Annotated in this window: 51 protein-coding genes and 1 other annotated feature (2 of these 52 cut by a window edge); of the genes, 34 read left to right on the top strand and 17 right to left on the bottom strand. The window is 44.9% G+C overall.

Translation table 11 applies throughout. The annotated features are described in order from the left end of the window. The 6 genes in view from DWX43_RS12175 to DWX43_RS12150 are tightly spaced (at most 31 nt apart) and all read right to left on the bottom strand, a layout consistent with a single transcriptional unit that may run on beyond the window. On the bottom strand, positions 1-342 hold the beginning of the coding sequence (locus DWX43_RS12175; RefSeq protein WP_243099302.1) for an acyltransferase. 363 nt of this gene lie to the left of the window's left edge; only the first 342 of its 705 coding nucleotides appear in the window; its start codon is at positions 340-342; its stop codon lies beyond the left edge, outside the window. Positions 343-372: 30 nt separating this feature from the next. Then, complete coding sequence (locus tag DWX43_RS12170; RefSeq protein WP_118620444.1) at positions 373-1,653, bottom strand: hypothetical protein; 1,281 nt, start codon at positions 1,651-1,653, stop codon at positions 373-375. Between the two features lie 31 nt (positions 1,654-1,684). After that, a complete protein-coding gene (locus tag DWX43_RS12165; protein ID WP_118620443.1) occupies positions 1,685-2,716 on the bottom strand; it encodes a glycosyltransferase in 1,032 nt (343 codons plus the stop codon). Further along, positions 2,716-3,921: an FAD-dependent oxidoreductase gene (locus tag DWX43_RS12160; RefSeq protein ID WP_118620442.1), complete on the bottom strand. Its 1,206-nt coding sequence runs from the start codon at positions 3,919-3,921 to the stop codon at positions 2,716-2,718. Before DWX43_RS12160 ends, DWX43_RS12165 begins: the two co-directional genes overlap by 1 nt. A gap of 4 nt (positions 3,922-3,925) precedes the next feature. Continuing rightward, positions 3,926-5,017 (bottom strand): glycosyltransferase family 1 protein, encoded by a 1,092-nt coding sequence (locus tag DWX43_RS12155; RefSeq protein ID WP_118620441.1) that lies wholly within the window; start codon positions 5,015-5,017, stop codon positions 3,926-3,928. Between the two features lie 14 nt (positions 5,018-5,031). Next, a complete protein-coding gene (locus DWX43_RS12150; RefSeq protein ID WP_243099301.1) occupies positions 5,032-5,829 on the bottom strand; it encodes a WecB/TagA/CpsF family glycosyltransferase in 798 nt (265 codons plus the stop codon). Positions 5,830-6,303: 474 nt separating this feature from the next. Between DWX43_RS12150 and DWX43_RS12145 the strand changes: the two genes are divergently transcribed. After that, positions 6,304-9,363 carry an L-fucokinase gene (locus tag DWX43_RS12145; RefSeq protein ID WP_118620440.1) on the top strand — a complete coding sequence of 1,020 codons (3,060 nt, stop codon included), beginning with the start codon at positions 6,304-6,306 and terminating at the stop codon, positions 9,361-9,363. 66 nt (positions 9,364-9,429) lie between these two features. Then, positions 9,430-10,203: an inositol monophosphatase family protein gene (locus DWX43_RS12140; RefSeq protein WP_118620439.1), complete on the top strand. Its 774-nt coding sequence runs from the start codon at positions 9,430-9,432 to the stop codon at positions 10,201-10,203. A gap of 48 nt (positions 10,204-10,251) precedes the next feature. Here the strand turns inward: DWX43_RS12140 and DWX43_RS12135 are convergent, their stop codons facing one another. Further along, the gene (locus DWX43_RS12135; protein ID WP_118620438.1) at positions 10,252-11,124 is read right to left on the bottom strand and encodes an AraC family transcriptional regulator; all 873 of its coding nucleotides are present in this window, start codon (positions 11,122-11,124) and stop codon (positions 10,252-10,254) included. Between the two features lie 419 nt (positions 11,125-11,543). Between DWX43_RS12135 and gmd the strand changes: the two genes are divergently transcribed. The 5 genes from gmd to DWX43_RS12110 are packed head-to-tail and all read left to right on the top strand — an operon-like array spanning position 11,544 to position 17,601. Then, positions 11,544-12,593, top strand: coding sequence for a GDP-mannose 4,6-dehydratase (gene gmd, locus DWX43_RS12130; RefSeq protein ID WP_118620437.1), 1,050 nt, complete (start codon positions 11,544-11,546; stop codon positions 12,591-12,593). A gap of 47 nt (positions 12,594-12,640) precedes the next feature. Further along, positions 12,641-13,582: a GDP-L-fucose synthase gene (locus DWX43_RS12125; protein WP_109732751.1), complete on the top strand. Its 942-nt coding sequence runs from the start codon at positions 12,641-12,643 to the stop codon at positions 13,580-13,582. Positions 13,583-13,603: 21 nt separating this feature from the next. Continuing rightward, the gene (locus DWX43_RS12120) at positions 13,604-14,920 is read left to right on the top strand and encodes a sugar phosphate nucleotidyltransferase (protein WP_118620436.1); all 1,317 of its coding nucleotides are present in this window, start codon (positions 13,604-13,606) and stop codon (positions 14,918-14,920) included. Next, positions 14,889-15,896 carry a mannose-6-phosphate isomerase, class I gene (gene manA / locus DWX43_RS12115; RefSeq protein ID WP_243099300.1) on the top strand — a complete coding sequence of 336 codons (1,008 nt, stop codon included), beginning with the start codon at positions 14,889-14,891 and terminating at the stop codon, positions 15,894-15,896. Before DWX43_RS12120 ends, manA begins: the two co-directional genes overlap by 32 nt. A 10-nt stretch (positions 15,897-15,906) precedes the next feature. Then, positions 15,907-17,601 carry a phospho-sugar mutase gene (locus tag DWX43_RS12110; protein WP_118620435.1) on the top strand — a complete coding sequence of 565 codons (1,695 nt, stop codon included), beginning with the start codon at positions 15,907-15,909 and terminating at the stop codon, positions 17,599-17,601. A 65-nt stretch (positions 17,602-17,666) separates the two neighbouring features. On the opposite strand, the gene rfbC is transcribed toward DWX43_RS12110, so the two are convergent. The 8 genes from rfbC to DWX43_RS12075 form a co-directional block, all read right to left on the bottom strand. Continuing rightward, positions 17,667-18,275, bottom strand: a complete 609-nt coding sequence (rfbC, locus tag DWX43_RS12105) for a dTDP-4-dehydrorhamnose 3,5-epimerase (RefSeq protein ID WP_109732748.1) — start codon at positions 18,273-18,275, stop codon at positions 17,667-17,669. 19 nt (positions 18,276-18,294) lie between these two features. Further along, positions 18,295-19,182, bottom strand: coding sequence for a dTDP-4-dehydrorhamnose reductase (gene rfbD / locus DWX43_RS12100; protein ID WP_118620434.1), 888 nt, complete (start codon positions 19,180-19,182; stop codon positions 18,295-18,297). A 56-nt stretch (positions 19,183-19,238) separates the two neighbouring features. Then, the gene (gene rfbB / locus DWX43_RS12095; RefSeq protein ID WP_109732746.1) at positions 19,239-20,258 is read right to left on the bottom strand and encodes a dTDP-glucose 4,6-dehydratase; all 1,020 of its coding nucleotides are present in this window, start codon (positions 20,256-20,258) and stop codon (positions 19,239-19,241) included. An 84-nt stretch (positions 20,259-20,342) separates the two neighbouring features. Then, positions 20,343-21,239 carry a glucose-1-phosphate thymidylyltransferase RfbA gene (gene rfbA, locus DWX43_RS12090; protein WP_109732745.1) on the bottom strand — a complete coding sequence of 299 codons (897 nt, stop codon included), beginning with the start codon at positions 21,237-21,239 and terminating at the stop codon, positions 20,343-20,345. 162 nt (positions 21,240-21,401) lie between these two features. Beyond that, positions 21,402-22,583, bottom strand: coding sequence for a methyltransferase domain-containing protein (locus tag DWX43_RS12085; RefSeq protein WP_118620433.1), 1,182 nt, complete (start codon positions 22,581-22,583; stop codon positions 21,402-21,404). Between the two features lie 63 nt (positions 22,584-22,646). Then, on the bottom strand, positions 22,647-22,790 hold the full coding sequence (locus DWX43_RS26965; protein ID WP_181368790.1) for a hypothetical protein: 144 nt from the start codon (positions 22,788-22,790) through the stop codon (positions 22,647-22,649). Positions 22,791-22,934: 144 nt separating this feature from the next. Continuing rightward, positions 22,935-25,223 (bottom strand): hypothetical protein, encoded by a 2,289-nt coding sequence (locus tag DWX43_RS12080; protein ID WP_118620432.1) that lies wholly within the window; start codon positions 25,221-25,223, stop codon positions 22,935-22,937. A 68-nt stretch (positions 25,224-25,291) separates the two neighbouring features. Next, entirely contained in the window at positions 25,292-27,403 is a 2,112-nt protein-coding gene (locus DWX43_RS12075) for an MMPL family transporter (RefSeq protein ID WP_118620431.1), read from the bottom strand. 311 nt (positions 27,404-27,714) lie between these two features. Here DWX43_RS12075 and DWX43_RS12070 point away from each other — a divergent pair, with 311 nt between their 5' ends. After that, positions 27,715-28,320 carry a TetR/AcrR family transcriptional regulator gene (locus DWX43_RS12070; protein ID WP_118620430.1) on the top strand — a complete coding sequence of 202 codons (606 nt, stop codon included), beginning with the start codon at positions 27,715-27,717 and terminating at the stop codon, positions 28,318-28,320. 55 nt (positions 28,321-28,375) lie between these two features. Here DWX43_RS12070 and DWX43_RS12065 read toward each other — a convergent pair whose 3' ends face one another. Together DWX43_RS12065 and DWX43_RS12060 are read right to left on the bottom strand one after the other, a co-directional pair. After that, entirely contained in the window at positions 28,376-29,980 is a 1,605-nt protein-coding gene (locus tag DWX43_RS12065) for a response regulator (protein ID WP_118620429.1), read from the bottom strand. An 11-nt stretch (positions 29,981-29,991) separates the two neighbouring features. Continuing rightward, on the bottom strand, positions 29,992-31,722 hold the full coding sequence (locus DWX43_RS12060; RefSeq protein WP_118620428.1) for a sensor histidine kinase: 1,731 nt from the start codon (positions 31,720-31,722) through the stop codon (positions 29,992-29,994). Between the two features lie 210 nt (positions 31,723-31,932). On the opposite strand from DWX43_RS12060, the gene DWX43_RS12055 reads away from it, so the two are divergent. The 26 genes from DWX43_RS12055 to DWX43_RS11935 all read left to right on the top strand — a co-directional run. Next, positions 31,933-33,273: an FAD-dependent oxidoreductase gene (locus tag DWX43_RS12055; RefSeq protein ID WP_181368789.1), complete on the top strand. Its 1,341-nt coding sequence runs from the start codon at positions 31,933-31,935 to the stop codon at positions 33,271-33,273. 94 nt (positions 33,274-33,367) lie between these two features. After that, on the top strand, positions 33,368-34,657 hold the full coding sequence (locus tag DWX43_RS12050; RefSeq protein WP_109732737.1) for a sugar ABC transporter substrate-binding protein: 1,290 nt from the start codon (positions 33,368-33,370) through the stop codon (positions 34,655-34,657). 114 nt (positions 34,658-34,771) lie between these two features. Further along, positions 34,772-35,686, top strand: a complete 915-nt coding sequence (locus DWX43_RS12045) for a sugar ABC transporter permease (RefSeq protein ID WP_181368788.1) — start codon at positions 34,772-34,774, stop codon at positions 35,684-35,686. Between the two features lie 20 nt (positions 35,687-35,706). Next, positions 35,707-36,549, top strand: coding sequence for a carbohydrate ABC transporter permease (locus DWX43_RS12040; RefSeq protein ID WP_118620427.1), 843 nt, complete (start codon positions 35,707-35,709; stop codon positions 36,547-36,549). A 154-nt stretch (positions 36,550-36,703) separates the two neighbouring features. Continuing rightward, positions 36,704-37,678: a Gfo/Idh/MocA family oxidoreductase gene (locus DWX43_RS12035; RefSeq protein WP_118620426.1), complete on the top strand. Its 975-nt coding sequence runs from the start codon at positions 36,704-36,706 to the stop codon at positions 37,676-37,678. Positions 37,679-37,920: 242 nt separating this feature from the next. Further along, on the top strand, positions 37,921-38,070 hold the full coding sequence (rpmG, locus tag DWX43_RS12030) for a 50S ribosomal protein L33 (RefSeq protein ID WP_109732732.1): 150 nt from the start codon (positions 37,921-37,923) through the stop codon (positions 38,068-38,070). A 22-nt stretch (positions 38,071-38,092) separates the two neighbouring features. Then, positions 38,093-38,293: a preprotein translocase subunit SecE gene (gene secE / locus DWX43_RS12025; protein ID WP_109732731.1), complete on the top strand. Its 201-nt coding sequence runs from the start codon at positions 38,093-38,095 to the stop codon at positions 38,291-38,293. Between the two features lie 24 nt (positions 38,294-38,317). Next, positions 38,318-38,836, top strand: a complete 519-nt coding sequence (gene nusG / locus DWX43_RS12020; protein ID WP_109732730.1) for a transcription termination/antitermination protein NusG — start codon at positions 38,318-38,320, stop codon at positions 38,834-38,836. A 52-nt stretch (positions 38,837-38,888) separates the two neighbouring features. After that, a complete protein-coding gene (gene rplK / locus DWX43_RS12015; protein WP_109732729.1) occupies positions 38,889-39,314 on the top strand; it encodes a 50S ribosomal protein L11 in 426 nt (141 codons plus the stop codon). 61 nt (positions 39,315-39,375) lie between these two features. Beyond that, a complete protein-coding gene (gene rplA, locus DWX43_RS12010; protein ID WP_109732728.1) occupies positions 39,376-40,068 on the top strand; it encodes a 50S ribosomal protein L1 in 693 nt (230 codons plus the stop codon). A 242-nt stretch (positions 40,069-40,310) separates the two neighbouring features. Then, a complete protein-coding gene (locus tag DWX43_RS12005; RefSeq protein WP_118620425.1) occupies positions 40,311-42,236 on the top strand; it encodes an AAA family ATPase in 1,926 nt (641 codons plus the stop codon). Positions 42,237-42,306: 70 nt separating this feature from the next. Beyond that, positions 42,307-42,444, top strand: a sequence feature (ribosomal protein L10 leader region). Positions 42,445-42,482: 38 nt separating this feature from the next. Further along, the gene (gene rplJ, locus DWX43_RS12000; RefSeq protein ID WP_109732719.1) at positions 42,483-43,034 is read left to right on the top strand and encodes a 50S ribosomal protein L10; all 552 of its coding nucleotides are present in this window, start codon (positions 42,483-42,485) and stop codon (positions 43,032-43,034) included. A gap of 148 nt (positions 43,035-43,182) precedes the next feature. Continuing rightward, positions 43,183-43,551 (top strand): 50S ribosomal protein L7/L12, encoded by a 369-nt coding sequence (rplL, locus tag DWX43_RS11995; RefSeq protein ID WP_181368792.1) that lies wholly within the window; start codon positions 43,183-43,185, stop codon positions 43,549-43,551. Between the two features lie 227 nt (positions 43,552-43,778). Beyond that, entirely contained in the window at positions 43,779-44,261 is a 483-nt protein-coding gene (locus DWX43_RS11990; protein WP_147356302.1) for a hypothetical protein, read from the top strand. A 36-nt stretch (positions 44,262-44,297) separates the two neighbouring features. Then, on the top strand, positions 44,298-45,614 hold the full coding sequence (locus DWX43_RS11985) for a potassium transporter TrkG (RefSeq protein ID WP_330405405.1): 1,317 nt from the start codon (positions 44,298-44,300) through the stop codon (positions 45,612-45,614). A gap of 12 nt (positions 45,615-45,626) precedes the next feature. Continuing rightward, positions 45,627-46,298, top strand: a complete 672-nt coding sequence (locus tag DWX43_RS11980; protein ID WP_109732715.1) for a TrkA family potassium uptake protein — start codon at positions 45,627-45,629, stop codon at positions 46,296-46,298. Positions 46,299-46,325: 27 nt separating this feature from the next. Continuing rightward, positions 46,326-47,750, top strand: coding sequence for a pyruvate kinase (gene pyk / locus DWX43_RS11975; protein WP_118620423.1), 1,425 nt, complete (start codon positions 46,326-46,328; stop codon positions 47,748-47,750). Between the two features lie 230 nt (positions 47,751-47,980). Next, positions 47,981-48,745, top strand: coding sequence for an IclR family transcriptional regulator (locus tag DWX43_RS11970; RefSeq protein WP_182440679.1), 765 nt, complete (start codon positions 47,981-47,983; stop codon positions 48,743-48,745). A gap of 24 nt (positions 48,746-48,769) precedes the next feature. Then, positions 48,770-50,173, top strand: a complete 1,404-nt coding sequence (locus DWX43_RS11965; protein WP_118620421.1) for a dihydroorotase family protein — start codon at positions 48,770-48,772, stop codon at positions 50,171-50,173. A gap of 12 nt (positions 50,174-50,185) precedes the next feature. Continuing rightward, complete coding sequence (locus DWX43_RS27555; RefSeq protein ID WP_279220790.1) at positions 50,186-50,317, top strand: hypothetical protein; 132 nt, start codon at positions 50,186-50,188, stop codon at positions 50,315-50,317. 14 nt (positions 50,318-50,331) lie between these two features. Beyond that, the gene (locus DWX43_RS11960; RefSeq protein WP_118620420.1) at positions 50,332-51,861 is read left to right on the top strand and encodes a sodium/solute symporter; all 1,530 of its coding nucleotides are present in this window, start codon (positions 50,332-50,334) and stop codon (positions 51,859-51,861) included. A 370-nt stretch (positions 51,862-52,231) separates the two neighbouring features. Further along, on the top strand, positions 52,232-53,353 hold the full coding sequence (locus DWX43_RS11955) for a GntR family transcriptional regulator (protein ID WP_118620419.1): 1,122 nt from the start codon (positions 52,232-52,234) through the stop codon (positions 53,351-53,353). Positions 53,354-53,400: 47 nt separating this feature from the next. Next, positions 53,401-55,005 carry an FGGY-family carbohydrate kinase gene (locus tag DWX43_RS11950; protein WP_118620418.1) on the top strand — a complete coding sequence of 535 codons (1,605 nt, stop codon included), beginning with the start codon at positions 53,401-53,403 and terminating at the stop codon, positions 55,003-55,005. A gap of 15 nt (positions 55,006-55,020) precedes the next feature. Further along, positions 55,021-55,707, top strand: a complete 687-nt coding sequence (locus DWX43_RS11945; RefSeq protein ID WP_118620417.1) for an L-ribulose-5-phosphate 4-epimerase — start codon at positions 55,021-55,023, stop codon at positions 55,705-55,707. A gap of 112 nt (positions 55,708-55,819) precedes the next feature. Beyond that, positions 55,820-57,316 carry an L-arabinose isomerase gene (araA, locus tag DWX43_RS11940; RefSeq protein ID WP_109732710.1) on the top strand — a complete coding sequence of 499 codons (1,497 nt, stop codon included), beginning with the start codon at positions 55,820-55,822 and terminating at the stop codon, positions 57,314-57,316. 142 nt (positions 57,317-57,458) lie between these two features. Beyond that, positions 57,459-57,671, top strand: partial view of a M20 family metallopeptidase gene (locus DWX43_RS11935; RefSeq protein WP_118620416.1) — the 5' portion only. 966 nt of this gene lie beyond the right edge of the window; 213 of the gene's 1,179 nt are visible here — the first part of the coding sequence; its start codon is at positions 57,459-57,461; its stop codon lies off the right edge, out of view.

Below are 57,671 nucleotides of genomic sequence, written 5' to 3'. Positions count from 1 at the left end.
TCCGATTGTAACGCCCTTGAGAATCGTTGCTTTCATTCCAATGAAAACGTTGTCTCCTATTTTCACCCCTCCAGACGAACCTAGAACGTCTCCATAAACGCACTTTAAAACCGCCCAATCGTATCCATGCGTCAGAATTGTGACACCTTCTGTAATCTGAACATTATTTCCAATCTCCACCATCCACGGACGTGTGGTATCAATAAAGCTTCTGTCGGGGCGAAAAACAGTCGTTTCCTCTCCAACCTTAACGCCCCTCCTTCTAAGCCATTTCACAAAAGATTGTGAGTCACTTTTTTCCCTCATAATGATTCTTTTTGCTATTTTCTTCAGGCTTCGCACTTTGGTAATTCTCCTTTTCTATCAGATTAACTATACTTGCACACTATGACTGTTTTTCTTCATATAAATAAATGACACCGCTAGAGAATAATAATAAAAATATCCACTTGCAGATGTTCGCAATGACGAATCGTAGAAAAACACCATCAATCCCAATATCCCCATCATGAAAATATATAGGGCATATTTATTATTTCGATTGCTCGCTTGGTAGGTACTAATTCCTTGCGCAATTGTTCCTACAAAAGAACTTACAAATACAATCAGGCCTACGAATCCCATTTCCAAAAATACCATCGAGAAATGATAATTTGCATATAAGAGTATGCCGTATTTTTCAGAAAAACTGCTATTAAACAATGCTATTGGAGACGAATCAGCATATCCCAGACCCACGCCAAACAAGGTCTTAAGTATGTTCCCGTTTAAGAACGTATCATACACTCCCGGCAGGACCGCGGTTCTGGAGTATCCGGTCAGAAACTCTGTTGCAGTGTTCTGGTTAAACGCACCCTTTTGCATATAGGCAATCAAATTTTCCAAGGTGAAAAAACGGGCAAAATAGGGATAATACAACCCCAAAATATGCAAACCGAACAATAATCCAATCGCTACGCCTGCAACAATTTTGATTTTTCGACTTCCATTATCAGTTACCAATACTGTTATGGAAACAAACAGAATCATTTCTATAAAGTAGTATTTGATCTCTGAGATTGCTGCAATATACAAACACGCACCGATTAATGCAATGGCTCTTTTGGCAGATATTTCCTTATGCAGAAAATCCACAAGCACCCATATGGTAATAATGCAGATGAAAATGTTTACTACCCCATTTCCGCCTTGTTCAGTTCCAAATATTCCGCTTACATAATCGTTTCGGTACCCCATAATAAAGAATTGAATGCTTACTATAATTATTTCGACTATCAGCATTGTATAAACCAAACGCTTGAATTTGAAATAACGCATATCCTGCAAAAGCCATATTGCAAGTAAGTAGAAGAATAAAAATCTCCCTTGATTTCTGGCGCCCCATATATAGTAAAAAAAAGACTCTATGCCTTGAAAATTTGCTATAAAACCAGCGATGCTAATAAGAACCAAGGAAATCACAAACATAAGGAACTTCTTATCTTGAATGTTCGCTTTTGCATGTTTGGTATAACAAATAACTATGGCCAAAATCAGTAAAGCGTCCGGTATAAAGCTCAAAACGGCAGGTAAGCTAACACTTTCTGTGATAATTCGCCACACAAATGAAAAACCCACAATTATATTCAAAAAACTCGCTATTCTTATCTTCACTTGCTATTCCTTCTATCTTCTTTTTTTGCCGCTATACTAACGAGCGTATACCCTTCAGCGACAATAAACCAAAGAATAATCTTAATGCGAATTTATTTTTACGACGCAAAAAAATAATGAATAATCTATACGGGAAATACATATTTGATATGTCATATTCTTTTGCTACGTTTTGCACAACTTCATTATTGATTATAGCCATTCTTGTATTGCATGCTTCTGCCGATTTACTTTTGAAGGAATCCTTTAGACAAACTCGAATTCTACCCAAAAAAGTTCTTTGTACTCTATTCATAGATCCAGGATATTCGCTTATAGTTCCACAAAGATATTCATAAAGTGCAATTTCTCTAAGATAACGATCTGTTGCATATGTATGAGTTACCGATTGCCAATTAATGCAATAAAAATAAAAAGCTTTAGGAATATAGCATACACACTTTGTATTCTCAAAGAAATCCAAATGAAAAATAAGATCCTCAGCTATCAATCGTTTCTCAGAAGGAAATCTGATATTGCAATCAACAATCAAACTCTTTCTATAAATACCCTTGCACGCAGACATCTGGTTAACAACATCAGAATGATATTCAGCTGGTGCTCCAAGCATATCAACAAATACCTTTTTTGTTTCTGAGCCATAGTAGACAAACTCCTTTTTATAAGCGTTAACCATCGTTTCTTTACCAGACTCCGAACAGAACGCAAAATCGCAACCAACGTAATCCGCATTGTTCTTTTTTGCAACTTTAAGGAGTTCTTCGTACATTGCGCAATCAACATAGTCATCAGAGTCTACAAAAGCAATATATTCACCTGTCGCAATTTCTATCCCCGAATTTCTGGCCATGCCCAATCCGGCATTTGCCTTATGAATAACTTTAATATTTGAATAATTTTTTTCATATTCATCACACATTTGCGGACATGAATCGGGTGAACCATCATCCACCATAATGATTTCTATATTGTTCAGAGTCTGGTTTATCAACGATGTCATACATCGTTTCAAATAATGCTCCACATTGTAAATTGGAACAATGACACTAATACCCGGTTTCATTACGATAATACCTCCACCATCTTTAATGCCAAATCAACCGTCAAATCCGAATTATAATGCTCATGCTCACCCCATCGACCGAGACCATATACCCCCCGCTCTGCACTCCAAGCCAGAAGCTTTTTCATGATTTCCGGTTTATCAATTGTGTTTAGCGGATAAGCGTATTCATTCAAATACTTAAAGTTGTCATTTGGCTCTTCCATGTCAATTCGTTCACTGTTGGTCTCGGTCCAATAGCCTTTACTGTTCGGGCAGAAGTTATGACGAACCAGAATGCGATGGAAGGAAAGCTTCGGATCAGGATAATAAATCCAATGTGCCTCGGTATTCAGGTTTTCAGCGTGGTATTCCGTCTGAATAGAGCTGAACCTCAACTTTGCGATACTGTTCTTAATATCCTCCGGCATCCCGACAATCGTATCGAATTCCATCCAGGGAATTGTTGTGACAATTGCATCTGCTTGATAAGTAGCTCCGTCGGCAGTAGTAAGTGTCTTTGTGTTAAAGTCAATACCTTTCACCGCTTTATTGTATTCAATATTATTTTTAATCGCCTCTGCCATTCGTAGCCATAATTCACCGTATCCATATTTCTTAGGATAATAGAACTGTGCGTGTCCAGGCTGTTTGCCATATGCTCTCTTATTCAAGCAACTCAGCAACGTTTCCTCAAAGCTCACATTTGGTAGCTTTTCAAGCCAATATGTACCAAGCTGATTTAGATCCTTACTGAACATCTTCTGGTTGTAGGGGATCATATAGTCCACTGCCACTTTAGAGCCGAGCTTCCAGTATATCCACTCCACAAACGCCTCAGGCATATCTGTGCAAAGATTACAACCAGCAACAGCAATGGACTTCAGATATTCCACCTGGTCCTCAAGCTTCATTTGCCAAATATTGGCTTCAATCGGGTGATTGACGGTATTGCCGTTCACTTCAATGCGGCTGTCACGAGAATACAAATTCCACTCTTCTTCCGGCATGAACTGGAACAGAAACTCATTTACATGCGAACGTCGAACATCCAAAAAATGTCCACCACCAATATCAAATGGAGAACCATCCACATTAACAGATCTACACAAACCACCTGCTTCCGCTTCACACTCCAAAACGAGGAAACTCGTTTCTCCATTTTGTTTTAATTTGTTTGCAAGAGTCAAGCCAGCAGGGCCTGCTCCAAGTATTAAATATTTCATACCTCTACCCCTTAAGTAAATCCATATACAAACACACTAATTCGTTACAGTTTTCTCTAATATCAAATCGATTGTCTTTAATCTGTTGCTCTATTGCCTTGCTTTTTCCACATCGATCGCTACACTCAACCATCTGTAGTACTTTCTGTGCCCACTTTCCATCACTTGAATCTAGACTTTCAAACTCAACAAGATCTGTGATTCTGGTCATCGGAGAAATCGTATCGCTTAGCAAACATGGTAAGCAGGCTGCCTGTGCCTCCACAAGTCCTAACGGTAAGCCTTCAAAGAGTGATGGAAACACAACTACATCAAATGCTTGCAGCCACTTTTCAACTTCATCACTCAACCCAACAAACAGAACATCCAATTGCCGTTTTGTTGCAATAGCCTCTATTTCTGTTCTTAATTCGCCGTCACCAATAAGGACAAGCTTCGCATTTCTCCTAATTTTTGCAATCTCGGTAAATATGTCTATAAGTTTCCTGTGATTCTTTTGTTCGCTGAATCTTCCCACATGACCAATTATTAATTTTTCTTCCAGCGCATTATTCTTTTGCATTAAACTGCGAACTTTCTCATTGAATCTAAATTTGTCAACATCAATGCCGTTTAAAATAATGTGGAACTTTTTGTCGCCAAATAACCATTCTCCAGCTTCCTGTCCACAAGCAAATCCATGTGTATAAAAAGCATTGAAAGCAGGGCGTAGGATCTTATCTGCGGTTACATGGTCACATTTGGTATTGTGACTATGTGCAATTCGAACCGTCACGCCACTAAAGTATGCAGCTATCATTTCTACTGCCATCGTTGCACTGCAACCATGTACATGTAATATGTCATATTTTACTTTATTAAGGATACTAATTAATGAATTAACATACTTTATAGGATTTCTATTACGATATGCCAGTACGTAATTTTTTCCACCATTCACATCCAATGAATTCTTCAATTGACCAAATATCGGGTTGATAGTAACAATATCCATATGAAGCCTATTTTGATCCATGTATGTATAGTAATTAGATACAACGTTTGATATCCCGTCATATCCGAATTCTGTTGTCTCAACAACCAAAATTCTAATCATTGTCTCTCTCCAAATCACAACCGCCCAGCAGCTTTTTCTCGCTTCCGAAACTCAAAATAATATTTCAATATGCGCCTATCATCAACAAAATATCTTCTATACAAGCGTTTCGGATTCTGAAGGAATCTATGGAACCATTCCAAACCGTAATCACTCATCCATTTTGGTGCTCTTTTCGCTCCGCCACCGATGAAATCAATTGCGGCTCCCATAGAACAGGATACTGGAATCTGATATTCATTCATGTTTTCATAAATAAAAATATCCTGCTTCGGAGACCCCATACCAACAAACAATTGATCAGCTTTCGAATCCCTAAGCATGGAAACAATTTTCTCCATCTCTTCCTTGTCTTTTTCAAAACCGAATGGTGGTGAATAAGTACCGACACATTGCAATCCCGGATATAATTTTTCCAAATTTACCACAGCTTGTGCAGCAACACCGGGACCAGCACCAAGAAGAAAAACCTTATACTTTTTTTCTGCTGCTCTTTCACACAGTTTCAACATGAGGTCCGGACCAGAAACTTTTTCAACGATAGGGCGTTTCAGCCACTTAGCCATCCAAATGATAGGCTTGCCATCGGTAAAAACAATCTCGGCATCCTTGAAAATCTGACCAGAATATTCATCCTCTATCACTCGCAAAGCCTGGTCTACATTCACACCAACTATTTGACATGGAGTTTTTCTACTAATACAATAATCCACATAATCGAGAATTTCCTGTTCTGTCATATTGTTAAGTCTAATGCCCAAGAAATCTATGACATTTTTATTATCTATAACCTTCAAATCTTCAGATTGCATATTTCACAATACTCCCCATTTTAATGTGCGTGATGTATATTTTTAGCAGTACGTTCACACAATAATCAATCATTTGGATACTATCCACACCGCCCATTGGCTATTTTTTCTCATATACGTTCAAAACCGACAAGCCCATAAACTATACTTGTCAGCTGAAATATCAATCCCATAAATCCGGATCTCATAACAAAACAAATTTACACTTTACATGCTAAAAATTATTAAAAGCAACCACTCACTTACGCAGTTCCCCTTCTCCATATACTTCACATTTTCTACTGCCTACAGGAACAATTTGCTCCTCTTACCTCCAAATAATTGTTATTATTAGCACCTCCCCCCATTTCCCCCTCCCCCGCCTTGTCATTTCCCCCCAACTCCGCTATAATAAATAAAGCAGTAATATTTGAAGTCTCGAAGCCAAATTAAGATAATCCAAAATAAAATACCGCAGGAAAAGGAAAAAGTAATATGGAATTAACATCTAAAAGAATGAAGAATTTATTTTTGAGCCAGTCATATTTTGATGCATGGGAAGATTATGAGAGGAGTCTCAAAAAGTCTAGTTTTATTAAGTGGGACTATGTGATTCTGACTGCATCCAATGAAGAGCAGGCGGCGATGTACCGCGGGCAGATTGAGGAGCGCCTTCAGCAGCGCCGCCTTCCGTCTTCTACGATTTATGAGGTCCTTCCAGACCCGGAAGGCAGGAGAGTGGGATCGGGAGGAGCCACTTTTAATGTGCTGGCTTACCTTGCTAAGCGCGAAGGGAAGTCAGAGCATCATTTTAAAGACAAGCGGATCCTTGTGATTCATTCCGGAGGGGACAGTAAACGTGTTCCGCAGTATTCTGCGACGGGTAAATTATTTTCCCCGGTTCCGCGTGAACTCCCGAATGGATATGCCTCTACGTTGTTTGATGAGTTCATGATCGTGATGTCCGGTGTGCCTTCCAGGTTCAGGGAAGGGATGCTGATTCTTTCTGGTGATGTTCTGTTATTGTTCAATCCTCTGCAGATTGATTTCCAGAATGAAGGTGCGGCAGCTATCTCGTTCAAGGAGCATGTGGATACGGGAAAGGATCATGGCGTTTTCTTGAATGACGGGAATGATTACGTGGCAAGGTTTTTACATAAACAGACGGTATCTATGCTCAGGGAGAGCGGTGCGGTGAATGACAGGGGATGTGTGGATCTGGATACCGGGGCCGTGATCTTAAGCACAGGTCTTATGGATGCGCTGTATTCTCTGATCAGTACAGATGGACATCTGGATCAGGGTAAATTTCAGGAATTTGTAAATGACAAGGCGCGGATCAGCTTTTATGGTGATTTTCTTTATCCGCTGGCGCGGGAGGCTACTTTGGAGCAGTTTTATCAGGAAGCGGCAGAAGGGGTAATCTGCGAAGAACTGATCAGCTGCCGTGAGAAAATCTGGCAGGCGATACATTCATTTTCTATGAAACTGCTGTGCCTTTCTCCGGCAGAGTTTATACATTTTGGTACTACGAAGGAACTTCTGAGTCTTGTGACAGAGGATGTTTCCTCCTATGAGTTCCTTAACTGGAAAAAGCAGGTGATGTTCTCAGGAGTCGGAGATGCAGATTTTGCTGCACACAGGGCGTATGTAGGGCGCAGGGCGAATGTCCGGAAAGGTGCGTATCTGGAGGACTGCTTTATACTGGGCAATACAAAGGTCGGTGAAGGATGCGTGATATCCAATTTAAAGCTGACGGACTGTGTCATTCCGCCGGGGATCGTTCTGCATGGCCTGCGTCTGATTAACGGGAAGTATGTTGTCCGTATTTATGGTGTGGAAGATAATCCGAAGGGATTCTATAAAGAAAATGACGGTTTTCTGGGTACCAGTCTTTCCGGGCTGTTAAGTGAAAATGATATTTCACAGGATACATTGTGGCAGGATAAGGACAAGTATCTGTGGTTTGCCAACCTATATCCGGTATGCGACACCATGCAAGAAGGAATAGAGCAGGCTCTTTTCCTTTATGATATGTGTCATGGGCGTGCTGCGAAAGAAGAGATCAGGCAGTGGAAGACAAGGAAGAGAATGAGTCTGTATTCCAGTTTTTATATGGCAGATGTGAATTACAGCCGATCATGGAAGGATGAGCTGGAAAACCGTATCCTTGCAAGTAAGTTTGTAAATATGCTGGAGAGCGGAGTTTATTATAAAGATGCTTATCAGGTGTTTGGCAGCAAGGGAATTACAGAGGCGATTTACAGGGAGCTTCTGAAGGATGCGCAGGATGCAGATTTTTCACTGAGGATCAGGATTTACTATGCGGTTTCCAGATTTATGAAGGAAAAAGATCTGGAATTTGATGGGATGTCCTATGACTATACAGAGGGACTATGTTTTGAAGGGATTCAGAAAGAAATTTTTGACAATGCGGTCAGTAAACTGCGTACTGCTAATTCATTTAAGATCTGTAAGGACAGGGTTGATGTAAAGCTTCCGGTCCGTGTTAACTGGGGAGGCGGCTGGACGGATACCCCGCCGCACTGTAATGAACAGGGCGGAGTTGTGCTGAATGCTGCAATCAGCCTGAATGGGATTCTGCCGGTACAGATTACGGTAAAACGGCTTGAAGATTACCATATTGAATTTGAGTCCACGGATATCGGTGTGTTTGGAGAGATTCATACTGTTTCGGAAGTTCAGGACTGCCATAATCCATATGATTCTTTTGCACTCCACAAAGCCGCACTGATTGCATGCGGGATTGTGCCGTTATATGGGGATGCGTCATTGGAAGATATCTTGAAGCGTCTGGGCGGAGGGATTTATCTTTCCACGCAGGTGATCGGCATACCAAAGGGCTCCGGTCTAGGGACAAGCAGTATTTTGTCAGGTGCATGTGTAAAAGGGATTTACGAATTCCTTGGTGCGGATATCAGTGATGATGAGATTTACGGCATAGTTCTTTCTATGGAACAGATTATGAGCACCGGCGGAGGATGGCAGGACCAGGTTGGCGGTCTGACGAACGGAGTAAAGTTTATTACGACAGAGCCGGGCATTGATCAGGAAATTCATGTTGAGAAGGTGCATTTGTCAGATTCTGTAAAAGAAGAGCTTCAGGAACGGTTCGCTGTCATTTATACAGGGCAGCGCAGGCTGGCAAGAAACCTTCTGCGTGATGTTGTCGGAAGCTACATCGGTGCAAGGCCGGAGAGTATACTGGCACTGAAGGAGATGCAGCCTTTGGCAGCGCTGATGAAGTTTGCTCTGGAAAGAGGCAGTGTAGATGAGTTTGCAGAACTTCTGAACCGGCACTGGGAACTTTCAAAACAGCTTGACCAGGGATCATCCAACACTTGTATCGAGCAGATTTTCCTATCCTGTCAGGATTTGATAAGCGGGCGGTTTATTGCCGGCGCCGGCGGGGGCGGCTTCCTGATGGTAATCTTGAATAAGGGAGTTACAAAACAGCAGCTGAAAGACAGACTGCATGAAATTTTCCAGGACAGCGGAGTAGATGTATGGGAATCCGCATTTATATGGGATTAATACATAAAGCCCCCAGCCGGTCAGCGTAGAGATAGGCTGGGGTGTAAACGGTAACGGGAGGCGGCCATGCTATACGAAGAAATAACGAAATGTGTGAAACAGGCGGGCGGTATGATGAAAAATGCGTCTGCTGCAGAAACGGATATATATAATAAGGAAGGTTTTTCTAATTTTGTCACAGAGTATGATAAGAAGGTGCAGGATTTTCTTGTACAGGAAATGAAGAAACTGATTCCTGAGGCCGCATTTCTGGCAGAAGAGAATGGGGTTCAGCAGAGTATGGGAGAAGGGTATTGTTTTATTATTGATCCCATTGACGGAACGACGAATTTTATATTCGACTATAAAAACAGTTGTGTTTCGCTGGGACTTGCGAAGAATAAGGAGATGGTTTTCGCGGCCGTCTATAATCCTTATACAGAGGAACTCTATACAGCGGAAAAGGGAAAAGGTGCCTTTAAGAATGGGAAGAAAATTGCAAGTACATCGAAAGGCCTTGTGGACAGCATCGCGGCGTTTGGATGTGCGAGATATAATTCCGACGATACAGACCGGATATTTGATTTTGCAAAATCCCTTTATCTGAACAGCCTCGGAGTCCGCAACGGCGGCTCCTCAGCCATTGACCTGTGCAGAGTCGCATCCGGCAGCAATGGAATTTATACGGAGCTCCTTCTCCAGCCTTGGGATTATGCTGCAGCCTCTTTGATTATCAGTGAGGCCGGGGGCAGGATCAGCCAGGTGGACGGGAAAGAAATCACACTTGATAAGCCATGTTCTATACTGGCAGGCGGACAGCTTTGCTGGAAGGAAGCGTTGGAATTGTGGCATAAGTTTTAAAACGCATAGGAAGAGAAGCACCCCCGCATGAAGACTGCGGGGGTAATTTTATTTTACCCACCGTTTTCGAAATTCCCCGGGCGTTATGCCCTCTATTTTTTTAAAGAGTCTCGTAAAGTATCCGGGATCGTCTATTCCACATTCTCTGCTGATATTTTCGATGCTGTCATCAGTAAATCGCAGCAGGCGCTTTCCAAGAGTGATTCGCTGGTAAATGATGTAGTGGTTGATGGATGCCCCAAATTGTTTCTTGAACAGCCTTGTCAGATAGTATTTATTAATATAGAAGTGTTCCGACAGCGCATCCAGATATATTTTTTCAGTAAAATGTTCATCTATATATTTTTTTATATCGTTTAATTTAGTCTGTGCGGCCTCCTGATGATCTGAAATCAGGCTGTGCGAGCCGCTTTCTTCCATTGTAAGGGTCAATAGCCGGACCAGCTTTTCATATAGTTTCATGTCTCTCACAGGACTGTCGGCATTTGCAGTCAGAAATATTTCCTCCAGCAGGTTTTCGTAGCGTGCAGGTTCACTTGTTGTAAAATACCAGGTTCCACCCCTGTCTAAAAACTTCTCATAAATGCTGTCCATATTCGGTCCGTAAAAGTGGACCCATTTGAGCCGCCAGAGCTGTTCAGCCGAGGAAGCATGGGAATATGGCTTCTGGCAGTTAAAGAAAACGCAGTCTCCGGGGCGCAGGTGCACCTCTTTATTGTCGTACTGCACACTACCCAGACCGTCTAATACGATAAAAAACAGGTAGGAATTTAATTGTTCCCTCCGGCTCACATGAGGCTTAAGTGCAGTGAGTTCACCCGTTTCCTGCAGGTAGATCAAAGAACTCTTGGCAAATACCGAAGGTGTATACAAGACTCTGTTGGACTGTACCTGGTTACCGGTAAATAATTGTTTATCCATGATAAAACTCCTTTGTCAATATAATCCTATATAGAATGTAACATAGAAAGCAAAATAATCCAATCATATTTTGTGAAGTAGTTAATAATTCGTTACTGTTCACTCCCCAGCCTATCACTACGCTGATAGGCTGGGAGGAATAACGTAAAGCAGCCAATAAGCCTGCCCCTCGCCGAAGGCGACTTTAAATGGGCAGGCGAGTTACTGTTTACAGGCGTGCCTGTGAACAGTAATAATAATTCACAAAATCAGCAGAAATAAGGTATTTATATATAAAAATCAGGATTATATTGAAAAAAACACTGTTCAAGATAGTCCTATTATATAGCAAGAATCTCTATTACTTTTTGTACAATATCCAAGTATAATCGGTAATTGAGCATGTAATTAAATTCATTTGAAAATAGAGAGGGAAAGATATGAAAAAGGCATTGATTACCGGTATTACAGGACAGGATGGTTCCTATCTGGCTGAATTTTTGTTGAAAAAAGGGTATGAGGTACATGGAATTACACGAAGGGCATCGATTTCCAACACGTCACGTATTGATCACCTGATAGAAAAAAATGCAGTTACACTGCATGACGGCGACCTGTCAGATTCTTCATCCCTGATACGTATCATTGGAATCGTACAGCCGGATGAGATTTATAATCTGGCGGCGCAGTCGCATGTACAGGTATCCTTTGACGTACCGGAGTATTCCGGGGATGTGGATGCACTCGGGGTGCTTCGTATACTGGAAGCTGTCCGGATTCTGGGACTGACGGGGAAAACCAGGGTCTATCAGGCATCTACATCAGAATTATACGGAAAGGTAGAAGAGGTGCCGCAGAAAGAGACGACGCCATTCCATCCTTACAGCCCTTATGCGGTAGCGAAACAGTATGGATTCTGGATTGTTAAAGAGTATCGGGAGGCGTATGGCATGTTTGCAGCCAATGGAATCCTGTTTAACCATGAGTCAGAAAGGCGTGGAGAAAATTTTGTCACAAGGAAAATCACACTGGCAGCAGCCAGAATCGCCTGTGGACTGCAGAAAACGCTGCAGCTGGGCAATATGGATTCCCTCAGGGACTGGGGATATGCAAAAGATTATGTAGAATGTATGTGGCTGATGCTGCAGCAGGAGACACCGGATGATTTTGTGATTGCTACGGGAGAACAGCATACAGTCAGGGATTTCACTGAAAAGTCATTTGCAGAGGCTGGGATTACTCTTCGCTGGGAAGGGAAGGGGATCGAAGAAAAGGGCATCGATACAGCGACGGGAAATGTGCTTGTGGAAGTGAACGAGACATGGTTCAGACCCACAGACGTGGATACTCTGCTTGGGGATCCGACAAAGGCTAAGACCATACTCGGATGGAATCCGAGAAAGACAAGCTATGAGGAACTGATTAAAATCATGGTGCGGCATGACTTGGAACTGGCAAAGAGAGAAGCAGCACTGAAAAAGGTTTGCTAAGGAACAGACAACTGGATAGTCGAAGACATAGGAGTGTGAAACAATAAATGGAAAAAGAAGCTAAAATATACGTTGCAGGACATAGGGGAATGGTCGGATCGGCCATTGTAAGGACACTGGAGAAGCTGGGATACCATAATCTGCTTACCCGCACCCACCGGGAACTGGATCTCTGCAGTCAGGAAGCCGTAGCTGCATTTTTCAGGGAAGAGCAGCCGGAATATGTATTTATGGCGGCAGCAAAGGTAGGGGGAATCATTGCCAATTCCGAAGCACCGGCAGACTTTATGTACGAGAATATGATGATGGAGATGAATGTGATCCATTCTGCGTGGCAGGAAGGGTGCAGGAAATTACTGTTCCTCGGTTCTTCGTGTATCTATCCCAGAATGGCCGTGCAGCCTATGCCCGAGAGCTGCCTGCTGACATCGGAGCTGGAGAAGACGAATGAGGCATATGCCCTTGCTAAAATCAGTGGTTTAAAATACTGTGAATTTTTAAACAAACAGTATGGGACTGATTATATTTCAGCCATGCCGACGAACCTATACGGACCGAACGACAATTACCACCCTACCCACAGCCATGTTCTGCCCGCGTTGATCCGGCGTTTCCATGAGGCGAAGGAGCAGGGGCTGAAGGAAGTTGTATGCTGGGGAACCGGGGCGCCGCTGCGTGAATTTTTGTATGTGGATGATCTGGCGGATGCGTGTGTTTTCCTGATGAATCATTACAGCGGCATGGAGACTGTGAATGTTGGGACTGGCTTAGAACTGTCAATCAGGGCTCTGACAGAACTGGTGGCTAAAGTGACCGGGTATGAAGGGAAAATACTCTGGGACCATGACAAACCGGACGGAACACCGCGAAAACTGCTTGATGTATCAAAACTTGAAAAGCTTGGATGGAAGTACCGCGTAGATCTGGAGGAAGGAATCCGCCTGACTTATGAGGACTTTTTAAAAAATCCGATGAGAGCGGAGAGATAAATAAGAGGGTATGGTGAAAAGATGAACATTGTATTACTGTCAGGCGGTTCAGGAAAAAGACTGTGGCCGCTATCAAATGATGTGAGGTCAAAGCAGTTTATTAAAATATTCAAATGCGAAGACGGAAGTTATGAATCGATGGTCCAGAGAGTTTACCGCCAGATCAGGACGGCAGATATCGACAGCACGGTTACCATTGCTACATCAAAGACGCAGGTATCCGCGATCCACAACCAGCTGGGAATGGACGTGAATATATGCGTAGAACCATATAGGAGGGATACGTTTCCCGCAATTGCACTTGCGGCTTCTTACCTGCGTGATATAAAAAAACTGTCAGAGGATGGGTCCGTTGTTGTCTGCCCGGTCGACCCTTATGTAGATGAAGAATATTTTAAGGCACTCTCCAGGCTCGGAAGTCTTGCAGGGGAAGACGGGGCAAATCTGGTATTGATGGGGATTGAGCCGACTTATCCAAGTGAAAAATACGGATATATTATTCCGGAAAGTGAGGCGGAAATCAGTTCGGTAAGAACATTTAAGGAAAAACCTGATGTGGAAACTGCAGAGAAATATATCCAAAACGGTGCGCTCTGGAATGGCGGGGTCTTTGCCTTTAAGCTGGGATACCTTTTGGAAAAGGCCCATGAAATAATCGGTTTTACAGATTATAATGACCTGTATGATAAATATGAAAGTCTCGAGAAAATAAGCTTTGATTATGCGGTGGCCGAGAAAGAGAAAAAGATACGTGTGATGCGTTTCTCCGGTTACTGGAAGGATCTCGGTACCTGGAATACTTTGACGGAGGAGATGGCAGAGGCTGCTATTGGCGATGTTACTCTGAATGATAGTTGTGAAAACACGAGTGTTATCAATGAATTGAATGTCCCTGTTTTATGTATGGGCACTAAAAATATCATTGTTGCTGCAAGTGCGGAAGGGATCCTTGTTTCGGATAAAGAGCAGTCCAGTTATATCAGGCCATATGTAGATGCGATGGAACAGGAAGTGATGTTTGCGGAAAAATCATGGGGCAGTTACCGTGTTCTGGATGTCGGGGAGGACAGCATGACCATAAAGGTAATTCTGAACAGCGGACATAACATGAACTACCACAGCCATGAAAACAGGGACGAAGTCTGGACTGTCGTGTCAGGCATGGGCAGGACCATAGTAGACGGCATGGAAGAACCCGTGAGGCCGGGGGACGTTATCACGATGCAGGCGGGATGCAAACATACTGTTTTTGCTGATACCGAACTGGAACTGATAGAGGTCCAGCTCGGCAGGGAGATTAGTGTATATGACAAACAAAAGCATGATCTGGAAGTGTGAGCCCTTTCTTCTAAAACCGGCAGGGAAGGATTATATCTGGGGCGGAAAACGGCTGAAAGATGAGTACGGCAAGGAATTAGAAGCAGTGCCGCTTGCCGAAACATGGGAGTGTTCGACCCATCCGGATGGGGAAAGTGTTGCAGCATCCGGGGTCCATGAGGGGGAAAAATTAAGCAGAATCTTTAAGGAGCACCCGGAATATATGGGTACCCACCCGAAAGGGAACGGGGAACTGCCGATTATGATCAAACTGATTGATGCAAAACAAGACCTCTCGGTACAGGTGCACCCGGATGATGAGTATGCCAAAAATCATGAGAACGGACAGCTTGGAAAGACGGAGATGTGGTATGTGGCTGATGCTGCTAAAGATGCCAGACTGATCTATGGTTTTTACCATGACATGGATAGGAAGTCGGTTAAAGAGGCTCTGGAAGACCACACGATTGAGAAATACCTGCAGAAAATAAGGATTCAAAAAGACGATGTTTTTTTTATACAGGCCGGAACGGTTCATGCAATCGGGGCCGGGACCCTGATTGCTGAAATACAGGAAAGTTCGAATCTGACATATAGGTTATATGACTACGAACGCAGGGATAAGGATGGAAATTTCAGAAAGCTCCATGTAGATAAGGCGCTGGATGTCCTGAACTATAAAAGCAGCGGCAGCCCCCGCCAGCCAATGCGGGTGCTCCGTTACCAGAATGGTTTTGCGAGGGAACTTTTGTGCAGGTGCAAATATTTTCAGGTGGAACGTTATCTTCTGAATACAGAACGGACGAGAAAACTCGTAAATTTTGACGTGGGCAGGAATTCATTCAAGGTACTCTTATGTCTCGAGGGCTGCGGCGTTATTTTTATGAAGGACGGCCAATTCCTGAATATATTCAAGGGAGACTGTATCTTTGTGCCGGCAGGCTGTGAGTGTTTCAAAATGCATGGGAAACTGCAGCTTCTTGCTGTCGGATGCTAGGGAGGAAAATATGATACCAGTAGTACAGATGGAAGAAGAATATTTCCGGTGGCTGGGAGAAGCCGGCCGGGATGAGGATGTTATAAAAGAACTAAAGGACATGGAAGGGGATGCCTGTAAGATACAAGATGCCTTTTACAAGAATCTGGAATTCGGAACCGGGGGACTGAGAGGGGTGATCGGAGCGGGGACAAACCGTATGAACGTATATACGGTAGCAAAAGCGACACAGGGATATGCGGATTATTTAAAAAAGAATTTTCCGATTGAAAAAAGAATGGCGGCGATCAGTTTTGATTCGCGTATAAAATCAGAGCTATTTGCGAAAACGGCAGCAGAAGTATTGGCTGCGAATGGAGTCAGGGTTTTAATATTCCGTGAATTAATGCCTACGCCCTGTTTATCGTATGCGGTCAGGCAGCTGGGCTGTGCAGGCGGTATTATGGTAACCGCCTCCCATAATCCGGCACAGTATAACGGGTATAAGGTTTACGGTGCGGACGGCGGACAGATCACAGATACCGCTGCGGCTAAGATTCTGAGTGACATAGACAAGACGGATGTATTAAACGGTGCAAAAAGAATCGCGTTTGAAGAAGGCCTTGGGTCCGGCACGATTCAATTTATCGGCGATGATGTTATAGATGCCTATATAGGCAGCGTTAAGTCACTGTCTCTGGCAGAACAAGAGATGGGCAGGGAAGACATGTCTATCGTATATTCACCACTAAATGGCACGGGGCGAGTTCCAGTGTTTCGCTGTCTTCGTGAGTGTGGTTTCCGAAAGATTACGATGGTCAAAGAGCAGGAATATCCGGACGGAACTTTTCCCACCTGCCCTTATCCCAACCCGGAAGAGAAAGACGCGATGGCGCTGGGAATAGAATATGCCAAGCGTGTCAATGCGGATCTGGTTCTCGCAACAGACCCGGATTGTGACAGGGTGGGAATTGCAGTGAAAAAACATGAAAATGAATATACACTGCTGTCTGGGAATGAGACAGGAATTCTGCTGTTTGATTATATATGCAGCGAGAGGCTGGCTCAGGGCAAGATGCCGGAGGATCCTGTTGCAGTAAAAACGATTGTTACAACGGAAATGGCCCGTGCCATAGCACAGAACTATGGGGTGAGGCTCATCAATGTTCTGACCGGATTCAAATATATAGGAGAGCAGATTACACAGTTGGAGAAAAGCGGCAGGGGGAATTCTTATATCTTTGGATTTGAGGAAAGCTATGGATATTTGAGCGGCACCCATGTAAGAGATAAAGATGCAGTGAATGCGTCGCTCTTAATCTGCGAGATGTTCGCACACTATAAAGAGAAAGGGATTTCACTGATAGACCGGCTTACACAGCTCTTTCTGAAATATGGTTACTGGGTAAACACCCTGCATTCCATCCGGATGGAGGGAGCGGACGGCATGGCGAAAATGCAGGAGATTATGGAGAAATTCCGGGCAGGAGTGGACGAGTTTGCGGGATATAAAGTGGCAGAATGTACGGATTACGCAGAGGGAATAAACGGACTCCCAAAATCGAATGTGCTTCAGTTCAGGCTGGAAAATCAATGCTCGGTAGTGATACGCCCTTCCGGGACAGAACCAAAGCTGAAAGTATATATTTCGGCATGTGCAGGAACAAAGGAGCTGGCAGAAAGGGCGGCGGAGGATGTAAAGAAATTTGTTATAAGATTCTGCTGATGATTATGCATATGATGTGATGGTAATAAAACAGGGAGTGTACATCTGTACACTCCCCACTATATTTAAAACTTAAAAGTATTCCGGATCCCATCCCATTTCTGGTCTTTCTCACTTAAGTTCAGCCCGGTCCCGTCTTGCAGACGGTACCCCCCGGCTGAAGCACTGCCGTGGTATTCACCGGTAACCTGAGGCCAGCTGATTCCGATTTCGGGATCATTCCAGGCCAGCCCGCCTTCGTCACCCGGATGATAGAAGTCTGTACATTTATAGCAGAACTCCGCGACATCAGAGAGAACCAGGAATCCGTGTGCAAAGCCTTCCGGAATATAGAACTGTTTCTTATTCTCCTCAGTGAGCTCCACGCCGAACCATTTTCCATAAGTATCGGAACCACTCCGAAGGTCTACGGCAACGTCGAAGACATGGCCTTTGATCACACGGACGAGTTTTCCCTGTGGGAATTCTTTCTGGAAATGGAGCCCGCGCAGTACGCCTTTTGTGGAGCAGGACTGGTTATCCTGAACGAACTGCATGTTCAGCCCGGCCTCTTCCATGTCTTTCTGGTTATAGGTTTCCATGAAATATCCTCTGGCGTCACCGTGGACAGCCGGTTCGATGATACAGAGCCCCTCGATGCCGCCAACATTTTTATCTACTTTTATCTGTCCCATCTTTACCTCCTGATATTTCCTAAAATTCAATTTCTTTCAGATATCTCTGAAGCGCATCCTGCCATGTAGGCAGAAGAGTAAATCCATTTTCGGTCAGCTTGCTTTTGTCGAGCCTGCTGTTGAAAGGCCGTTTCGCTTTTGAAGCGCCGTACTCCTCGGTTGTGACAGGGATCACATGAAGCCGGTCAGCAGAATACTCCGGACGTCCCATTGCGGCAGCCTGGCGGAAGATTTCTGTCGTAAAATCATACCAGCTGATATACCCGCCTTCGTTTGTTGCATGATAATATCCATATTTATCTGTTTCAATCATGTCGACAAGCAGTTTTGCCAGATCATAAGTATAAGTAGGAGTTCCGATCTGGTCGCTTACGACCTTGATTGTATCGTGTGTTTTTCCGAGACTTAGCATTGTCTTAATGAAGTTTTTGCCGTTCTTGCCAAATACCCATGCAATGCGTACGATATAATATTTTTCCAGTGTCTCTGAAACAGCGAGTTCACCGGCAAGCTTTGTTTCGCCGTAAACACTTAAGGGTTTATAATCCCGGCAGTCCGGCTTCCAGGGGGCAGTGCCCTGGCCGTTAAACACATAGTCGGTAGACAGATACAGCATTTTGCAGTCCAGCTCTTTGCAGACTTTTGCGATATTCTCTGTCCCAACAGCGTTAACAAGACGTACCTTTTCACGGTTTTCTTCATCCTCGGCCGCATCGACAGCGGTCCACGCTGCACAGTGGATCACAGCATCGGGAGCTGTTTCTGTAACAACTCTGTTAACCGAAGCGGCGTCCGTAATATCCATTTCTTCAATATCTACACCGACAGCCTCATGGCCGCGTTTTGTCAGTTCATTGACGCAGTCAAAGCCAAGCTGTCCCTTTACACCTGTTACTAAAACTTTCATATGTCCACTCCATTTCTAAGGGGGAACCTTTCACCCTTTTGCTGCATTTCAGAGTTCTAGCGGTTTCCATACATTTTTTCATAATAGTTCTGATATTCGCCTGAAATGATGTTTTCCCACCATTCCTTGTTTTCCAGATACCATTTGATTGTCTTTTTGATGCCGTCGGCAAACTTTGTTTCCGGCAGCCAGCCAAGCTCATTGTGGATCTTGGTCGGATCGATGGCATAGCGCATATCATGGCCTTTACGGTCTGTCACATAGGTAATCAGGCTTTCTGGTTTGCCAAGTTCTTTACAGATAATCTTAACGATATCGATGTTCTTCATCTCGTTATGTCCGCCGATATTATAAACCTCGCCGACACGCCCTTTGTGGATGATCAGGTCGATGGCCTTGCAGTGGTCCTCAACATACAGCCAGTCACGTACATTTTCACCTTTGCCGTAAACCGGGAGCGGTTTATCATTTAACGCATTTGCAATCATAAGCGGGATCAGTTTTTCCGGGAAATGATACGGTCCGTAGTTGTTCGAGCAGCGGCTGATTGTTACAGGCAGGCCGTAAGTGCGGTGGTAAGCCATAACGAGCAGGTCCGCTCCCGCCTTGGATGAGCTGTACGGGGAGCTTGTGTGGATTGGGGTTTCTTCTGTAAAGAATAAATCCGGCCTATCCAGTGGGAGGTCACCATATACTTCATCCGTAGATACCTGGTGGTAACGTGTGATTCCATATTTCCTGCAGGCATCCATAAGTACGGCAGTTCCTTTGATGTTGGTATCCAGAAATACTTCCGGGTCTTCGATAGAACGGTCGACATGGCTTTCCGCCGCAAAGTTTACAACGATGTCAGGATGTTCCTCTTCAAACAGTTTGTAAACGGCCTCGCGGTCTGTGATGCTTTCTTTGACAAAACGGAAATTTGGATTGTCCATGACAGGTGCGAGAGTAGTAAGGTTGCCTGCATAAGTCAGGCTGTCCAGACAGATGATGCGGTAATCCGGATATTTGCCCAGCATATGGAAAATAAAGTTGCTTCCGATAAATCCGGCCCCGCCGGTCACGATAATATTCATTGTTTGATTCTCCTTAATAGTATATTCTTAACAAATGAGATTTAGTGCAGCTGTTCACACCGAAAAGGGTGTCCACAGTTACGGTTAATGTAAAATGTCCAGATACTTTCCGTCAAGGACATCTTTCAGGTACTGGCCGTACTGGTTTTTCTTCAGTACTTCGTAAACCTTCAGTACGTCTTCTTTGGTGATCCAGCCGTTGAGATATGCAATCTCTTCCAGGCAGGCGATTTTACGGTGCTGGTGGGACTCCACTGTTTTTACAAAATTAGTAGCCTCCACAAGGCTTTCGTGTGTACCGGTATCCAGCCATGTGAATCCCTGTCCGAGCAGCTCTACGTTTAAGCTGCCGCTTTCCAGATAAATGCGGTTCAGGTCTGTAATCTCCAGCTCCCCGCGCGGGCTTGGCTTTAAGTTTCTGGCATAATCGACAACTTTGTTATCGTAGAAATACAGCCCGGTGACACAGTAATTGCTTTTTGGTACGGCTGGTTTTTCTTCTATAGAAATAGCTTTCCCTTCTTCGTTGAATTCTACGATGCCGAAACGTTCCGGGTCATCGACATAATAACCGAAAACGGTCGCCCCCCTGCCGGATTCTGCGTTTTCGACGGCAGCCTTCAGACGCTTGCGAAGACCATGTCCTGCGAAAATATTATCGCCGAGGACCATTGCAACGGTATCATTGCCGATAAATTCTTCTCCGATGATGAATGCCTGGGCAAGTCCGTCAGGGCTCGGCTGAACCGCATAAGTAAGGTCTACGCCGAACTGGTGTCCGTCGCCTAACAATTCCTGAAAACGGGGCGTATCCTGCGGGGTGGAAATAATTAAAATATCGCGGATGCCTGCGTTCATGAGAACTGACATTGGATAATAGATCATAGGTTTATCATAAATCGGCAGTAATTGTTTGGATGTAACCATTGTTAGAGGATAGAGGCGTGTGCCGGAACCTCCTGCTAAAATAATTCCCTTCATGTGAAATCTCCTTTATCTTCCGTGCAGCATTGCCCGCACGTGGTTAATAAGTATCAAAGATAAGTCAATCCTTGTCAGCCATAATCGTATTATAAAAGGTGACCTTAGGTCACCTTCAAGCCTTTTTATAAAGTTTTTACAAATTCTTTTAAACCGGCAAATCTAAAGCGTGCAGATAAATACCCCGGCTTCCTTTGTAATATGGAATCCGCCGGTGGTTTTCCTCTTCACATAAGAGCGGAACTCCTTATAATGGTCCAGAATATACTGGTTCTGGTTGCCGTGGCAGGAGAGGATGTAGGAAATTAGCGGCTCTGGTTCCGGTATGACGAGGGAATCCTCATATAGCAGCCATTCAATCTGTGAGAAATATGGTTTCAGTATACCGGTGCCATTTTCGCGGCCGAATTTGTTATACAGCTTATCGGCTGACAATACAATCCGTTCATCAAAGCCTTCCACCAGACGGCTGACTTCTGCCATATGGCGCCTGCTGTAGGCACTGCAGAGGAAACGCCCGCCCGGTTTTAGGATACGCTGTACTTCCCTGCATACCTGGGGAATATCTTCGCAATAGAAGAGAACGTGGTTTGCGATGATCAAGTCCATACTGTTGTCCCCACATGGGATATGGCTGCAGTCAAAAACCTGGAAAGAGAAGCGTTTGTCATACGCTCCGATGGCACGCCTTGCGTCACGCAGCATCCCCTCGGAAATATCGGAAAGCAGGATTGTGGCTGACTTTGGAATCGAATCCAGATTGTCCTTCCAGAGTGTACCGTCACCGCATCCGATTTCCAGTATATGCATCCCGTCTTCGATCCTGCATTGTTCGTAAATCCACGGGAACCACCCCTGGGGATTCTGGGAGTACAAGTTATGGAGATTGATTCTGGCGGAGATGTTTGATGCATTCTGGTACTGGTTTTTCAGACTGTTTTCCATCCCGGTCAGATGGATCAGGTTCAGCATCTGGCTCCAGTCAATGTGGTGTTCCTTCTGAATGGCGCTTGCGGTATCCTGGATTGCTTTTTCTACCAGCTGCATCTGTTCGATTCTGTCCTGCACCAGTTTTAGTTGGATGTTCAGGGAATTCAGCATGAAATGGTAGTCGGAATCATCAATTGTCATTTCGCGGATGTCATCCAGAGAAAAACCAAGGTATTTCAGAAGCAGGATCTGCTGCAGACGGGCAAAATCTTCATCTGTATAAAAGCGTGCGCCTGCCTCGCTGACATAGGATGGCTTCAGGATATCCTGTTTATCGTAATAGCGGATTGTGCGCAGTGTAACATGGGCCATGCGCGCAAATTCGCCGGAAGAATAGTAACCTTTTTTTTTCATTGCATATTTCCTTTCATAATAAGGATATTATAAAGGGAAAAGATTGGTGAGGCAATGGATAAATCAAAATCCGGTATGGCGGCGCAGAAATTTTTCCTGCTGTTCGTCATCGATCATTCGGTCATATGGTGTACTGCAGTGCAGGATGCAGAATAAGACAAATGTAATCAGGCAGAATAATAAAAAACAAAATATAAAATAAAACATACAGCCCCTCCCTATGATATTCGTATATATCATATTATATGCAGAGATACGTGCGAATAATCAGGTTTGGGGATTTTATTCACGCGGACAGCGGGCCAAAGCCGGGTAAGTCTGACTTTGGCCCGCTGTCCGCGGCGTATTTGACTATTTATTTGTAACAAAAACGAATTTAACTTCTCCGTCCATGTGATCGGAGATGCCTGAGAAATTCTTGTAGCTTCTGGAAGCGTCTGCCATATCGTTCAGCTTATCCAGAAGTCCCTGAATATCGCCGTCGAATGCGCTTACCAATTTTTTGATTCCCTCTTCGTTGAATTGGATCATGCCGTCATTTAATGTCTTAGCCCCTTCATCAAGCTGTTTCACACCGTCGATTAAGGCGCCGGAACCGGACTGGAGTGTCTGGATACCGGAAGAAAGTGTGCCTGCACCGGTGTTTAGTTCCCCGGCACCGGCGGATAACTGGGAAGCACCGGCGGAAACACTCTGTGCACCGGCGTTGGCTTCTGCCATTTTCTCGTTTAATGTTCCAGCACCTGAGTCAACCTGTGAGGCGCCGGCGGAAAGCTGCTTCAGCCCGCTTGCGAGGCCGTTGTCACCATCAATTCCGGCGCGGAGGGCGGCAGTTCCGTCCTTAAGTGTTTCCACTCCGGAATTTACCTGCGTAATCAGGCCGGATGTGGGATCGGTGATGCTGGCATTCAGTTTAGCGGTTCCGTCAGCAAGGTCGGAGGCACCCTGGCTGAGCTGCGGGGTGGAGGCCGCGAGTTCGTTTATGATCTGGCTGGTGCTTCCGGCACCATAGGCAACATTATTTGCACCTTCGGCGAGTCCGGCGGCCAGTTCAGCCTGCTGGCCTAAAGTCCCGGCAGCACTTTGGATGTTAGACATGTCATTACTCAGGACGGTAATAGCATTACTAATTGCAGTCTTCTGATCTTCTGAGAGTGAAGTGCCCGCATCCAGAAGGGTCCGAAGTGTTCCAATGGCTTCGCCTGTATTAGTGGCAGCTGATACAGTTGCGTCAGTAACTGCCGTGACGGTCTGACTGATACCGCCAGCCGCCGTTGCGATTTCCTGTGCTCCGTCTGCCGTGCCTGCGGCAATGGCAGTAAGGCTTTGGCCGCCTGTTTGATCGGTGCCGGAATTGATTACCTGATTTAGATAAGCGGCGCCGTCCCTGAGGTTTGCGGCCCCGGCATCCAGTGTCTGTACCCCGCTAGTGAGTTCGGAAAGCCCGCTTCCCAGCTGCTTCTGCATCTGTGCAACGCCGTCATCGAGCTGGATGATACCCGGAAGGAGACGGCCGGCAGTCTGGTCGGCAGCAGAGGCAAGCCCGGCATTTAAGGCCTGGGTGCCTTCTTTCAGTGTTCCGGTTCCGGAAAGCAGCTGGTTCGTTCCGTCTGCCAGAATACTGCTCCCGTCTGAGAGGGCATTGCTCCCGTCCAGAAGTGACGCGGTCCCGTTTTTCAACGTGGTGCCGCCATCTGAAAGCTGGCTGATTCCATCTGTGAGCGTTCCGGAAGAGGACAAGAGTGTATCCAGTCCCTTCCTGAGTTCTCCGGAACCGTCGACTAACTGGTTGGCAGAGTCCTGAAGCTTATTCATGGAACTTTTCAGGTCAGAAAGAGAATCAAGTTTATCCATATCCAACTCATTGAAGATCTCGTTCGTGGCAATGGTGATTCCTTCTGCTGCTTCATAGTCAGTTACATCAGCCTCCAGTTCGAAGTAATCCGGGATATCCAGATCACTTACACCAAGGCTGGATTCCAGTTCTGGAAGCCCCATGCCGAGCACCATGTCCCTGTCCCCGTCGGAAACCAGCCTGCCGTTTGTGACTTTAGTATTTGTAAATTTATCGCCGTCGAGGATCAGTCCTGTGATCATAAGGAAAGGAGTATAGTCTTTCCCGGAAGTTCCGGTCGTATTTTCATACTGATAGCGCATAACAAGGTGGCCGCTTTTACCTTCCAGATCTCCGGCACTGATATTTTTCCCGTCCAGCTTGTAAGTGATTTTTACACCAACGGGAAGATTTTGGCTTGTGGTGCCCTGATAGCAGATGTCTTTGCTGTCGCCGGTCCAGGTTATGGCATTGCTTTTCTGGGAAAATGTCTCATCCCCCTTAACATTTTCTATGTTTTCCAGAGTAGACACATCCTTGATTTCCTTTTCATCCGTGATGTTTTTCAGCTGGTCAGATACAGTGACTGAAGTTACGGTGCCGCTGCCGTCAATTTTCGCATAAACAGTTTCATCCTTTATAGGTTTCACGTCGGAAGAGGCGTTTTCCTGTGTCCGGGCGGCTGCCTCTGTAGTTACCGTGTTTTCTTTGGCGCAAACGGTAGAAGGAACACCGGCCAGTGTGCCGGTCACCATTGTCATTGCCAGTATAATTGCAACGAGTGTTTTATATTCTCTGTTTTTCATATCAGTTAACCTCCTGTTATAGATACCTTGTTTTTAGACTTTGTGGAAAATCCATCCGGTAAAATTATTTAAGCGTTTGCACAGGCTTCATCGGAAGCCTTCTCTTTTTTCTTCAGGCATGCCCTCATATCTTTTGTGGTCGCACAGATCACCCTGTCAAATACCATCAGCATAGACGGCAGGATAAAGATAACTGTGAACATACTGATGACTGCACCGCGTGCCATTAACGTACAGAGCGCGGAGATCATATCGATATCGGAATAGAGTCCGACACCGAATGTGGCGGCAAAGAATCCGAGTGCGGAAACGATGACCGAACTGACAGAAGCGGAGAGGGCGATTCGTATGGATTCTTTTTTCTCTTTTCCTTTGCACCGCTCTTTTTTATACCGGGTCGTCATCAGGATTGCATAGTCGACGGTAGCCCCCAGCTGGATCGTTCCGATGACGATAGATGCAATAAATGGCATCTTTGTGCCCGTAAAATACGGGATTCCCAGATTGATGAAGATCGCAAACTCGATGACCGCCACAAGAATGACCGGCAGTGAGATGGACTTAAATACAAGTGCAATAATAATGAAAATGGCGATGATGGAGATTGCACTTACAACCTTGAAGTCCTTATCCGTAATCGTGATCAGGTCTTTGGTACACGGAGCCTCCCCGATCAGCATGGCGGAGGAGTCATATTTCTTTACAATACTATTCAGCTGCGTGCACTGCCGGTTCACCTCGTCGGTTGCAACCTTATATTCCGACTGTACGAGGATCAACTGCCAGTCTCCGGCTTTTAATGTATCGGTCAGCTCATCCGGGACCACATCCCGTGGGATGGCCGAACCTAAGAGGCTGTCGAGGCCGAGTGCAAACTTTACACCTTTTACATCGGACATCTCATTTAACATTGCCTTCGCCTCTTTTGGCTTCAGGTCTGCGTTTGCTAGTACCATGTGCGTTGCATTCATGTCAAATTCATCGGACAGTTTATCATTTGCCTTGATGCTCTCCAGGTATTTCGGGAGTGTGGCGTCCAGATTATAATAAACCTCTGCCTTGGTATATCCCCATAAAGCAGGTACGAGCAGCACAATAAACGCAAGAACAAAGACTTTAAAGTGTTTCGTAATAAACTTTGCCGGTTTTTCCATAGGAGGTATCAGAGAACGGTGTGTCGTTTTCTGAATTGCCTTGTCAAATATGAGTATAAATGATGGCAGTATTGTAACGCAGCAGATGACGCCAAATACAACACCTTTCGCCATAACGATTCCGAGGTCTTTGCCGAGCGTAAAGCTCATGAAGCAAAGGGCGATGAAACCGGCGACCGTAGTCACGGAGCTTCCAATGACGGAAGCAAAGGTGTTGGAAATGGCATGAGCCATTGCACGTTCCTTATCGCCCGGGAATCGCTGCTGGTTCTCCTGATAACTGTGCCACAGGAAGATGGAGTAGTCCATCGTGACTCCCAGCTGCAGGACCGCGCTTAATGCCTTGGTAATGTAGGATATTTCGCCGAGGAAATAATTACTACCCATATTATAGAGAATCGCCATTCCAATACTCAGCATAAAGAACAAAGGAAGTATCCAGCAGTCCATGAATAGAGAAAGGACGATACAGCTTAAAACAACAGCGATCAATACGTAGATCGGGGTCTCTTTCTCGGAGAGCTGTTTGATATCAGTTACAACAGCCGACATGCTGCTCAGATAACACTGCTTATTCGTAATGCTCCGTATTTCTGTAATGGCGTCCATTGTTTTATCGGCCGAAGTCGTATCATCAAAGAAGATCGCCATAAGTGTCGCATTATCTGTTTTGAATACATCCTTCAGCTTATCCGGCAGAACATCGATCGGCAGCGAAGTGTCAGCGATAGAATCGTACCAGATCACATCCGCAACTCCGTCGACCCCCTCGATCTTTTCCTTGACTGCGGCCGTATCCTTTGTGCTCATACCTTCCACAACTTCCATTGCAAAGGCGCCTTTGCCGAAATCATCCATTAAAATGTTCTGCCCTTTCATCGTATCAATATTATCGGGCAGATAATAAAGAATGTCGTAATTGACCCTGGTTTTTAAGAATCCCAGTGCCGAAGGTATCAGAAGTAAAACGCCGAGTATCAGGATGACTACCCGATACTTCACAATTTTTTTACCTACCTTGACCATGTGTAATGCCTCCCTTTTTAAATTAGTGATTCTGCATACTTAACTGTGAAATAAAAACTCATAAATCACATCTTCTAAATGTTTATGACTAACAGTCATTTTTTAAGACTAAAAGTAATATACTGCAAAAATGACCAAAAGTCAATAATTTTAATGCAAAAAGTTGACTTTTGGTCATTTTGAAATTATAATTAAAAAATAAGGTGTATTATCCCGCCGGAATACTGTATAATAGTGTTTGCTCAGAACAATAAACACATAGCAGCGAAAGATGCGTCGAGAGAGTACACAACGAAAGAGTGGGAAAAACTATGGGAAAAGTTGACGAAAACAAACAACAGAAATTAGAGTCCTTGTTCAAAAGTGCATATGACCTCTTCCTGACACAGGGAATCTCCAAAACATCCATCCACGATATCGTTCAGAAAGCAGGCGTGGCAAAAGGAACCTTTTATCTATACTTCAAAGACAAATATGAGATACGGGACAGGCTCATTGCCAAGACCGCCGAAAAACTATTCATGGCGGCAAACAATGCACTTGAACAGGCCCGGATACCAGAATTTGAAGACAAAATCATCTTCATTGTAGATTATGTCCTGGACGAGATGGTAAAAAGCAAAGCCGTCCTGAAATTCGTATCAAAGAACCTGAGCTGGGGAATCTTCCGGCAGGCAATCACAAAGAACGATACAGAAACAGACATGGACGTAATGGGATTTTTCAAAAAAATGGTAAAAGAAAATCCCGAAGTTAAATTAAAAGCACCGGAAACCATGCTGTTTCTCATCATAGAACTGGCAAGCTCGACCTCCTACAGCACAATATTGGAGAACGATCCGATCAGCTATGAGGAACTAAAACCATATTTAAACGAAAGCATAAGAGCCATCATACGAAATCATATTATAGAATAAGAACGTTTTGGTACACCACTAAACTCAATTGGGGACGTAGTATAATTGAAAAAGTCTACGTCCCCAACTTAATGAATTCTCTGTACTGGCCGGGGGTGTATCCGGTCTTTTTCCGGAATAGCTGGCTGAAATAGCGGGAGTCTGTATACCCGACATTTGCCGCCACTTCGTATATTTTCAGATTGATATCCTGCAGGTATTTCTTCGCAGCCTCTATTCTCACATCGATAATATATTCTTTTATTGAGGTTTTTTCCATATTTTTAAATAGTGTACTGAGATAGCAGGCCGATAATCCGATATCGTAAGCGATCGATTCTAAGGAAATGTCGTGAGCATAATTTTCCTGAATGCAGGCTTTTGCTTTGTCGATCAGTTTGCGGCTTTTGTTCGTGCGCAGCAGTTCGATTTCTTTTATTGACCGTACAATATAGTTGTTGAGTATCTCCTTGATCTCTTCTAAATTCGCAGCCCCCTTTATTTCTGCAATAACTTCCTGTGACGGGGCCTTCTCGAAATCGAATTCCTGGTCCAGTGCATTGGAAAGATAGTAGTATAGCTCCAGAAATTTGTTTGTTGCGAGGTTTCGATCGCCGTGCAGCTGCAGTACATTGAGATAGTAGATATTGAGGTACTGTCCGGCGTTCCGGGGGTCGCAGAGCTTTAAATGCTTCAGAAGATCTTCCTGTATGTATTTAAAGTTTGGAAGGACCTCACCTGTATTCCTCAGTTCTACATCTGTGATGCAGATGATCTCATTGAAACCGATATAAAAGGAGTACTTACTGGCTGCTATGGCGTCTTTTACGGACTGGCGCAGATACGCAATATTATGAACAACAGTGGACAGCCCGATGGAGAATTGCTGCTGATAGTTAAAGTCTAAATACTGGCGGATGCGTTCTGCGAGGTGACAGCATCTGTTGTGCATATCTTCGTTATTTGTTCCTGCAGAAGATAAAATAAGTGTAATCGAGTTTGTGTCATAAAAATAAATTGTCTTAAAATAGTCCCCGATAAATAGTGTAATCGTCTGGGCAAGTCTCGAGACGTTCATGAAATCTTTTTCGATTTCCGCGGCATCACTATCCTGTGCAAAGGAGACATAGAGAGACTGGTAAGACTCGTTGAGAATATCGATGTTAAACAGGCGGAATGTAGAATCTATGATGTCCAGATGATCCATATTCTCACGTATGATCTTGAAAAACCACTCCTGCATTAAGGGCAGGCATTCTCTTAGCTGCTCTTTCAGCATAAAATCTTTTGTCTCTTCTTCCTTTTCTGCTTCTAAAAGTGCATTCACCCGGGCCAGCTGGTCATAAAGGTCCTTCTCATGGATTGGCTTCAGCAGGTAGTTAAATACATTATAGCGCAGCGCCTTCTGAGCATAGGCAAAATCATCGAACCCAGAGAGGATGATGATTTTTGTGTGAGGCATCGTCACACTTAAAGTATCACACAGATCCAGACCGTTTGAGGTTCCCATGCGGATGTCTGTGATCACCAGATTGGGGTGTGTTTCCCGGATGATGGTAAGTGCCTGTTCGCAGCTGTTTGCCGTCCCGACGATTTTGTGCGGGATGTCAAAAGATGATATGATTTTAATTAAATGGTGGATAATAAGCTGTTCGTCATCCACTAAAACAATATTCAACATGATTTTCCCTCCTATAAAACTTCTTTATCAATGCGTATGTTTGCGGTGACGCCACCGTCATCATTCTCTTCATAAGAAAGGCCGGCGTGGTCACCGTAACAATTAGCCAGACGCTGGTAAACGTTTTGAATGCAGTAAAAATTCACATTGTCCTCTTTGTAGAGCGTTCTCTGGCGGACCAGATAGTTCAGCATCTCAATATCACTTCCCCATCCATTGTCGGAAACGGAAAGATACAGACAACTATCCGTTTCCTTTACGGTAATGGTAACCTCACCGATTTCTTCCATATCCTTAAAACCATGTACAATGCTGTTTTCTACGAGCGGCTGCAGGATGAGTTTGATGATTCTGTAGTCAGGCAGCGGGGAAGGCAGGTCAAGGTGCAGGCGGATTCTGTTGGCATACCGCAGTTTTTGAATTTCTACATAAGAGCTGACCTGTTCAATCTCCTTTTCCAGTGTAATGTAGTTATTGCCGTTATTCAGGCTGCTGCGCAGGAATTTGCCGAGGCCGGTAACCATCATAGCCGCATGGCAGTTGTCATCGGTGGCAATTAAAGCACTGATTGACTCCAGCGTATTGTAAATGAAATGCGGATTCATCTGGGACTGCAGCGCCGCCATCTCGGCCTGTTTGAACTTGAGCAGTGTCTCTTCCCTGGACTTTATCAATTCTTCATTCTTTTCAAGCATGCCGTTATAAGTATCATACAGTTGGTTGACCTCGATGCAGTTGTGCATGTTCCGGCTGTCTGCGGGTTCCATTTTCTGCATATACAGGCAGAGCCGGTGTACCGGCTGCGAAATTTTACGGCTGCTTTTCCGGGACAGAAACGCAGCTAATATTAGTGTAAAAGAAAAAACAAGCCCGATCAGCAGGAGGTTTTGGAGAGTATTGCGGTAAAGTTCCCAGAAGCTTGTGACTCCGATTACTTCCCATCCGTCTGTTATGATTGGAAACTCAACGAGCAGGTGCGTCATGGAAAGCCTGTCTTTCTTATCAGGAAGACTGTCGCTGAGAAATTCAGGGATTTCCGCATAGGGATGGAGCAGTAGTCCGTCAGCGTCAATTAGTGCGTATCCTTTATCTCCGAAGGAGATCGATCCGAGATGCCGGATCAGCTTTTCGATCGTGACGTTTGCCTTAATCACTCCGAGCTGCCGGGATACATTGTTAACATCATAAAAGATCCGTGCTGCACACAGTGTCGGTTTCTTAAATGTATCCATATCAACGAACCAGTACGTGTGCCCCTTTGCCTTCAAGGTGTTCTGAAACCATTCTGAGGAGGAAGCACTTTCGGCAGAAAAAAGCGCATTGCTATATTGGGAAGCACCTGAAAAAGTTGGAAGGAATTTGTCTGGTTCATAGACGAAGATCTGCACAGAGTCCAGATTCTTCTTAAATAAATCAACAGAGAACAGCGTTTCGTTAATCTTTGTCAGCAGGGAAGCGCTCGGGTGTTCATTCAGGTCTTTGATTTTATTCTGCAGTTCGGAGTTGGCATGTGTCAGTGTCAGATAGTCTTCAATCATCTGTGTATGGTTATTGATGTTAATCTGTGCTTGCTTCAGCGATTCGTACATGTTTTGCTTCTCGTTAGCAAGCGTGTTTGCTGCATCAATGACGGCACTGAATATACTGATCAGCAGGGCGGCAGTAATAATCAGATACATATAATTGCGGAATAGTATTTTTTCAAATCCTTTTTCGATTGATTTTTTGCCGAAGAACTTCATAAACCTCTCCCTCCTGATCCTGCAAAGTTATCTATGTTTGAATTATACCTTTTTCTAACGACGAAAGAAAGCGTTTGAAGAAAGTCGAAAGAAAACAAACAAAATAGAAAGTTTACCGTATTTTATTCTAAATGAAATTAAACTATGATTCTATTATACCCTTCAGGGAAAGTCATCCGGATGACAGAAAATAGGAAAAGAGGTTGTGATATGTACCGTCAAAAATATGATGTAATTGTTGCAGGCGGAGGCACTGCCGGGATAGCGGCGGCTCTTTCAGCGGCAAGGTCAGGGGCACATGTACTGCTCATCGAAAAAAATGCGTATGCCGGAGGGACAGCCGCGTCAGGACTTCCGTTCGTAGATTTTTTTAACAGGAACGGCAGGCAGGTTGTGGCGGGCGTTGCCGAAGAACTAATGAACCGGCTCTTTCAGGAGAAAGCGTCACTGGGGCATATACGTACAAGCGGCGGGCATCTGAATTCTGTGACGATGATTGATCCGGAGTGGGTAAAAATCATTGCTGAGGAGATGCTTTTGGAGAGCGGCTGTGATATCCTCTACCATACATTTGTATGTGCCGCTGAAGTAGAAGGAAATTGTCTGAAAAGTATCGTGGCTGCCAATAAAAATGGTTTGACAGAATTTCATGCGGGCTGCTTCATCGATACAACGGGGGACGGTGACCTGGCGAAGTTTGCAGGGGCAAAATACCATCAGGGCAGGGAAAGTGACGGATTGTGCCAGGCGATGAGCCTGTTGTTCAAACTGGGAGATGTGGATGTAGAACGGGCGACGGCGCTGTTTTCTGAGAATCCGATTAAGGCATGCCCGGTCGGCGGCGACCATGAGTATAATCTACACATCAGTGGAAAATTAACAAATTGGAATGATATCATCCTGAAAGAGGAGATTTTCCCGCATCCGGACCATAATATCTGGGCGGGAACAATGAGGGAAAATGAGCTCACCTACGTGAATACGATTCGGGTAAGTGAAAAAAACGGGGCTGATGCGTACGAACTTTCCGAGGCAGAAATAGAAGGAAGAAGACAGCTAAAGAAAGTAATCCGTTTCTTAAATAAACATGTCCCGGGTATGGAAAAGGCGCATATTACAAGCATTCAGAACGGAATCGGCATAAGGGAGACAAGACGGATCGACGGGGAATATGTTCTGACAGGACAGGATATTATAGAGGGCAGGAGATTTGAAGACTGCATTGCACGAAACGGCTACTGTATTGATATACATGATCCGAAAGGACAGGGGTGGGGCGTATCGCGCATACAGAGTGAAGAGCAGAGCTACGATATCCCGTACCGCTGTATCGTTCCAGAGAGGATCGATCATCTGCTTGTAGCCGGAAGATGCATTTCCACAACAGCTGAAGCATTAGCATCTACAAGGATCATGCCGTCCTGCATGGCGCTCGGACAGGCAGCAGGAACAGCGGCAGCAATGGCGGCAGAGCAGGGACAGGTACCGAGAAATCTCGATATCAAACATTTACAGGCAGTGTTAAAGAAGGATGGGGCTGTGATAGAGTAACCAAAAAACATGACTGGGCATTCCCGGATAATCCGCAGCACTAGGATGAAAGGGGGCCCGGAGTATTTACAAACAGGAAAAGAGGAGAAAGTGAATGAAAAAGAAAATATTGAGTCTGGTATTATGTGCGGCATTAGCGTTCGGTATGACAGCATGTGGTTCATCTGAAAAAGAAAAAAAGAGCGATTCTTCTGCGGAAGAAGTCGTGCTGGAATTTCCAAGCTGGCAGGCTACAGAGCCGGGATTTCAGGAATTTTGGGAAGAAGCGGTGGCGGAGTTTGAAAAAAGACATGAAAATGTAAAGATTAATTTATACCAGGTGCCGTTTGACAGTTATGTAGACACACTTACGACACTGTATGCGGCAGGCACTGCACCGCAGATTACACATATCCCTTCCCGTTATTTTGCACAGTTTTCGGATATGGGCTGGTTTGAACCGCTGAGTGACAGACTAAAGGAAACGGACATACTGACCAACTGGAGCAGTCTTCAGGACGGACTTCAGGCGGATGGGGAATATTATGGGGTACTTCTGCTCGGAAACGGCTACTCTATGTACTATAACAAAGCGATGTTCGACGAAGCAGGAATTGAGATCCCGACTGACATCGACTCATTTATGGAGGCGGCAAAAACGCTGACCAAAGATGAAGATGGCGACGGGGACCCGGAGGTATATGGATTTGGTGCATGCCAGGTTACGGATACAAATTTTTATAACGAGGCAACTTCTTTTGTCGTAGGTATGGGCGGAAAATGGTCGGAAGACGGTGACCTTTCTCCTATGACCTCAGATCCTACAAAAAAGGCCCTGAAATTATACCAGTCTTTATTCCAAAACAATTATACTCCGGTAGGCCTTTCCGTGGAACAGAAACGCCAGTACTTTGTAGAGGGCAAAATGGCGATGATCTTTGACGGACCCTGGGTTGCATCCCTGATTGACAGCGCCTCCGATGAAATCAAGCCGAACCTTCTTGTATCCACGATTCCGTTTGAAAATGTTCCGGGTTCTGTAAGCAATAGCCTTCATATCCCGGCGACAATCAGCGACGAGGAGAAGGAACTTGTATGGGAATTTATCCAGATGGTTGCAGAAGATGACTTCCAGAAACTGTATATGGAAAAAGTGGGTTCCCCGTCTCCAAGCAAAACGGCAATTGACGATGAGATACTAAAAGAAAACCCGTTCCTTGGACAGTTTGTAGAGGATGCAGAAAAAGCGCAGGAAATCCTTCCTTCCGGTTATGAAAAAGACTATGGCGAATTTACACAGTATATCATCGATGGTGTGATGACGATGGTGACAGACCCTTACGCAGATGTCGACAAAACATTAGATGATATGAAGACAAAGATTACAAATGAATTGGGAGAGTAGAACAAGGGGCTGCCTGAAATGGCAGCCCGGATTTTTAACGGGGTAACCGCCGGACACGGATTTCCGGAACTTAAATTCCGGATCACCAGGATAAAGATAATGGAGGTGTTTCACTTGACTACTAAAATAAAAGCTCCGAAAACGAAAAGTGAGAGAAAAAATCATACAATGGCGGTTGCGTTTGCTCTGCCGGCAGCAGTCTTTTCTCTTGCGTTGATTATATATCCTTTATTTACAACGATAAAATTAAGTTTTCAAAATGTAAAATTTATCGGAAGCCTGACAGACGATACATCTGGATTTACAGTTCAAAACTATACAAAACTGTTTGCAAATTCTGATTTCTGGAGTGCATTGGGAAGATCCATATTATTCACATTCATTGCATTATCGGTATCTTTTTTGATAGGACTCGGACTTGCACTGCTGCTGAACAAGAAGTTCCATTTTCAAAAGCTCGTACGCACACTGATTCTGCTTGCATGGCCGATTCCCGGTGTAATCGTGGGCCTTCTGTTCACCTGGATGTTTGACGGTAACTATGGGATCATAAATGTAATACTAAAATCCCTACATTTGATTGACCAGAATGTAAAATGGATCTCCACCGGAAACACTGCAATGATCACTGTCATAACGGCAGCCATTTGGAAAAGTTATCCCTTTTTTACACTGACCCTGCTCGCGGGGCTGAAGGGGATTTCAGAAGACTACTATGAGGCGGCAAGCATCGACGGGGCAAATGCATGGCACCGGTTTACAAAAATCACACTGCCTGCGCTTCAGTCCGTGATTGTGACATCCCTTTTGCTGAACGGTCTCTGGATATTCCGCAACTACGACCTGGTCTATACGATTACCGGCGGCGGGCCGAATCAGGCAACAGAGACACTGCCGCTCCTTTTGTATAATCAGGCATTCAAATACTATAACATGGGGTATGCATCTACAATTGGGATGATAAGCCTTCTGGTGTGTTCCGTGTTTGTAGTTCTGGCGATGCCGTCTCTCAAGAAACAATTTTATTAAGGAAGAGGAGGGAAAAAGGTATGAATACATATCATAACCAAAAAGCCAGACGTATGGGAATGTATGCTTTAATCATCCTTGCGGTAGTAGTGCTCGCATTTCCGCTGTACTGGATGGTTGTAACATCATTTACAACAAGGAGTGCACTGCTTGAAAATGTAAGAGTACTGCCCAAATTAGGAAATATGACATGGAGCAATTTCACGAAAATTCTGGATGCCCATCCTATACTGACCTGGTTTGGAAACTCAATTTTTGTCACGGCATTTAGCACGGTTGTAGCAATTATTGTATCTACAATGGCGGCCTACAGCATGTCCAGATATAAGTATAAATCCACGAATTTTCTAGGTTTTTTCCTTTTGGTTGTCAGGATGCTTCCGGAAACACTTCTCGTAGTGCCTTTGTATATGATGTTTACAAACATGAAACTGATTAATAATTACGCCTCACTGATCATCAGCAATATTACATTCATTATCCCATTTTCCACATGGATGATGAAGGGGTACTTTGACAGTATCCCCCATACACTGGAAGAAGCAGCGAGAATAGACGGATGCAGCCGGCTTCAGGCAGTGCGCAGGGTAATCGTACCTCTGGCGGCCCCGGGGATTGCGGCAACGGCCACATATTCCGCGATACTTGGGTGGAGTGAATTTTTATTTGCCCGCACGTTCATTACCCAGCCCGGCAAGTGGACGATCACGGTGGGAATTTCATCCCTTATGGGCGAGTATACGATTATCTGGGGGGAGGTCATGGCAGCAGCGGCAATTTCTATTATACCGATTGCATTAGTATTTATCTTCCTGGAAAAATATATGGTGGCGGGAGTTACAGCAGGAGCCGTTAAGGGGTAGCAGGAGTGGGAGAGCACAAAATCTTCGCAATGGACAATATTTCTGGTTAATTTCTGGCAGGATTGTGGTACAATAATACCATATCGTTATATAGATAAAAGAATTCGGGGAATATTCAGAAATAAAGTAAGACAAATAATGCGGAGGTAGAAGAATGGAAAAAGCATGTGTAAAATGGGGGGTTCTAGGCACTGCGAATATTGCATGGGAGCAGACCCTGCCGGGAATGAAGAAAGCATATAACTGTGAATTATACGCAATTGCAGGAAGAAATCCTGAAAAGGTAAAAAAGTTTCAGGAAGAGTTTGGATTCGAAAAAGCGTACGATTCCTACGAGGAACTTCTTGATGACGATCAAGTGGATGCCGTCTACATACCGCTTCCGAACCAGCTTCACAGGGAATGGGCAGAGAAAGCGGCGAAGAAGAAAAAGCATATTCTTTGTGAAAAACCGCTTGCAGTTACGGCAAAGGACGTAAAAGAACTTGTAAAGGTATGTAAAGAAGAAGGCGTACTCCTGATGGAGGCATTTGCTTATCTGCACAGTGATGTGACGCGGGAAATTATACAGAAGGTGCATGACAAAGTGATCGGGGAGCCGAGGTTTATGGAGTCCTGCTTCTTTACAACAGACTATACAGATGATAACATACGCATGAGAAAAGAAACGTATGGGGGCGGAACCTATGATCTGGGCTGTTACAATATCAGCCTGATTCTGAAAGTGTTTGGGGAAATGCCCAGCCAGGTTAAGGCATTGGGCAGTTTTATGGGAACAGGAGTGGACGATTTTTCTGCCGCATATTTCACATTCCCATCCGGGGCAAAGGCAAGCGCTCTTCAGGGAATGTGCTCCCCGCAGCGTGCAGACCGCTATTTCATATATGGAACGGAAGGAACCATCGAAGCACCTGTAAGGTATAATCAGGAAGGCGATGTTACATATTATATCCATAAAGATGGCATGACCGAGACATGCCACGTATCAGTCAAAAGCAATTACCAGCTGGAGACAGAACAGTTCGGCCGATGTATTCTGGACGGAGAGGCTCCTCTTGTATCAAATGAATTTTCCGTTGAGACAGCGGAAGTCATAGATCAGGTTCTAACAGAGATTGGATATATGTAGACGGGAGAAGCACATAACAGAGAAAAAAAGTCGTTTTGGTACACCACTAAAGTCAATTGGGGACGTAGTATAATTGCAAAAGTCTACGTCCCCAATTAAAGAAAAAGGCTTGACTTCTATATGTTCTCTATGGTACAATGCTCTAGCGAATGGAAGTAGGTCTTTTTTTTATGCCTAAAATTAGATGGCTTCGCAACCATCATGTAACACGTAGTGAATAAGAAAAAAGCGAGGTGGAAGTTGTGCGCACAAGAATCACATTGGAATGTACAGAATGCAAACATCGTAACTACAACATGACCAAGGATAAGAAAACACATCCGGAGCGCATGGAGACTAAGAAGTACTGCAAGTTCTGTAAATCACACACACTGCACAAAGAGACGAAATAGTCGTTGGAAGGAAGTGGATGTCATGGGTGAAAAAACAGCCAAAACTCAGAAGAAGAGCTGGTTCAAAGGGCTTCAGGCAGAGTTTAAGAAAGTCATTTGGCCAGACAAGAAAACACTTGCAAAACAGACCACGGCAGTCGTTTCAGTTTCTTTACTGTTAGGTGCATTGATTACGATAATCGATACAATCCTAAAGTATGGAATTGATTTACTGGTTAAATAACAGCCGTAGCAGAAAGGTGATTTTATGTCAGAGGCAAAATGGTATGTAGTTCATACCTATTCCGGGTATGAAAACAAAGTGAAAGCTAATATTGATAAGGCAATTGAGAATCGTCATCTGGAAGATCAGATTCTGGAGGTTCGGGTTCCCATGCAGGAAGTTATTGAGCTGAAGAATGGTGTCCAGAAAGCAAGCCAGAAAAAGATGTTCCCGGGATATGTTATGATTCATATGTTTATGAATGATGACACTTGGTATGTAGTTCGTAATACCAGAGGCGTGACAGGATTTGTCGGTCCTGGATCCAAGCCGGTGCCGCTTGAGGAAGAGGAGATGAACAGACTTGGAATCAGGCAGGAGAACGTCATAGTAGGCTTTGAGGTTGGCGACACCGTGACCGTGTTAAGCGGAGCATGGGAAGGAACTGTCGGAGTCATTCAGTCACTGAATGAGCAGAAGCAGAGCCTGTCTATCAATGTAGAGCTGTTCGGTCGTGAGACGCCCGTAGAGCTAGGTTTCGCAGAAGTAAGAAAAATGGATTAAAAACCGTGGGAGGGATACATGTCCCGCCAATACCACAAGGAGGTAATTAAAAATGGCAAAAAAAGTACAAGGTTATATTAAATTACAGATTCCAGCTGGTAAAGCTACACCAGCACCACCGGTAGGTCCTGCACTTGGACAGCACGGTGTTAACATCGTTGAATTTACAAAGCAGTTCAACGCAAGAACAGCAGACCAGGGCGACCTGATCATCCCTGTTGTTATCACAGTATACAGTGACAGAAGCTTCAGCTTCGTGACAAAGACACCACCGGCAGCAGTTCTGATCAAGAAGGCCTGCAACATCAAATCAGGTTCAGGCGTTCCGAACAAGAACAAAGTTGCTAAGATTACAAAGGCTCAGTTAGAAGAGATCGCAAAGACTAAGATGCCTGACTTAAACGCTGCAACAGTAGAGGCAGCTATGAGCATGGTAGCTGGAACCTGCCGTTCTATGGGCGTTGTTGTTGAAGACTAAACGAAGTTGAAATAAGTGGGAGGGGCAAGATCCCGCCAATACCACAAGGAGGTTATTTGAAATGAAACGAGGAAAAAAATATATCGAAGCTGCGAAACTGATCGAGAGAGGAAATCTTTACGAGAAGGCAGAAGCAGTATCATTAGTAAAAAAAGCAGCAGTAGCTAAATTTGACGAAACAATCGAAGCTCATATCAGAACAGGTTGTGACGGACGTCATGCAGACCAGCAGATCCGTGGTGCAGTTGTACTGCCGCACGGAACAGGTAAGAAGGTTCGTATCCTTGTATTTGCTAAGGATGCTAAAGCTGAAGAAGCAAAGGCAGCAGGAGCAGATTACGTAGGTGGAGATGAACTGATTCCGAAGATCCAGAACGAAGGATGGTTCGAATTCGACGTTGTTGTTGCTACACCTGACATGATGGGCGTTGTTGGACGTCTCGGACGTGTACTCGGACCAAAAGGTCTGATGCCAAACCCGAAGGCAGGAACAGTTACAATGGATGTAACAAAAGCCATCAACGACATCAAAGCTGGTAAGATTGAGTACAGATTGGACAAAACAAACATTATCCATGTGCCGATCGGTAAAGCATCATTTACCGAAGAACAGTTAGCGGACAACTTCCAGACGCTTATCGATGCAATCATCAAAGCAAAACCGGCAGCTGTAAAAGGTCAGTACCTGAAGAGTGTTACACTGACATCAACGATGGGACCTGGTGTGAAAATCAACCCAATGAAGCTTGCTTAATTTGTATATAGATTTGATGAAATAGTAAAATAAATGAAACATCCCGGTGTACGCCTTAAAAAGACGGCATTGGGGTGTTTTTTGTTTCTGTGACATACCTTGATTTTCTGATATATCATTGTAGGGCGGTAAAACCATGATTTGGCAATAGCAAAATGTTTCAAAACGTAAACACAGAGTGTTTGCAATTTGAAACATGACATGTTATAATTAAAACATCAAGATAAGGGAAGTGATTTTGCATGAATACAAAATTTAGCCACTGCCTTATGGCGCTTCGGAGAGGAAAAGGATACACACAGACATGGATGGCGGCACAGTTGGGTATCTCCAGATCTACTTATTCTAATTATGAGGCTGGAAAGCGGGCTCCGGATTTTGAGACATTGGAGAGAATTGCAGATGTTCTGGCGTGTTCAGTGGACGAACTGTTTGGAAGGAACAACAGTATAGCAATTATCAGAGAAGAGAAAGCACCTTATTGTATAACTTCCGGCCTGCCGGGAAAGAAAAAGGCACAGAAGCTCGGGATTGGGGTTCAGGATTTCCGTAAGCTTCGGGAATGGAATAGTTATTATGTGGACAAGACCAGGATGATCGAAGAATTTCTGGAATCCAACATGGAAGTGACTCTGATTACAAGGCCGCGAAGATTTGGGAAGACGCTCAATATGTCCATGCTTGCCGAGTTTTTTGACTGTACTAAGGAATCGAGGGAGCTTTTCGATGGAACCTATATCGGCCAGTCAGAGACAATGCAGCAATGTAACCAGCACCCGGTGGTGTTTTTGTCTTTTTTGAATGCGAAAGGGGAGAACGAAAAAGAACTGCTTGGAAGAGTTTGTGATGTGATTTCACTCGAATATGAGCGATATTGGGCAATTCTCCATGACAGCAGGATAGAACCTTTAAGGAAGGAAAAGATTGACAAAATATACGCGGCTTTGACGAATCACGCAGTAAATGGAATTGAAAAAAATATGGAAAGCACTGCAATTGTAGAACTATGCCGGGCATTACAGGAATATTACAAGGACAAAGTATTTCTGATTATTGACGAATATGATACTCCCTTTATTTCTGCCAGTGTGAACGGATACTATAAGGAGGTGCGTGGATTTCTGTCTGTTTTACTTAGTTCGGCACTGAAAGGAAACACTGCGTTGGACAAGGCTGTGCTGACAGGGATTCAGAGAATCGCAAAAGAAAATATTTTTTCTGGTTTGAATAATATTTCGGTTTGTACAGTGAACGATCCTGAGTATGCACAATATTTCGGATTCACTGAGGATGAGACGGAGGAACTGCTGTCATATTACGGAATAGAACTGACGGAAGAAGTAAGGCGAATGTATGACGGTTATGCGTTTGGGGGGATCCACATGTATAACCCCTGGTCTGTCATATTTTATGCTTCCAGGAAAAAACTTCATTCTTATTGGGTGAATACAGGTGAGAACAGTATCATTGAACATGCTATGGATCTATGCGGAGGGGATTTTCACAGAGAATATAAAAAGCTGTTGGAGCAGGGAAAAGTGGCTGTCATGGTGGAATTGGACACATCCTTTTTTGAGAAGCCGGGTAAGGCTGCATTATGGGGGATGTTGATCAATGCCGGAATGGTTACGGTTATGGAGGAAATCAGGAAAAATTATTGCATGGTCCGGATTCCGAATGAAGAGGTCAGTGAGGCGTTTCAGCGGTTGACAGCACATTGTCTCAGGGTGAAGTATGACGATATGGCAGATCTGATCAGCTATCTGAGGACCGGGGATATGGAGGAGTTTGCATACCGTTATCAAAAGGTGATTCTTACACTTCCCTCCTATCATGATTTGAAAGATGAGAACAGCTACCATATGATGATGCTGGGAATGTGCTCCTGTCTGTACGGAGAATACGAGATAAAGAGCAACCGCGAGAGCGGAGAAGGCAGGAGTGATATTATACTGCGAGCGCTCAGGGACGAGGATCCCAATATCATTCTGGAATTTAAATATACAAAAGATGGTAATCAGGACTTGATAAAACTGGCACAAGATGGACTGAAACAGATTCGGGCAAAGAAGTATGATGTCGAGATGAAAGGGCGGGTCTGCTATATTGGACTGGCACACTGTGGAAAAAAGACGGAGGTAGTGTGGGAGGATTCCGGGCAGTTATAGAAAAAAGTTATTGTAAAAGATTGTAAAAGATATATTTATCTATTGACATGGGAATCGGAAGATGCTATTATATTAAAGCAATTGACTGCCGAAGACAGCAGGTGCCGTAAGGCATAAGTTATGAACGCCTGCCGAGGAAGATCAGAATTCTTAATATGAATTTGTGAGCTTTCGTGTTTTCGGGCATGGAAGCTTTTTTATTTTTGGCAGTACACGCACAAATAAAATAAGGAGGTGTACCAGAACGTGGCAAAAGTTGAATTAAAACAACCAATCGTTGAGGCAATTTCAGAAGAGATCAAAGACGCTCAGTCAGTTGTTCTTGTTGACTACCGTGGATTAACAGTAGCTCAGGACACAGAACTTCGTAAACAACTTAGAGAAGCAGGTGTCGTTTACAAAGTTTACAAGAACACCATGATGAAGAGAGCTTTTGAAGGAACTGAATTCGAAGGACTTACTGATTGTCTTGAAGGACCAAGCGCAATCGCTATTTCCAAAGATGACGCAACAGCACCGGCAAGAATTATCTGCAAGTTTGCTAAGACAGCAGACAAGCTTGAATTAAAGGGCGGTGTCGTTGAAGGAACAGTCTATGATGTTGCTGGATTAACAGAAGTGTCAAAGATCCCTTCAAGAGAAGAATTACTTTCCAGATTACTTGGAAGTATGCAGTCACCTATCACCAATTTTGCTCGTGTTATTAAGCAGATTGCAGAGCAGGGCGGTGAAGCAGCTCCTGCAGAAGCAGCAGAGGAAGCTCCGGCTGTAGAAGCAGCAGAGACACCGGCTGAGTAAGCCGGGACAGAATTCCAGAGGCATAAGCCTGAGGGATTAAGGTTTACCTCATTGAACCGTCAAGGTTCAATAAGTAATAAGAAACTAAAATAAGAGGATGAGAATAATCCTGAAATAATCTAAAATGGAGGATATAAAAATGGCTAAATTGACAACAGCTGAAATGATCGAAGCGATCAAAGAGTTATCAGTATTAGAATTAAATGAATTAGTAAAAGCTTGTGAAGAAGAATTTGGTGTATCTGCAGCAGCAGGTGTTGTAGTTGCAGCAGCAGCTGGAGACGGAGCAGGCGCAGCAGAAGAGAAAGATGAGTTTGACGTAGAGTTAGTATCAGCAGGTGCTTCTAAGGTTAAAGTTATCAAAGTTGTTCGTGAAGTAACAGGACTTGGATTAAAAGAAGCTAAAGACTTAGTAGACGGAGCTCCTAAGGTAATTAAGGAAGGCGTTTCTAAGGCAGAAGCTGAAGAACTGAAAGCTAAACTTGTAGAGCAGGGAGCAGAAGTTAACCTGAAATAATTCAGGCACTTTTGTATAAAGCGCAAAAACATAGTACTGCAGAGGGATGAACCTTCTGTGGTACTTTTTTTATACAGGAAATTCCTATCTAAAAAGCCGTGTTAAGGTTTCGCTCAGATTTTGGATATAAAATTGACGCCTGTCACCTTCCGCCCTATAATGCATATAACTATTAAGAGCGAGAGGTATGGACCTGAAGTATGTGTATCCGGGCAGAGGTGAATCAAATGAAGAATAAGGCAGAAAACAGGACGGCTTATAGCGTGGGCCGGTTGGTTTTAGTTTTATTTTTCACAGTTTTTATTATGAATGGTTTATATCATTCGGTTACGCTGATCGAGGCTGGAATCAGCATGCGACAGGGTGGTTGTTCCGAAGCTGGTGTGCATGCCGGAGTCAGTGCGGATGCAATACAGGAAGCGGGGGCACAGGTACTGTGTGCTGCGGGCCATTCTTCAGATAATTTCATTTCAGAGCAGAGATCAGGGATCTCTGTTTTTTCAGCGCTCCGTAAACAAGATTCTGCGTTTTGGGACGCAAGACTCTACATTGACTCTTTTTTGGCTGTTTTATTCAAAATAGCTGTTATCCCATGCGTAATTTTTCTTTTATGCCATTTTGCGAAAAACGTGTATATGTTCCTGTGTCGGATTAACTGCGGATTTATCCACCGGCAGGATGGAAAGAAAAGGATGGCGCTTTCCATTTGATTTTATAATATAGATATGAAAGGGAGCGTTATTATTTTGAATGTAATATTGCAGGGTGGGAAAAACTTTTTTAAAAATCAGTCACCGGCCAGACTCATTACGCTTGGGTTTGCATTTGTTATCCTTGCGGGAACAATTCTTTTGAAACTGCCAGTGTCTGTCAGGGACGGGGCCGGGGTGAGCTGGATTGATGCGCTGTTTACATCAACAAGTGCTGTTTGCGTAACTGGCCTGATTGCCATAGACACGGCAGAGCATTTTACGGTGTTCGGGCGTACGGTTGTTGCCGTGCTGATACAGATAGGCGGACTGGGTGTGACATCTGTGGGTGTCGGCATTATTCTTGCGGCAGGGAAACGGATTGGTTTCAAAGAACGGCTTCTGGTAAAAGAGGCCCTGAATGTGAACGGGTTTAAAGGGATGGTAGTCCTTGTAAAGTATGTTCTCATCATGACATTGTGTTTTGAAACGGCAGGGACTATTCTGAGCTATCTTGTGTTCGTGCAGAAGTATTCGCCGTTGGATGCGCTGGGGATCAGCATGTTTCATTCTGTAGCGGCGTTTAATAATTCCGGGTTTGATATTCTGGGCGGTCTTAAGAACCTGATTCCGTATCAGGATAATGTACTTTTGAATCTGACAACATGCGGCCTGATTATATTTGGAGGCCTTGGGTTCCTGGTTATTCTGGACATTATCCGGAACCGGTGTTTTAAGAAACTGTGCCTCCATTCGAAAGCCGTAATCGTGACAAGCATTGCCCTGATTGTAACCGGTACGGTACTTCTGAAATGTACGGAAAATATAACATGGCTGGGTGCCTTTTTCCAGAGTGTTTCGGCCAGAACAGCCGGGTTTTCCACATATCCAATCGGAAATTTTACTTCGGCCGGGCTTTTTATCCTGACGATCCTGATGTTTATCGGCGCTTCGCCCGGGTCTACAGGAGGAGGTATCAAAACGAGTACACTGTTTGTGCTGCTCAATAGTGTGAAAAGTACAGCAACGAACCAGCACTGTACTGCATTCAGGAGGAAGATTCCTGATAAAGTGGTATTTAAAGCATTTATGATTACTTTTTTATCACTCATGGTTGTCAGTATTTCCACACTCGTGATGTGTGTGCTGGAGCCGGAATATTCATTCCTGCAGCTTCTTTTTGAATGCACATCTGCATTTGGAACTGTAGGGCTTTCGACGGGGATTACACCGGATTTAGGCACCGCCGGGAAACTGGTCATAATTCTGACAATGTTCATCGGGCGGCTCGGGACTCTCACGATTATTACGATGTGGAGCTTTAAGCAGCCGGCTAATGCGGTGTATACGGAGGAAAATATAACAATTGGTTAGGAGATGGAGATCATGTTGAAAGAGGAATTATCAGAAAGTTATGGTATTATAGGTTTAGGAAGGTTTGGCACAGCACTTGCAGAAAAACTGGCGGAGGCGGGCCGTGAGGTGATTGTAGTAGACCGCAATGAGAATAAAGTAAAGGAACTTCGTAACTATACGGATTTTGCTTATGTCGCGGATGAATTGACGAAAGAAGTTCTGGAGGAAATCGGGATCCAGAATTGTGATACGGTGATTGTCTGTATCGGAGAGAAGATCGACACAAGCATTCTTGTAACGCTGAACGTGGTGAATCTGGGTGTAAAGAGGGTGATTGCCAAGGCAATCAGCAAGGACCAGGGGGAGGTGTTGGAGAAGATCGGGGCAGAAGTTGTTTATCCGGAAAAAGATATGGCGTTAAGGCTTGCGAAGAAAATGCTCGTCAGCAGTGTGATGGACTCCATTTCCCTGAATAATAATGTAGAGATTTCGGAAGTGATGGTACCAGTCAGGATGATCGGGAAAAGCCTGCAGGAGCTTCGTTTCCGCCAGAGATATGGATTGAATATCATAGCGGTTGAGCATGCGGGGAAAACGGAAACAGAGGTTGAGCCGGAGTACGTTTTTAATAAGGGTGATGTACTCGTAGTCATAGGAAAGTCAGAAAACGTAAGTAAGTTTGAGGGAATCCTCCTCGCATAAGGCGAGAAGGCGAAAGGAGGAATTGTGATGCGCAGAACAAAAATTATTTGTACACTGGGACCAGCGACAGATGGTGAGGGTGTGCTGGAACAGCTGGCGGAAGGCGGTATGGATGTAGCCAGATTCAACTTCTCACACGGAACACATCAGGAACAGAAGGTGCGCCTTGACAAGCTCAAGGAAATCAGGGAACGCCTAGACAGGCCGATTGCCGCGCTTTTGGACACTAAGGGGCCGGAAATACGTCTGTGTACGTTTCGGAATGGGAAGGAAGAACTGACCGAGGGGCAGGAGTTCATTTTAACATCAAAAGAAACAGAAGGGACGGACCATATTGTTTCCGTCACTTATTCCGGACTGTACCGGGATGTGAAACCCGGCGACAGTATTTTGATTGATGACGGCCTGGTAGGCCTTTGTGTAGAAAAAATAGAAGGAGAAGCGGTGCACTGCCGGGTAATCAACGGGGGAATGGTGTCTGACCATAAAGGGGTGAATCTCCCGGGGGTGGAGGTGAATATGCCGTTTATCAGCCAGAAGGACAGGGAAGATATCTTGTTTGGCATTCAGGAGGGGTTTGATTTTATCGCTGCATCCTTTACCCGCAGTGCAGAGGATATACGGCAGATACGGAAGATTCTTAAAGAGAATGGCGGGGATTCCATTAATATTATTGCAAAAATAGAGAACCAGCAGGGCGTTGACAACATAGAAAGCATCATCGGGGCGGCTGACGGAATCATGATTGCCAGAGGGGATATGGGTGTGGAGGTCCCGCTGGAGGATGTACCGGTCATTCAGAAATCCATCATAGGAAAGGTCTACAATTCCGGGAAACAGGTGATAACAGCGACGCAGATGCTGGATTCCATGATGAAGAATCCCCGGCCAACAAGGGCAGAGACGACGGACGTGGCGAATGCCATTTATCAGGGTACAAGTGCCATCATGCTTTCCGGAGAAACGGCAGCGGGGAAATATCCAGTGGAGGCGCTGCGCACGATGGTGAAGATAGCGGTCCGCACCGAAAGCGATATTGATTACAACCAGTTGTTCAGCATCCGCAGCAAGGAGAGCAGGTCTGATATGACGACTGCAATATCCCATGCCACGTGCATGACTGCGATTGACCTGAAAGCAAAGGCAATCATCACAGTGAGCAAATCAGGACATACCGCGCGCATGATTTCAAAATACCGTCCGGGCTGTATGATCGTGGGCTGTACACCGGATGAACATACTTACAGGCAGCTGAATCTGTCATGGGGGGTCCTGCCGGTCAGGATCCGGGAAGAATATAGTATGGAGATTTTGTTTTTGCATGCCACGGAGGCGGCGGAGAAGAAAGGTTATGTAGAAAACGGCGAAGTTGTTGTGCTGACTGCCGGGGTACCGCTTGGAAAGTCCGGGAATACAAATCTGCTGAAGACGACGCTGGTCGGAGAGTATTAAGAGGCGTTTCACTGAAAAAACCAAAATGGCGGATCATCTTTTTGAGGGATGATCTGTCATTTTTTTGCATCTAAACGAAAATGCAGGTAAGACAAAAGGGGTGAAAAGAAAACTGATATGTAATAAAAACGAAGTAAATTATTGCACATTTAAACAATATCTGCTATAATTATACAAAAGTTCAAAATATAAAATATAGGTTTTATAATATACAACCAATGGAGGGCAATATGAAAAATGAAGGTGCATCAAAATACACAATTAAATCATTACAGAAAGCTTTGGATATTTTAGAGTGTTTTACGCTGGAAAGGCCCGAACTGACGTTGACGGAGCTCCAGCACTTATTGAATCTGGACAAGACGAATATTTACCGGATTATTGTAAATCTGGAGGAGCGCGGAATCCTGCAGCGTAGTCCGGTCAGTGGGAAGCTTCGTCTGGGAAATGTAATGCTTCATTATGCGCAGGTGTGTATGGCAGGGGTGGATATACATGCGGTGAGCCAGCCTTATATGCAGAAACTGGCCGATATTACCGGGGAGACTGTGATTATAAATACAATTCAGGGAAATTCCGGTATCTGCATCGCAAGAATAAATAGTAAGAATCCGGTAAAAATTACGGCGGATATAGGAAACCGTGTGCCGCTGCTGAGAGGATCCAGTACAAAGATCCTTGCGGCATATCTCACGGAAGAAAGGCTGTCTGAAGTTTACAAGGCAGAAGAAAAAGATCTGCAGGTTTCTTTCGAAGAGATGAAGGAGCAGATGAAAGAGATCAGGAAAAAAGGATATGCGGTCAGCCTCGAAGAACTCGACCCGCAGACAGCCGGTGTATCCTGCCCTATATTTAGTATTGGAGGAAAGGTGGCGGGGGGCGTATCAACAATAGGGCCTCTGTATCGTTTTACGGAGGAGAATATGGAACAGTTTATACAGGCGACCCGTTCTTGTGCTATGGAAATATCCCGGGCTCTGGGGTATGGAAAATAGAAAAATAAAAAAGGAGGAAGCAGCATGGAGAACGAGATTCAAAAGTTTGATTTGTATCTGAAAAATGCGGAGGTCGTAACACCGCATGAACGATACAGAGGGAATGTGGGGGTGAGAGACGGAAAAATTGCGGCAATACTGCCCGGTGATGCCGATATGGCGGCGGACAGGACACTGGATTTAACGGGGAAAACACTTCTTCCCGGTATATGGCACACGCACTGCCATTTCAGGGACCCCGGGCAGACCCATAAGGAAGATTTTGAGACGGGCAGCAGGGCGGCTGCCGCAGGCGGGATTACGATGGCGATCGATATGACTAACAATACCCCTGCCCCGGCCACCGCGGAATTGTTTAAGGAAAAGCAGGCAAATGCAGAGGCGAAAAGTTACATTGATTTCGGCCTGTACGGGGCCGGCCTGTATCCTGACCAGGTACAGAATCTGGCAGAACTGGGCGCGATCGGGATCAAGGTGTTTAACACCCGTCATCCGATGGATGCATACCCTTACATTCCAACGCTGGCGGTGACGGACCACGGTATTTTATATGAAATTTATGAGGAGGTGGCAAAAACGGGGCTTGTGTGTGCAGTGCACCATGATGACTCTGACTGGACAAGAACTCTGGTGCAGAGGGACTACATCCAGAAAGGCAGGGTTTCGGCAGAGGACTATATCGAGGCATATGACAGAGGGTATATGTATGGGCACGGAATGGTATCGGGACTGGCAAGTTCGTTATATCTGGCGAAGGTTGCAGGCGTAAGGCTGTATGTACTCCATGTAGGTGTCATGCCTGAGATGGCATATGATTATATCCAGTTTGCAAAAAGTAAGGGGCAGACGGTATATTCAGAGCTGGAAGCATGTTCATTTTTGATTGACAGGGATATGGTGGAGAAGATAAAAACCCGTACATATTTGTTTGCACACAATGTGGACTGTGCATATGATTATCTGAACAAAGATGCAGATACGCTTGTACTCGAACATGCCCCCCATACACTGAAAGAGATTACGGACGGGCTGACGAATAACTTCAATGCCCCGCTTGGCGTGATCGGGGTGCAGGAATTCCTTCCGCTGATGTTAAACGAGGTGAATAAGGGAAATCTTACATTAGAGAGACTGGTATATCTGACGACGGAAAGCCCGGCAAGGATTTTCGGGCAGTATCCGAAGAAGGGAGCTATCGCAATAGGAAGTGACGCAGACTTCACAGTGGTAGACATGTTCAGGGAAAAGGTCCTGACAGATAAGGAGGAATTATCAAAATCAGGATGGACGGCATTTGACGGCGTCCGTGTAAAAGGTGTGCCGACGCATACGATCGTGCGCGGTAAAGTAGTGTTTGAGGAAGGAGAAGTAACTGGAAGACCGGGATATGGCTGTATGGTAAAAGGAACAGCTTACAAATCTCAGTAGAGGAGGGTCTATATGAATAATATTCCGTTTTTAGGTTCCATATACCCATTTACAACAGGGACTTGGATTACTGTAGCATTCTGGTGGCTGCTGTTTGTATCAATTATAGCGGCGGCGGTGATTTCCATTAAGTTTATGGATTGAGCGGGAGGTGCGGTATGGATTATAAAATCATTTATGCACTTGCACTCATCGCGTACACATTTATTATGTTGTTCATAGGATTTAAGGCTTTTAAGGCAACCAAATCGCTGGAGGACTTCTATATTGGGGGAAGGAAGATCGGTGTATGGGTAATTGCTTTTGCATATGTCTCTACATGGAACAGTGCCGTGACATATGTAGGCTTCCCGGGAAATGCCTATAAGATGGGAATGCCAATGATCGCCAGCGGGATTCTAAGTGCTATATTTGCCGGTTTTATCGGATGGCTGCTCATGGCAAGAAGACTGAGAATCCAGTCAACAAAGCTGCATTCCTTAACGATCCCCGATTATCTGGAAGCGAGATATAAAAGTTACGGGGTAAGAATTTTGTCTACGATTGCAATTCTGATTTTCAGCGGGATTTACCTCGTGGCTCAATATGCGGCAGTGGCATATATACTTCAGATATATTTTGGGCTATCCTATGGGGTCAGTGTACTGATCATGGCGGTTACTATCGGAATTTACACATCAGTCGGCGGATATCTGGCGGTCGTGTGGACGGATCTGATCCAGGGAATCATTATGACCATTGTCGCGGTCAGTGTTCCGATCTTCTGTCTGGTGGCGTTGGGAGGATGGAATGAGATTAATGTCACGCTTGCAACGAATGTGAGTCCTGCCTTCAATGAAATTCCGGGACTGATGGGGCCGCTTATGTTTTCGTATATGGCATTTTATACACTGGGCAGCATTGGGTCACCTCAGCTAACAGTTAAGTTTTTCAGCATCCGGGATAAGAAAGTGTGGAAATACGGTCTTCTGCTGATTACACTTGTATTGGCAGTCCAGACACCGGGTATGGCATTCAGTGGTGTGGCAACAAGGGCTGCTGTTGAGAAGGGACTGATGTCCGGTGCGGTAATTGCGCAGAATGCTGATTTTACAATGCCGGCGCTAATGACCACATTTGCTCCTAAGATATTGAGTATTTTATATCTGGTAGGGGTGTTCGGGGCATCTATGTCTACGGCGGATTCTTTACTGCTGACATCTAGTACGGCACTGGTAAGAGATCTGATGCAGAAGGGCCTGCGTATTGAGATGGAAGATAAAAAAGTCCAGAAGCTGACATCAATTGCAACACTGGCAATTACGGCGGTTACGGCGGTGCTGTCTCTGATGGACCTGCCTATGGTCGTAATGATTTCGGTTATGCAGCTGACTGTTGTGGGGGCCGCATTTATGCCTTCCCTCGTTTTCGGAATTTGGTGGAAAAAGGGAACAAAGACGGCAAGTCTTGTGTCGATAGCCTCAGGGCTGGCGGTTCCGATATTGTTGTTTACAGTATTTTCAAAGTATAATCCATTTGGCCATCCGTTTTGGCCGTCAATCATCATTTCGTTTGGGTCATATGCGATATGCAGTAAATTCAGTAAACCACTGCCTGAGAAATTTGTGAATGATCTGTTTGCATATAAAGAATGGGAAGAACAGGAGGCAGAATGGAGTAAAGAAGGTGTCAGTGCAAATGAAAAATAAGATACCAGAATAATAGAAATTGTCTTTTTGGCGGAAGCACAGAATCTATATCCAGCATCTTATTTCACTAATATAATATACATGGGGCAAACACTTTGTCAATCAAATGAGAGAGAAATGCCCGGGAAGAGAGCCTTTTTAGCAGATTTTATGTTATCTCTGCAGGAAAGGTTCTCTTTGTGTTTGTGGGATAGAAAAAGTTGTATATATACAACTTACGACATTTTGTTCACGAATTACAAAAAATGAGCAAAAAGTTGTATGTACATTTGTCAAACAATCCGTCTTGAATTTGGCAGGGCTGTATAGTACAGTAGTAGTAAAGAAGTTTGGATGAAATACCATTCAAAAGACGCAAGGAGCAGTTTTTATGGCGGAAGAAAAAGCAAAATATGAAGAGATCGCCGACTGTATCATGGAAGAGGTAAGGGCAGGGACCTTGCAGCCTGGGGAGAAGATCTATTCTGAAAATGAACTGGTTGCCATGTTTGGCGTGAGCCGTCAGACAGCCCGGCATGCGGTATCCGTACTGGAACAACGGGGGGTTGTGAGACGGAAGCGTGGAAGTGGGACTTACATCAGCGGGGGAGAAAAAACGGACAGGTCCGGCAGGACGATGCGGATCGCAATCATGACAACCTACGTGGATGAGTACATTTTCCCGAGTATGCTTAAAGAGATGGAGGGACGGCTTTCCCGGGCTGGATATGCTCTTCAGATTGCGTTTACCCACAACACGGTTGAGAAAGAACGCATGATACTAAAAGGTTTCCTGAAAGAAGGAACAGTCGACGGGATTATCGCAGAGCCGACGAAAAGCGGCCTGCCGAATCCAAATCTGGAGATTTACCGGGAACTGGAGCGGAAGAATATCCCGGTGCTGTTTTTGAATAGTTCTTATCCGGAGCTGGATGCGGTACATGTGAGTCTGGATGATTATCTGGCGGGGAAGATGGTGACGGAACACCTGCTGCAGTGCGGTCACCGGAAGATAGCCGGCATTTTCAAATCAGACGACGGCCAGGGGCATAAGCGCTATGCCGGTTATATGGACGCGCTGATGGAGCAGGAGATTAAAGTGAAAGGCACACGGATTGCATGGTTCGATACATGTGAACTGAAAGAAATGAAGGAAGATGCCGCAAGATATTTAAGAAGGATTTCGAATTGTACGGCCTGTGTCTGTTACAACGATGAAGTGGCCAGCCAGCTGGTAGGTATCTGTAAAGAGGCGGGGGTTCGAATTCCGGAGGATCTTTCTATCGTAGGAATCGATAATTCCGATCTGGCGGGAAGATGTGAGATCCCGCTGACCTCGGCCCGGAACCCGGTGAAGGAACTGGCGGGGATTGCAGCAGCCAGGATGCTGGAAATGCTGCAGGGATCGTGCGGGGAAGAGAGTGTGGAACTAAAGCCGGAACTGGTAATCCGTAAGTCAGTCCGTATTCTCGCAGAACCTGAAGAACTGGGTACGGCAGCCCGCAGTAAATAATAGGAAGCAAATAACAAATTTAAATAATTTAAGCAGGAGGAAAGCATATGAGTGATTTAAACAATGTGAAAAATGAAATTCTGGAGGGCAGCACAACGCTCGGTATTGAGTTTGGATCAACAAGGATCAAGGCTGTTCTGATCGGTACGGACTTTACACCGATCGCATCCGGGAGTCATGACTGGGAGAACCGCTATGACAATGGTGTCTGGACCTACACAATGGAGGATGTATGGGAAGGTCTTCAGGATTGCTACAGGAAGATGAAGGAAGACGTTAAGGAGAAGTATGGTGTTACATTAAAACGTACGAAATCAATGGGATTCAGTGCCATGATGCATGGTTATCTCGCATTTGATAAAGACGGAAAACAGCTTGTCCAGTTCAGAACATGGAGAAACACGATTACAGGTGAGGCGGCAGCGAAGCTGACAGAACTCTTCCAGTATAACATTCCGCAGCGCTGGAGCATTGCGCATCTGTATCAGGCGGTTTTAAACGGGGAAGAGCACGTGAAAGATCTTGATTTTATCACAACACTGTCCGGCTATGTTCACTGGCGCCTGACAGGGAAGAAGGTTCTGGGTGTCGGCGATGCCTCCGGAATGTTCCCGATTGATACACAGAAAAAGGACTTCCAGGCAGACATGCTGGAGAAATTTGACACCCTTGTATCTGAGAAAGGATATCCGTGGAAAGTGAAAGAACTGCTACCAGAAGTTCTTGTGGCAGGGGAAGATGCAGGATGCCTCACAGAGGAAGGCGTGAAACTTCTCGACCCGGACGGGGACCTAGAGGCAGGGATACCAGTATGCCCGCCGGAGGGGGATGCGGGAACAGGCATGGCAGCTACGAACAGTGTGGCGGTCCGCACAGGAAATGTATCCGCTGGAACATCCGTATTTGCAATGATCGTATTAGAAAAAGAGCTTTCTAAAGTATACACAGAGATTGATATGGTTACCACGCCGTCAGGCGATCTGGTTGCGATGTCACATGCGAACAACTGTACTTCAGACCTGAATGCGTGGGTCGGGTTATTCAAAGAATTCGCAGAAGCATTCGGCATGGAAGTTAACATGAACCAGTTATTCTCAGTTCTCTACAACAAGGCACTGGAAGGAGACCCGGAATGCGGCGGTTTGTTATCCTACGGATATTATTCGGGAGAGAATATCATTGAATTAGATGAGGGTCGCCCATTGTTTGTCCGTATGCCTGACAGCAGATTTAACCTTGCAAACTTCATGAGAGTGCACCTGTTTGCAGCGCTTGGTGCCCTGAAAGTGGGAATGGATATTCTGACAAAGGAAGAGTATATCAAGATTGACAAGATATTAGGTCATGGCGGCCTGTTTAAGACAAAAGGCGTGGGACAGAGAATCATGGCGGCTGCGATGAACGCACCTGTTTCCGTCATGGAGACGGCCGGGGAAGGCGGAGCATGGGGGATTGCCCTTTTGGCAGCTTATAGTGTGTGGAAAGAGGATAAGGAGACACTGGACCACTACCTGTCCGAAAAAGTATTTGGCGGCAACGAAGGTACAAAGATGGAGCCGGATGCAAAAGACGTGAAAGGATTTGAGACCTTTATTGAAAGATATAAAAACGGGCTTGACATTGAACGTTCCGCAGTTCTTAACATGAAATAGCAGGAGGAGACAAAGATGCTGGAAAAATTAAAACAGGAAGTATACGAGGCGAACATGCTGCTCCCGAAATACGGACTGGTAACATTCACGTGGGGCAATGTCAGCGGGCTGGATGCGGAATCCAAACTTTTCGTAATCAAGCCGAGCGGCGTCGAATATGACAGGCTAACCCCTGACGATATGGTAGTCATGGACCTTGACGGGAACAAGGTGGAAGGAAAGTACAACCCGTCATCCGATACCGAGACCCATATCGAGCTTTACAAAGCATTTCCCGAGATTGGGGGAATCGTACATACACACTCCGCATGGGCGACAAGCTGGGCCCAGGCCGGAAGAGGAATCCCCTGCTACGGGACTACACAGGCGGATTATATGTACGGAGAGGTTCCGTGTGTAAGGAATCTGACAAAAGAAGAAATTGACGAAGCATACGAAAAAAACACGGGAGTTCTAATAGTAGATTACTTTAAGGGCAAAGATTATATCGCCGTTCCCGCCGTACTGTGCAAGAATCACGGTCCGTTTACATGGGGCAAGGATGCACATGAGGCGGTGCATAATGCGGTTGTATTGGAAGAAGTGGCTAAAATGGCGGCCCGCACCGAAATGATCAATCCGGATGTGAAGCCGGCTCCACAGGAACTTCAGGATAAACACTATTATAGAAAACACGGGGCGAACGCATACTACGGACAATAAATACAGACAATTCTGAAAACGGAGGGCAAGGGGGTCAGACCCCTCTGAAGAGGGGTCTGACCCCCTTGCTCCCGAAAGTCTGAATATTCAGAAATTTAGGAGGATGAAAGAAATGCAGCAGAAACAGTACAAATTTTGGTTTTGCACAGGATCACAGGATTTATATGGGGATGAGTGTCTTGCACATGTTGCGGAACATTCTAAACAGATTGTGGAATCGCTGAATGATTCCGGGATGCTTCCGTATGAGGTAGTATGGAGACCGACTCTCATTACGAATGAGCTGATTAGGAAGACATTCAACGAGGCGAATACAGATGAAAGCTGTGCGGGTGTGATTACATGGATGCACACGTTTTCGCCTGCGAAGTCATGGATTCTCGGACTTCAGGAGTACAGGAAACCTCTGCTCCATCTGCATACGCAGTTCAATCAGGAAATCCCGTATGATACGATTGATATGGATTTTATGAATGAAAACCAGTCAGCACATGGTGACAGGGAGTATGGCCATATCTTCAGCCGACTCCAAATGGAGAGAAAAGTGATCGTAGGCTTCTGGGGTGACAAGGCAGTGCAGGCAGAGATCGGTTCATGGATGCGTACTGCGGTTGGTGTGATCGAGAGCAGCCATATCCGCGTGATGCGTATTGCGGATAACATGAGAAATGTTGCTGTTACAGAAGGTGACAAAGTGGAGGCCCAGATTAAGTTCGGCTGGGAAGTCGATGCATACCCGGTTAATGAGATTGCCGAAGCTGTGGCGCAGGTATCTCAGGCAGACATTAATGCACTTGTAGAAGAGTACTATGATAAATACGAAATTCTTCTGGAAGGAAGAGACGAAAAGGAATTCAGAGAGCATGTAGCCGTACAGGCAGGTATTGAAATCGGATTCGAAAGGTTCCTGACGGAGAAAAACTATCAGGCAATCGTTACACATTTTGGTGACCTTGGAAGCCTGAAACAGCTTCCGGGACTTGCAATCCAGCGGCTGATGGAAAAAGGCTACGGCTTCGGAGGAGAAGGTGACTGGAAGACAGCTGCTATGGTACGTGTCATGAAGATCATGACAGAGGGAATGAAGGACGCAAAGGGTACCTCCTTTATGGAAGACTATACATATAATCTGGTACCGGGCAAGGAAGGAATCCTTCAGGCACACATGCTGGAAGTGTGCCCGACGATCGCAGACGGTCCTGTCAGCATCAAGGCACAGCCTCTTAGCATGGGTGACAGAGAAGATCCTGCCCGCCTTGTGTTTACTGCAAAAGAAGGACCTGCGATTGCAACTTCACTGATCGATCTTGGGGACAGATTCCGTCTCATCATTAACGACGTAGACTGTAAAAAGACAGAGAAACCAATGCCGAAATTACCGGTAGCGACAGCGTTCTGGACGCCGCAGCCGAATCTGAAGACAGGTGCACAGGCATGGATACTGGCAGGCGGGGCACACCATACGGCATTCTCCTATGACCTGACAGCAGAACAGATGGGAGACTGGGCGGCAGCAATGGGTATCGAGGCTGTTTATATTGATAAAGACACAACCATCCGTCAGTTTAAGAATGAATTGTTCTGGAATGCAGCAGCATTCAGAAGATAAGGCTATATAGCAGCCGGGATCCCGGCAGAAAGCAGGCAGGAGTAAAACCCTGTCTGTTTTTTACTGCAAAGGCCCGCCTTTCATTGCAGGGGCGGCCGTGTTATACTATAGAAACAGTTGATTATCAGGAGAGTGATATAAAATGAATACAACCATCTTTGACGCAGTAACATTAACACAGCAGCTGATTCGCATAGAGAGCACCAATCCAGGGACCTATGAGGAGGAAATAGGCACCTTCATATCTGATTATCTGAAGGGAGCAGGCGTTGAACCAGAGCGTTCTGAAGGAGAAGACGGCCGCTTTAATATCAGGGCGGTAATAAAAGGGCGTAAGAAAACACCGGCGCTTGTT

Origin of the sequence: Clostridium sp. AF19-22AC (genome assembly GCF_003479085.1) — a bacterium.
GTDB classification, from domain to species: Bacteria; Bacillota; Clostridia; order Lachnospirales; family Lachnospiraceae; genus Faecalicatena_A; species Faecalicatena_A orotica.
Note: the sequence above shows the minus strand (reverse complement) of the source record. Positions and strands in the feature narration are given on the sequence as shown.

Excerpts from the sequence above, each read along its gene's own strand:
- DWX43_RS11945 (WP_118620417.1), top strand. The coding sequence starts at position 55,021 with ATGCTGGAAAAATTAAAACAGGAAGTATACGAGGCGAACATGCTGCTC.
- DWX43_RS27555 (WP_279220790.1), top strand. The coding sequence starts at position 50,186 with ATGAATAATATTCCGTTTTTAGGTTCCATATACCCATTTACAACAGGG.
- DWX43_RS12035 (WP_118620426.1), top strand. The coding sequence starts at position 36,704 with ATGGAAAAAGCATGTGTAAAATGGGGGGTTCTAGGCACTGCGAATATT.
- DWX43_RS12060 (WP_118620428.1), bottom strand. The coding sequence starts at position 31,722 with ATGAAGTTCTTCGGCAAAAAATCAATCGAAAAAGGATTTGAAAAAATA.
- DWX43_RS12125 (WP_109732751.1), top strand. The coding sequence starts at position 12,641 with ATGGAAAAAGAAGCTAAAATATACGTTGCAGGACATAGGGGAATGGTC.
- DWX43_RS11950 (WP_118620418.1), top strand. The coding sequence starts at position 53,401 with ATGAGTGATTTAAACAATGTGAAAAATGAAATTCTGGAGGGCAGCACA.
- DWX43_RS11990 (WP_147356302.1), top strand. The coding sequence starts at position 43,779 with ATGAAGAATAAGGCAGAAAACAGGACGGCTTATAGCGTGGGCCGGTTG.
- DWX43_RS12150 (WP_243099301.1), bottom strand. The coding sequence starts at position 5,829 with ATGCAATCTGAAGATTTGAAGGTTATAGATAATAAAAATGTCATAGAT.
- DWX43_RS12120 (WP_118620436.1), top strand. The coding sequence starts at position 13,604 with ATGAACATTGTATTACTGTCAGGCGGTTCAGGAAAAAGACTGTGGCCG.
- rplA (WP_109732728.1), top strand. The coding sequence starts at position 39,376 with ATGAAACGAGGAAAAAAATATATCGAAGCTGCGAAACTGATCGAGAGA.
- DWX43_RS12050 (WP_109732737.1), top strand. The coding sequence starts at position 33,368 with ATGAAAAAGAAAATATTGAGTCTGGTATTATGTGCGGCATTAGCGTTC.
- secE (WP_109732731.1), top strand. The coding sequence starts at position 38,093 with ATGGGTGAAAAAACAGCCAAAACTCAGAAGAAGAGCTGGTTCAAAGGG.
- DWX43_RS12160 (WP_118620442.1), bottom strand. The coding sequence starts at position 3,921 with ATGAAATATTTAATACTTGGAGCAGGCCCTGCTGGCTTGACTCTTGCA.
- DWX43_RS11965 (WP_118620421.1), top strand. The coding sequence starts at position 48,770 with ATGGAGAACGAGATTCAAAAGTTTGATTTGTATCTGAAAAATGCGGAG.
- DWX43_RS12140 (WP_118620439.1), top strand. The coding sequence starts at position 9,430 with ATGCTATACGAAGAAATAACGAAATGTGTGAAACAGGCGGGCGGTATG.
- araA (WP_109732710.1), top strand. The coding sequence starts at position 55,820 with ATGCAGCAGAAACAGTACAAATTTTGGTTTTGCACAGGATCACAGGAT.
- DWX43_RS12005 (WP_118620425.1), top strand. The coding sequence starts at position 40,311 with ATGAATACAAAATTTAGCCACTGCCTTATGGCGCTTCGGAGAGGAAAA.
- rplK (WP_109732729.1), top strand. The coding sequence starts at position 38,889 with ATGGCAAAAAAAGTACAAGGTTATATTAAATTACAGATTCCAGCTGGT.
- DWX43_RS11955 (WP_118620419.1), top strand. The coding sequence starts at position 52,232 with ATGGCGGAAGAAAAAGCAAAATATGAAGAGATCGCCGACTGTATCATG.
- DWX43_RS12040 (WP_118620427.1), top strand. The coding sequence starts at position 35,707 with ATGAATACATATCATAACCAAAAAGCCAGACGTATGGGAATGTATGCT.
- DWX43_RS12165 (WP_118620443.1), bottom strand. The coding sequence starts at position 2,716 with ATGAAACCGGGTATTAGTGTCATTGTTCCAATTTACAATGTGGAGCAT.
- rfbA (WP_109732745.1), bottom strand. The coding sequence starts at position 21,239 with ATGAAGGGAATTATTTTAGCAGGAGGTTCCGGCACACGCCTCTATCCT.
- DWX43_RS11960 (WP_118620420.1), top strand. The coding sequence starts at position 50,332 with ATGGATTATAAAATCATTTATGCACTTGCACTCATCGCGTACACATTT.
- DWX43_RS12110 (WP_118620435.1), top strand. The coding sequence starts at position 15,907 with ATGATACCAGTAGTACAGATGGAAGAAGAATATTTCCGGTGGCTGGGA.
- rfbC (WP_109732748.1), bottom strand. The coding sequence starts at position 18,275 with ATGGGACAGATAAAAGTAGATAAAAATGTTGGCGGCATCGAGGGGCTC.
- gmd (WP_118620437.1), top strand. The coding sequence starts at position 11,544 with ATGAAAAAGGCATTGATTACCGGTATTACAGGACAGGATGGTTCCTAT.
- DWX43_RS12155 (WP_118620441.1), bottom strand. The coding sequence starts at position 5,017 with ATGATTAGAATTTTGGTTGTTGAGACAACAGAATTCGGATATGACGGG.
- rfbD (WP_118620434.1), bottom strand. The coding sequence starts at position 19,182 with ATGAAAGTTTTAGTAACAGGTGTAAAGGGACAGCTTGGCTTTGACTGC.
- DWX43_RS11970 (WP_182440679.1), top strand. The coding sequence starts at position 47,981 with ATGAAAAATGAAGGTGCATCAAAATACACAATTAAATCATTACAGAAA.
- DWX43_RS12075 (WP_118620431.1), bottom strand. The coding sequence starts at position 27,403 with ATGGTCAAGGTAGGTAAAAAAATTGTGAAGTATCGGGTAGTCATCCTG.
- rfbB (WP_109732746.1), bottom strand. The coding sequence starts at position 20,258 with ATGAATATTATCGTGACCGGCGGGGCCGGATTTATCGGAAGCAACTTT.
- DWX43_RS12080 (WP_118620432.1), bottom strand. The coding sequence starts at position 25,223 with ATGAAAAACAGAGAATATAAAACACTCGTTGCAATTATACTGGCAATG.
- nusG (WP_109732730.1), top strand. The coding sequence starts at position 38,318 with ATGTCAGAGGCAAAATGGTATGTAGTTCATACCTATTCCGGGTATGAA.
- DWX43_RS12055 (WP_181368789.1), top strand. The coding sequence starts at position 31,933 with ATGTACCGTCAAAAATATGATGTAATTGTTGCAGGCGGAGGCACTGCC.
- DWX43_RS12065 (WP_118620429.1), bottom strand. The coding sequence starts at position 29,980 with ATGTTGAATATTGTTTTAGTGGATGACGAACAGCTTATTATCCACCAT.
- DWX43_RS12085 (WP_118620433.1), bottom strand. The coding sequence starts at position 22,583 with ATGAAAAAAAAAGGTTACTATTCTTCCGGCGAATTTGCGCGCATGGCC.
- manA (WP_243099300.1), top strand. The coding sequence starts at position 14,889 with ATGACAAACAAAAGCATGATCTGGAAGTGTGAGCCCTTTCTTCTAAAA.
- DWX43_RS12135 (WP_118620438.1), bottom strand. The coding sequence starts at position 11,124 with ATGGATAAACAATTATTTACCGGTAACCAGGTACAGTCCAACAGAGTC.
- DWX43_RS12145 (WP_118620440.1), top strand. The coding sequence starts at position 6,304 with ATGGAATTAACATCTAAAAGAATGAAGAATTTATTTTTGAGCCAGTCA.
- pyk (WP_118620423.1), top strand. The coding sequence starts at position 46,326 with ATGCGCAGAACAAAAATTATTTGTACACTGGGACCAGCGACAGATGGT.
- DWX43_RS26965 (WP_181368790.1), bottom strand. The coding sequence starts at position 22,790 with ATGTTTTATTTTATATTTTGTTTTTTATTATTCTGCCTGATTACATTT.
- DWX43_RS11980 (WP_109732715.1), top strand. The coding sequence starts at position 45,627 with ATGTTGAAAGAGGAATTATCAGAAAGTTATGGTATTATAGGTTTAGGA.
- DWX43_RS12070 (WP_118620430.1), top strand. The coding sequence starts at position 27,715 with ATGGGAAAAGTTGACGAAAACAAACAACAGAAATTAGAGTCCTTGTTC.